The organism is Limosilactobacillus mucosae, from assembly GCF_046939755.1.
In the GTDB taxonomy this organism is placed as follows: domain Bacteria; phylum Bacillota; class Bacilli; order Lactobacillales; family Lactobacillaceae; genus Limosilactobacillus; species Limosilactobacillus mucosae_A.
In genome coordinates this window covers 1-57,671 of record NZ_JBKZAY010000008.1, presented here as the reverse complement: position 1 = coordinate 57,671, position 57,671 = coordinate 1, and the positions used below count along the sequence as shown (strand labels likewise).

General features: G+C 45.7%; 54 protein-coding genes and 2 other annotated features (1 of these 56 running past the window's edge). Of the genes, 11 read left to right on the top strand and 43 right to left on the bottom strand.

All coding sequences use genetic code 11. The features are described 5' to 3' along the window. Both ACLUWI_RS04400 and ACLUWI_RS04395 read right to left on the bottom strand, forming a co-directional pair. Positions 1-322, bottom strand: the 5' portion of a protein-coding gene (locus ACLUWI_RS04400) for a hypothetical protein (protein WP_412146306.1). 152 nt of this gene lie to the left of the window's left edge; only the first 322 of its 474 coding nucleotides appear in the window; its start codon is at positions 320-322; its stop codon lies beyond the left edge, outside the window. A gap of 21 nt (positions 323-343) precedes the next feature. Next, positions 344-760, bottom strand: coding sequence for a DUF948 domain-containing protein (locus tag ACLUWI_RS04395; protein WP_347963360.1), 417 nt, complete (start codon positions 758-760; stop codon positions 344-346). Positions 761-879: 119 nt separating this feature from the next. Here ACLUWI_RS04395 and ACLUWI_RS04390 point away from each other — a divergent pair, with 119 nt between their 5' ends. Together ACLUWI_RS04390 and ACLUWI_RS04385 are read left to right on the top strand one after the other, a co-directional pair. Further along, complete coding sequence (locus ACLUWI_RS04390) at positions 880-1,722, top strand: mechanosensitive ion channel family protein (protein ID WP_412146305.1); 843 nt, start codon at positions 880-882, stop codon at positions 1,720-1,722. Positions 1,723-1,746: 24 nt separating this feature from the next. Next, positions 1,747-2,583 carry an HAD-IIB family hydrolase gene (locus ACLUWI_RS04385; protein ID WP_412146304.1) on the top strand — a complete coding sequence of 279 codons (837 nt, stop codon included), beginning with the start codon at positions 1,747-1,749 and terminating at the stop codon, positions 2,581-2,583. Positions 2,584-2,614: 31 nt separating this feature from the next. On the opposite strand, the gene cbpB is transcribed toward ACLUWI_RS04385, so the two are convergent. The 4 genes from cbpB to murI form a co-directional block, all read right to left on the bottom strand. Further along, complete coding sequence (cbpB, locus tag ACLUWI_RS04380; protein ID WP_006500219.1) at positions 2,615-3,097, bottom strand: cyclic-di-AMP-binding protein CbpB; 483 nt, start codon at positions 3,095-3,097, stop codon at positions 2,615-2,617. 86 nt (positions 3,098-3,183) lie between these two features. Next, positions 3,184-3,705, bottom strand: a complete 522-nt coding sequence (locus ACLUWI_RS04375; protein WP_412146303.1) for a metallophosphoesterase — start codon at positions 3,703-3,705, stop codon at positions 3,184-3,186. 36 nt (positions 3,706-3,741) lie between these two features. After that, a complete protein-coding gene (locus tag ACLUWI_RS04370; protein ID WP_412146302.1) occupies positions 3,742-4,335 on the bottom strand; it encodes an XTP/dITP diphosphatase in 594 nt (197 codons plus the stop codon). A gap of 15 nt (positions 4,336-4,350) precedes the next feature. Further along, the gene (gene murI / locus ACLUWI_RS04365; RefSeq protein ID WP_412146301.1) at positions 4,351-5,148 is read right to left on the bottom strand and encodes a glutamate racemase; all 798 of its coding nucleotides are present in this window, start codon (positions 5,146-5,148) and stop codon (positions 4,351-4,353) included. A gap of 253 nt (positions 5,149-5,401) precedes the next feature. Here murI and ACLUWI_RS04360 point away from each other — a divergent pair, with 253 nt between their 5' ends. Beyond that, positions 5,402-5,974 (top strand): YslB family protein, encoded by a 573-nt coding sequence (locus ACLUWI_RS04360; protein WP_412146300.1) that lies wholly within the window; start codon positions 5,402-5,404, stop codon positions 5,972-5,974. A 40-nt stretch (positions 5,975-6,014) separates the two neighbouring features. On the opposite strand, the gene trxA is transcribed toward ACLUWI_RS04360, so the two are convergent. The 35 genes from trxA to ezrA all read right to left on the bottom strand — a co-directional run bounded on the left by trxA (position 6,015) and on the right by ezrA (position 48,415). Continuing rightward, positions 6,015-6,326: a thioredoxin gene (gene trxA / locus ACLUWI_RS04355; protein ID WP_169461125.1), complete on the bottom strand. Its 312-nt coding sequence runs from the start codon at positions 6,324-6,326 to the stop codon at positions 6,015-6,017. A 105-nt stretch (positions 6,327-6,431) separates the two neighbouring features. Beyond that, positions 6,432-8,810, bottom strand: coding sequence for an endonuclease MutS2 (locus ACLUWI_RS04350; RefSeq protein WP_412146299.1), 2,379 nt, complete (start codon positions 8,808-8,810; stop codon positions 6,432-6,434). 58 nt (positions 8,811-8,868) lie between these two features. Continuing rightward, positions 8,869-9,402 (bottom strand): CvpA family protein, encoded by a 534-nt coding sequence (locus ACLUWI_RS04345; RefSeq protein WP_412146298.1) that lies wholly within the window; start codon positions 9,400-9,402, stop codon positions 8,869-8,871. Between the two features lie 137 nt (positions 9,403-9,539). Then, positions 9,540-9,857, bottom strand: a complete 318-nt coding sequence (locus ACLUWI_RS04340; protein WP_006500227.1) for a DUF1292 domain-containing protein — start codon at positions 9,855-9,857, stop codon at positions 9,540-9,542. Positions 9,858-9,878: 21 nt separating this feature from the next. After that, entirely contained in the window at positions 9,879-10,316 is a 438-nt protein-coding gene (ruvX, locus tag ACLUWI_RS04335; RefSeq protein WP_006500228.1) for a Holliday junction resolvase RuvX, read from the bottom strand. After that, positions 10,313-10,576 carry an IreB family regulatory phosphoprotein gene (locus ACLUWI_RS04330; RefSeq protein WP_412146297.1) on the bottom strand — a complete coding sequence of 88 codons (264 nt, stop codon included), beginning with the start codon at positions 10,574-10,576 and terminating at the stop codon, positions 10,313-10,315. The genes ruvX and ACLUWI_RS04330 overlap by 4 nt, the downstream gene beginning before the upstream one ends. A gap of 141 nt (positions 10,577-10,717) precedes the next feature. Next, positions 10,718-13,372: an alanine--tRNA ligase gene (gene alaS, locus ACLUWI_RS04325; protein WP_412146296.1), complete on the bottom strand. Its 2,655-nt coding sequence runs from the start codon at positions 13,370-13,372 to the stop codon at positions 10,718-10,720. 262 nt (positions 13,373-13,634) lie between these two features. Continuing rightward, a complete protein-coding gene (locus tag ACLUWI_RS04320) occupies positions 13,635-15,011 on the bottom strand; it encodes a DEAD/DEAH box helicase (RefSeq protein WP_412146295.1) in 1,377 nt (458 codons plus the stop codon). A gap of 23 nt (positions 15,012-15,034) precedes the next feature. Then, on the bottom strand, positions 15,035-15,979 hold the full coding sequence (locus tag ACLUWI_RS04315; protein ID WP_412146294.1) for a DHH family phosphoesterase: 945 nt from the start codon (positions 15,977-15,979) through the stop codon (positions 15,035-15,037). Between the two features lie 145 nt (positions 15,980-16,124). Continuing rightward, positions 16,125-16,556, bottom strand: coding sequence for a preprotein translocase subunit YajC (gene yajC, locus ACLUWI_RS04310; protein WP_412146321.1), 432 nt, complete (start codon positions 16,554-16,556; stop codon positions 16,125-16,127). A 160-nt stretch (positions 16,557-16,716) separates the two neighbouring features. Continuing rightward, entirely contained in the window at positions 16,717-17,808 is a 1,092-nt protein-coding gene (locus ACLUWI_RS04305; RefSeq protein WP_412146293.1) for a tRNA-guanine transglycosylase, read from the bottom strand. A gap of 42 nt (positions 17,809-17,850) precedes the next feature. Further along, positions 17,851-18,840: a Holliday junction branch migration DNA helicase RuvB gene (ruvB, locus tag ACLUWI_RS04300; protein WP_412146320.1), complete on the bottom strand. Its 990-nt coding sequence runs from the start codon at positions 18,838-18,840 to the stop codon at positions 17,851-17,853. A gap of 37 nt (positions 18,841-18,877) precedes the next feature. Further along, positions 18,878-19,477, bottom strand: coding sequence for a Holliday junction branch migration protein RuvA (gene ruvA / locus ACLUWI_RS04295; protein ID WP_412146292.1), 600 nt, complete (start codon positions 19,475-19,477; stop codon positions 18,878-18,880). A gap of 58 nt (positions 19,478-19,535) precedes the next feature. Further along, positions 19,536-21,512, bottom strand: a complete 1,977-nt coding sequence (gene mutL / locus ACLUWI_RS04290; protein ID WP_412146291.1) for a DNA mismatch repair endonuclease MutL — start codon at positions 21,510-21,512, stop codon at positions 19,536-19,538. A gap of 11 nt (positions 21,513-21,523) precedes the next feature. Further along, positions 21,524-24,172 carry a DNA mismatch repair protein MutS gene (gene mutS, locus ACLUWI_RS04285; protein WP_412146290.1) on the bottom strand — a complete coding sequence of 883 codons (2,649 nt, stop codon included), beginning with the start codon at positions 24,170-24,172 and terminating at the stop codon, positions 21,524-21,526. A 105-nt stretch (positions 24,173-24,277) separates the two neighbouring features. Then, positions 24,278-25,837 (bottom strand): ribonuclease Y, encoded by a 1,560-nt coding sequence (rny, locus tag ACLUWI_RS04280; protein ID WP_412146289.1) that lies wholly within the window; start codon positions 25,835-25,837, stop codon positions 24,278-24,280. Positions 25,838-26,048: 211 nt separating this feature from the next. After that, positions 26,049-27,143: a recombinase RecA gene (recA, locus tag ACLUWI_RS04275; protein WP_412146288.1), complete on the bottom strand. Its 1,095-nt coding sequence runs from the start codon at positions 27,141-27,143 to the stop codon at positions 26,049-26,051. Positions 27,144-27,224: 81 nt separating this feature from the next. Beyond that, positions 27,225-28,490 carry a competence/damage-inducible protein A gene (locus tag ACLUWI_RS04270; RefSeq protein WP_412146287.1) on the bottom strand — a complete coding sequence of 422 codons (1,266 nt, stop codon included), beginning with the start codon at positions 28,488-28,490 and terminating at the stop codon, positions 27,225-27,227. 105 nt (positions 28,491-28,595) lie between these two features. Next, a complete protein-coding gene (gene pgsA / locus ACLUWI_RS04265) occupies positions 28,596-29,180 on the bottom strand; it encodes a CDP-diacylglycerol--glycerol-3-phosphate 3-phosphatidyltransferase (protein WP_412146286.1) in 585 nt (194 codons plus the stop codon). Between the two features lie 25 nt (positions 29,181-29,205). Continuing rightward, positions 29,206-30,222, bottom strand: a complete 1,017-nt coding sequence (locus ACLUWI_RS04260; RefSeq protein ID WP_412146285.1) for a RodZ domain-containing protein — start codon at positions 30,220-30,222, stop codon at positions 29,206-29,208. Between the two features lie 88 nt (positions 30,223-30,310). Beyond that, the gene (yfmH, locus tag ACLUWI_RS04255) at positions 30,311-31,609 is read right to left on the bottom strand and encodes an EF-P 5-aminopentanol modification-associated protein YfmH (protein ID WP_412146284.1); all 1,299 of its coding nucleotides are present in this window, start codon (positions 31,607-31,609) and stop codon (positions 30,311-30,313) included. Further along, positions 31,609-32,865 (bottom strand): EF-P 5-aminopentanol modification-associated protein YfmF, encoded by a 1,257-nt coding sequence (yfmF, locus tag ACLUWI_RS04250; RefSeq protein WP_412146283.1) that lies wholly within the window; start codon positions 32,863-32,865, stop codon positions 31,609-31,611. The genes yfmH and yfmF overlap by 1 nt, the downstream gene beginning before the upstream one ends. Positions 32,866-33,009: 144 nt before the next feature. Next, complete coding sequence (locus ACLUWI_RS04245) at positions 33,010-33,855, bottom strand: amino acid ABC transporter substrate-binding protein (protein ID WP_412146282.1); 846 nt, start codon at positions 33,853-33,855, stop codon at positions 33,010-33,012. A gap of 18 nt (positions 33,856-33,873) precedes the next feature. Continuing rightward, positions 33,874-34,515 (bottom strand): amino acid ABC transporter ATP-binding protein, encoded by a 642-nt coding sequence (locus ACLUWI_RS04240; RefSeq protein ID WP_412146281.1) that lies wholly within the window; start codon positions 34,513-34,515, stop codon positions 33,874-33,876. Between the two features lie 15 nt (positions 34,516-34,530). Beyond that, positions 34,531-35,178, bottom strand: a complete 648-nt coding sequence (locus ACLUWI_RS04235) for an amino acid ABC transporter permease (protein WP_412146280.1) — start codon at positions 35,176-35,178, stop codon at positions 34,531-34,533. A 170-nt stretch (positions 35,179-35,348) separates the two neighbouring features. Further along, positions 35,349-35,579 (bottom strand) — a binding site (T-box leader). Between the two features lie 68 nt (positions 35,580-35,647). Beyond that, positions 35,648-36,184, bottom strand: coding sequence for a rod shape-determining protein MreD (mreD, locus tag ACLUWI_RS04230; protein ID WP_412146279.1), 537 nt, complete (start codon positions 36,182-36,184; stop codon positions 35,648-35,650). A 12-nt stretch (positions 36,185-36,196) separates the two neighbouring features. Continuing rightward, a complete protein-coding gene (gene mreC / locus ACLUWI_RS04225; protein WP_412146278.1) occupies positions 36,197-37,048 on the bottom strand; it encodes a rod shape-determining protein MreC in 852 nt (283 codons plus the stop codon). Between the two features lie 116 nt (positions 37,049-37,164). Next, complete coding sequence (locus ACLUWI_RS04220) at positions 37,165-38,172, bottom strand: rod shape-determining protein (protein ID WP_412146277.1); 1,008 nt, start codon at positions 38,170-38,172, stop codon at positions 37,165-37,167. 170 nt (positions 38,173-38,342) lie between these two features. Next, positions 38,343-38,981 carry a JAB domain-containing protein gene (locus ACLUWI_RS04215; RefSeq protein WP_412146276.1) on the bottom strand — a complete coding sequence of 213 codons (639 nt, stop codon included), beginning with the start codon at positions 38,979-38,981 and terminating at the stop codon, positions 38,343-38,345. Between the two features lie 51 nt (positions 38,982-39,032). Next, on the bottom strand, positions 39,033-40,352 hold the full coding sequence (locus ACLUWI_RS04210; RefSeq protein ID WP_412146275.1) for a bifunctional folylpolyglutamate synthase/dihydrofolate synthase: 1,320 nt from the start codon (positions 40,350-40,352) through the stop codon (positions 39,033-39,035). 113 nt (positions 40,353-40,465) lie between these two features. Further along, a complete protein-coding gene (locus tag ACLUWI_RS04205; RefSeq protein ID WP_412146274.1) occupies positions 40,466-43,123 on the bottom strand; it encodes a valine--tRNA ligase in 2,658 nt (885 codons plus the stop codon). A gap of 74 nt (positions 43,124-43,197) precedes the next feature. Further along, positions 43,198-43,417: a binding site (T-box leader), on the bottom strand. A gap of 57 nt (positions 43,418-43,474) precedes the next feature. Then, positions 43,475-43,981, bottom strand: a complete 507-nt coding sequence (tpx, locus tag ACLUWI_RS04200; protein ID WP_412146273.1) for a thiol peroxidase — start codon at positions 43,979-43,981, stop codon at positions 43,475-43,477. Between the two features lie 142 nt (positions 43,982-44,123). After that, complete coding sequence (gene thiI / locus ACLUWI_RS04195) at positions 44,124-45,344, bottom strand: tRNA uracil 4-sulfurtransferase ThiI (protein WP_412146272.1); 1,221 nt, start codon at positions 45,342-45,344, stop codon at positions 44,124-44,126. Positions 45,345-45,371: 27 nt separating this feature from the next. Next, positions 45,372-46,520, bottom strand: a complete 1,149-nt coding sequence (locus tag ACLUWI_RS04190) for a cysteine desulfurase family protein (protein WP_412146271.1) — start codon at positions 46,518-46,520, stop codon at positions 45,372-45,374. A 188-nt stretch (positions 46,521-46,708) separates the two neighbouring features. After that, positions 46,709-48,415 carry a septation ring formation regulator EzrA gene (gene ezrA / locus ACLUWI_RS04185; RefSeq protein WP_412146270.1) on the bottom strand — a complete coding sequence of 569 codons (1,707 nt, stop codon included), beginning with the start codon at positions 48,413-48,415 and terminating at the stop codon, positions 46,709-46,711. A gap of 128 nt (positions 48,416-48,543) precedes the next feature. Between ezrA and ACLUWI_RS04180 the strand changes: the two genes are divergently transcribed. Further along, positions 48,544-48,999 (top strand): GAF domain-containing protein, encoded by a 456-nt coding sequence (locus tag ACLUWI_RS04180; RefSeq protein ID WP_412146269.1) that lies wholly within the window; start codon positions 48,544-48,546, stop codon positions 48,997-48,999. A gap of 194 nt (positions 49,000-49,193) precedes the next feature. Continuing rightward, positions 49,194-49,802, top strand: coding sequence for a 30S ribosomal protein S4 (gene rpsD / locus ACLUWI_RS04175; RefSeq protein WP_033934417.1), 609 nt, complete (start codon positions 49,194-49,196; stop codon positions 49,800-49,802). 212 nt (positions 49,803-50,014) lie between these two features. Here the strand turns inward: rpsD and tkt are convergent, their stop codons facing one another. Together tkt and ACLUWI_RS04165 are read right to left on the bottom strand one after the other, a co-directional pair. Next, on the bottom strand, positions 50,015-52,030 hold the full coding sequence (tkt, locus tag ACLUWI_RS04170) for a transketolase (RefSeq protein ID WP_412146268.1): 2,016 nt from the start codon (positions 52,028-52,030) through the stop codon (positions 50,015-50,017). Continuing rightward, complete coding sequence (locus ACLUWI_RS04165; RefSeq protein WP_412146267.1) at positions 52,023-52,778, bottom strand: transaldolase family protein; 756 nt, start codon at positions 52,776-52,778, stop codon at positions 52,023-52,025. Before ACLUWI_RS04165 ends, tkt begins: the two co-directional genes overlap by 8 nt. A 649-nt stretch (positions 52,779-53,427) precedes the next feature. Here ACLUWI_RS04165 and ACLUWI_RS04160 point away from each other — a divergent pair. The 6 genes from ACLUWI_RS04160 to ACLUWI_RS04135 all read left to right on the top strand — a co-directional run bounded on the left by ACLUWI_RS04160 (position 53,428) and on the right by ACLUWI_RS04135 (position 57,609). Next, the gene (locus ACLUWI_RS04160) at positions 53,428-54,108 is read left to right on the top strand and encodes a fructose permease (RefSeq protein ID WP_412146319.1); all 681 of its coding nucleotides are present in this window, start codon (positions 53,428-53,430) and stop codon (positions 54,106-54,108) included. 46 nt (positions 54,109-54,154) lie between these two features. After that, positions 54,155-54,565, top strand: coding sequence for a VOC family protein (locus ACLUWI_RS04155; protein WP_412146266.1), 411 nt, complete (start codon positions 54,155-54,157; stop codon positions 54,563-54,565). A gap of 99 nt (positions 54,566-54,664) precedes the next feature. Next, positions 54,665-55,135 carry a DUF1694 domain-containing protein gene (locus ACLUWI_RS04150; RefSeq protein WP_412146265.1) on the top strand — a complete coding sequence of 157 codons (471 nt, stop codon included), beginning with the start codon at positions 54,665-54,667 and terminating at the stop codon, positions 55,133-55,135. Positions 55,136-55,176: 41 nt separating this feature from the next. Continuing rightward, complete coding sequence (locus tag ACLUWI_RS04145; RefSeq protein ID WP_412146318.1) at positions 55,177-56,436, top strand: replication-associated recombination protein A; 1,260 nt, start codon at positions 55,177-55,179, stop codon at positions 56,434-56,436. Between the two features lie 318 nt (positions 56,437-56,754). Next, complete coding sequence (locus ACLUWI_RS04140) at positions 56,755-57,039, top strand: hypothetical protein (RefSeq protein WP_412146264.1); 285 nt, start codon at positions 56,755-56,757, stop codon at positions 57,037-57,039. A gap of 87 nt (positions 57,040-57,126) precedes the next feature. Beyond that, a complete protein-coding gene (locus ACLUWI_RS04135; protein WP_074504715.1) occupies positions 57,127-57,609 on the top strand; it encodes a universal stress protein in 483 nt (160 codons plus the stop codon). Positions 57,610-57,671: the final 62 nt, after the last annotated feature.

The following is a 57,671-nucleotide window of genomic DNA, read 5'->3' as shown; positions in this document are numbered from 1 at the left end:
CGTCAAAATCATCGTTGGTAAAATGATTGACCGCTTGATCAGCACTTTTTTTAATCGTATCAGCGCCCTTTTTTACAGAGCCGGCGAAATCGCTAAATTTATCACCAAATTTGTCAACCGCCTGTTCCTTAGCATCCTGCACCATCCCATCGGCAAGATCCAAGGCATTGATTGCGTAGTCAGTTGCATAATCAACGGCATCATGTGTCTTATCAGCCACAGCCTGTTTGATCTGCTTTTTCTTGTCGACACTCAGCGCTTGCCAGGCTCCAAATGCAGCCGCGCCACCAACCAAAAAACCAGCTAAAACTTTTTTCGTCATGTGCTTATCCTCCAATCTAAACTAGTTTTCCTTAGAACGATGCAACTTGCTAAATAGGTTTAGCGCCGCTTTTTTACCAGCGTTTGCCAATAGCTGTCGGCCCTGTTTGGCGCTTTCATGCTGCGCATTCAGCTTGTCAGTAAACTGGCGTGCCGCTGCGTTAACGTCACTGGCACTCTGACCAAGATCAGCAATGGCTTTTACCGCCGGATCCAGTTCTGACGACTTTTTGTTCAAGTCTTCCAATAACTCGTTGGTATTTCCTAACACGTTTTCTAATTCATGAGTGAGCGCATCAATGTCTTTACTTAATCCATCAATGCTTTTAGTCGTTTCTTCCAGTGTTTTGCCCAAGCGAGACAAAAACATTCCAATAAAACAAACCAGCACTACAAACGCGATCGCCGCGATCAGGCCAGCAATTTGTCCAGCAGTCATTTAAAAGCTCCTCCTTTGTAGTTACACCAAGTTTAACATATCGCATAATTTTTTGTTAATTATTATTAGCAGTTGACTTATGATATAGTTGTCTGGAATCTATATAAGGAGCGATTTCAATGAACAAGCAGATCCAACAGCTGACTAAATCTTTTGCCAACGTCGATCTGGACAAAATTGCCCAAAACATCGTCAATCGTCTATTCTCGATTTTATTGACGATCGTTATTTTTTTCGTGATCCTTTGGGCAGGCAAACTCATCATCAATTACGCCTTCAGTCATACCAAACGCTTTAATATGCTCGGCGCGCACCGCATTGCGACTTTTCACACGCTGACGCTCAATATTTATCGGTATACCTGCTTTTTCTTCTTGCTGTATGCCCTGCTTTCATTGATTGGCGTACCGGTGGGAACTCTCGTCGCCAGTGCCGGAATTTTTAGTATTGCTTTGGGGCTTGGTGCACAAGGTTTCGTCAGCGACATGGTCAACGGTTTTTTTATTTTGCTGGAAAAACAGCTTGACGTTGGTGATGTCGTGGTAATTGGTACTGTTAAGGGCACGGTTTCTGGCATCGGATTGCGAACTACTCGCGTCACCAGCGCGGATGGTACGCTTAACTATATTCCGAATCGCAATATTACTACCGTCAGCAATCTTTCCCGCTCAACCTGGCATGCCAGTGTTGACATTCCAATCGGTCCCAATGCGCCATTGGATGACATCAAAAAAGTCATTGCGGCGGTCAACCAAGAACTGATTGCTCAAGGAAAATTCGGCAAGCATCCCGCTCCCAAAATCGTTGGCCCCGTTACGATCCAAGCAACTGCTTCTGCCAAGGCCTCATTAGTTTACCGCGTGGCTTTGACGACGACTTATGATGCCGAGTATCAATTGACCAGCGACTGTCTGGCAGCCTATCTGACGGCTTTAAACAATGCCCATGTTTCGCTTGACTAACTTCACCAAGAAAGGTTTATAACTATGTCTATTCGTTTAATTGCTACCGATATGGATGGTACTTTTTTAAATAATGAGCACAAGTACGACCATCACCGCTTTAAAAAAATTTTTAAAAAGCTGACTAAAAATGGCGTTCAGCTAGTAGCAGCCAGTGGATCCTCCTATCCTCGTCTGCGTCGCGAATTTGCTGAAGTTGCCGACCAGATGATCTTTATCTCGCAAAATGGTTCAGTAATTCATTATGGCGATGAGCTGATTGATTGCTTTCCGCTGCATCATGATGATTTAAAGGCCGTTTTGGTCGCATTGACCAGACTGTATGGTGATGACGATATCAATCAGTTGGTTATTTCAGGACCAACGACTTCATTTGTTGATCAATCCATGGATGAGCAAAACTTTGCCATCGTCAAGCTTTTTTATGAAAACGTCAAGCGCGTGTCTAATCTGCAGGACATTTTTAAATATCCGCTTGACGAGCCGCTCACCAAAATTTCGGTAAATTTTGCTGATCATATTGATATTACCAATGTTACCAGTGAATTAGACAATCTGCTGCCCGCTAATCTGATTATGGAAAACTCGGGCTTCAATACTGAACTGATTGGCGATGCTCATGCCACTAAACGCAATGCTTTAATGGCCATTGCCAATCAATTCAATCTGCACCAAAACGAAATCATGACTTTCGGCGACAATGAAAATGATCTGGGCATGCTTACGCTGACTTCACATAGTTATGCTATGAAAAATGCTGCTTTGCCAATTCGCTTGGCAGCATCCAATGTAACACGTCTGACTAATCAAAAGAGTGGCGTTTTGGATACAATTGAGCATTATTTTGACTTTTCGCGCTAAAAAAGAGCAGCCTGACTTAGGCTGCTCTTTTTTAGACATTTTCAGTTTCTGGCAGATCCAGCACCTCAAAATGCCGATCGAACGTGTGAGCCGCATAGTTAACGGCCTTCAACAATTCGCGACGCGTAACGATGCCAGTAAATTCACCGTGTTCGGACACGACTGTCAAAAATGACTGATCAATCAGCAGATGCAGATTCTCTTCTACGTCATAGGGATCAGTAATTACCGGGGCATCAGTCTGCATAACGTCTCTGACCTTCATCGTCTGCAGCTTATCCAGATTGATTCGGTCGGTTTCTAACAGTTCATCAGTAATCATTGAAAGCGACAGCAATCCGCGATAGTGACTTTCATTGTCAACGACAACGATCTTGGCATAATGATCCTTAGTCAATACCAAGAATGCATGATACAGTGAATTATCTTCATTGACCGTAGCAACCAGGCTGGCTGGAATCATGAATTTTTCACGACGATCCATCATTAATTGGCGAATCTGTTGGTTAATCATTCTTAAATCATCCCTTCATCAACCGGCTTTTATTGTAATGCTTATGGACGCCAAATGCGACTGTTATTCCAAACTAAGATGCTCGTCTATTGACGTAAAAAGACAAAATGCAGATCATCGACTGGCTGCATCCTACGATCATAGTACTGAACATCAAACTTATCTTGATCAGCCGTTACTATCGCCAAGGTCCCCCCAATATTTTGATACTGTCCACGCGGCTGACTGATGCTGCCTGGATTTAAATAAAGCGTTCCTTGATTAAACTCAACGGCTAATTGATGAGTATGACCATAAGCAGCAATCGTCGCTTTTTGTTCTTTGGCCAATAGCATCAATGGCGTCAAGGTAAAATTGACTTGATATAGATGACCATGTACGACCAAAATCCGTTCTTGATCCGCAACTGCCAACTGAGACTGCGGATAATCCAAACCCCAGTCGGTATTGCCAATCACCGTTTTAAATGGCTGTATGATTGGATCGTTGGACTCAAGATTTGAATCCCCGCAATGCAGCATTATGTCGACTTCATTTCCAAAACGATCGGCTATTTTTTGTAAAATCGCGCGATCGCCGTGATTGTCACTGACGAATAAGGCTTTCATTAAATCAACTCCCCTAAACTGTCATCCGCAACCAGACTATGCCTGCCACCACTCATTAAAATGTTTCATAAAGTCTTCCAGAGCTCGACCACGGTGACTGATGGCATTTTTCTGATTATCGGTCAGCTCAGCCATTGCACAATGCAACTCGTCAACATAAAAAAGCGGATCATAGCCAAAGCCATTGCTACCAGTTAATTGATGCAGAATATGCCCATCAACGCGCCCATGAGCCGTTAATTGAGCTCCATTTGGCTTTAGGCCAACGATGGTCGTATGGAAATGAGCCGTTCTTTTTTCGTCAGCTACTCCCGTCATTTTTTTCAATAGTTTGGCATTGTTGGCAGCATCATCATGATCCTTAGCATAACGAGCCGAATAGATTCCTGGTTCACCGTTTAAAGCATCGACCATCAGTCCCGAATCATCTGCCAAAACCGGTAAATTAAGTTGTTCTACGGCGGTCTGGGCCTTAATCAATGCGTTTTCTTCAAAAGTCTGACCATCCTCATTAATTTCAAAGGCTGGAAAATCAGCCAGCGTCTTGACCGCAATTCCTTTTGGTGCCAGCATTTCAGCATATTCACGCGCTTTACCTGGGTTTTTGGTAGCAACTACAATGGTTTCCATAACTGACTTCCTTTCCTATAGTTCCAAATGTGCACACGTATAGTTTTGACTGTTCAGCCACTGTTCGGCCCCTGCTTTTAGAACTGCTACGTCACCAGTTGAATAGAGTCTGCTTTGCGGAGCTAATGTAGTGTCGTTAAGAGCATCATGCTTAATTAGCCATTCTTGTGCATTGTTGACTGCTTCTTTGGCTGGATCAACCAACGTTACCTGATTACCAAGCTTTTGTTGAATCTCGGCTGCCAAGAATGGAAAATGCGTACAGCCTAAAATCAAAGTCTCAACCGGCTGCTGGTCAAAAACTGCCAGCTGTTCATCAACCGTCTGTTTTGCCAGCACGGTCCCAGTCTGTCCATGCTCTACGATTGAAACCAATGGCTGCGCGGCTTTTTCAACTACTTGAACACTAGTATCAAGCTGGTGCAGCTTCTTTTCATATGCATGATTTTCAATTGTCGATGCCGTCCCAATCACGCCAATTGAATGATGATGAGCTTGCTGCAGCGCTCCTTTGGCTCCAGGAGCAATCATCCCAATTACCGGAAACGGCATTTTTGCCTGCAGAGTTGGTAAAGCAGCCGCTGTTGCCGTGTTACAGGCCACGATCATCATTTTGACGTTTTGGCGCTTAAAAAACTGGCCAATGTTTAAGGCCAGGTGGCAAACGTTTTGTTGCGTGCGCGTACCATATGGAAAATGTCCTTGATCGCCTACAAAAATCAATTTTTCGTGAGGCAGCTGCTGGTTCATGATCCGGATGACTGATAAGCCGCCAAGGCCGGAATCCATAATCCCAATCGGCCGTTTATCCATAATTGCAACACCTTTCTTCCAAATACTTGAAACTCCATTATCTATTTATTTGTCGTTATTTTCAAGTTTTGCGGCAAACCTGATCTTAAAATTGTGAATTGATGGCTTACCGATCATCAGTCAAACTCGTTTTGATCGTTAAAAAAGCATCAGCATCAAATTAAAATAAGTTTTTAACGATATTTAAGGAACTAATGTCTGACTTTCTATTATAATGAATTATGATTTGCGAAAAGGAAGGATCGTATTTCTGATGAGTCAAAAAACCTACGACCGTTTGATACACAGTCATCGCGGCTTAATTGCCGGCACCATGCGCGATGTAATTTTGCCAGCAATTCTCGGCAAAGAAACTGACGGCATTCTTTATTGGATTGGCAAGGACCTGGCCCGTGAGTATCCGGTAGCATCGCTTGAGGACTTGATCGTTTTAACCGAGCAGCTGGGGATGGGAAAGCTGGAACTGCGCCAAAAAAATTCAATTCAGCATGTTTGGCGTTTGAGTGGTCCAATCGTTGAGGAGCGATTGGCAGTTGAAAAAGAGGAAACCTCATTTTCTTTAGAGGCCGGTTTTCTCGCTCAAGAACTGGAATTTCAGCTTAGTGCCATAACTGAAGCCGAGGTAATCGAGCATAAACGCAGCTACGTTGAAATTCTTGCCCAAAATGACCCCCAGTCCGATACCGAATCTGAAAGGACGGAACTAGCCGAATTTATTGAAATCGAAAAGCCAGCGTCTGAACAAGTTTCTGAAGCTGATTCTCATGAAACTGATTCTCACAAAGGTCGCCGTTTTCGTCATAAAAAGCAGGCCGGCCAAAAATAAAAGCATCACTCATCCATTGATTGAGCGATGCTTTTTTATTTTACAGGTATTGATTCAAAACCTGCTTGAGCTGATCTGCGGAATGATAGCCAATCAGTTGGTCAACTACCTGACCATCCTTTTTGATCATCAAGGTCGGAATACTCATAATCCGAAACTGCTGAGGCGTTGCCGGGTTTTCATCAACATCCATCTTGTAAAAGGCAACGTTAGGCATCTGTTCTGATAAGGCCTCTACGACTGGCGACTGCATACGGCAGGGACCACACCACGTTGCCCAAAAGTCGATTAAAACAACGCCTTGCTGTGTATCCTGTTCAAAAGTCTGATCGGTTGTAGTTTTTACTGCCATGATAAAGGCTCCCTTCATTGGTTGATGATCTTATCTTATCAAAACTCTTGATTTTCGTCACTTATTTTGCTTACTTTTTATAAGTTGCTTTTTGGTAAACACATCCTATTGTAGATAGACGATCGTTGCGCCATCGCCACCAGCATTAGGCGCCGCGTAGGCAAACGACTTAACCCGCGGATTGCTGCGCAGATATTCCCATGTTCCTTTTCGCAGCGCACCCGTTCCTTTACCGTGAATTACGGTAACTGGTGAAAGATTATTAAGCAGCGCGTGATCGATAAACTGAGCCAATTCGCTCATCGCCTGTTCATAACGATGTCCTCGCAGATCCAGGCGGGCTGACGTATGCCGCGTTTGCACCGTACGTACTGGCCGATGCTTGGGTGCGCGCTCTTTTTCAGCATTGGCGAGCTGCTGTTTGGATATTTTCTCCAGATCGCTTTCGTCAATTTCCATCCGCAAGATTCCCAGCTGTACTTCCCATTTGTGGTTGCCGCGTTTCTCCAAAAGCTCGCCTTTTTGACCGTACGATTTGACTAAGACGGCATCCCCCTTATGCAGGTCACGCTTTTGCTTGGCTTTTTTCAAGACTGAGTTGTGCTTTAAGCGCGGATTTTGGTGCAGCGCATTTAAGGCGCCTTGTGCATCAATCAATTCATTTTCCTTAACGCTGCCGCCTTGGGTAATCTCCAGTTGGCGCAGATGGTGAATAATCTGATCGGCTTTTTTCTTAGCCTGTGAAACTTGATGGTTAGCCTTGGAACGAGCATCTTCATATAGCTTATCGCGCTGTTCCTCAAACCGCGTCAACTTGTCGTTAAGCTCTTGTTCCGTTGCCTGATTCTTTTTCAAAAGCACCTCAAGATTTTCACTGCGCTCACGGGCCTGTTTGCGCTGCTCAACAAGTTCGCCAATCATCTTGTTTAGGTCCTGGCTGTCATCACTGACCAGCGATTGGGCCTCGGCAATTACATCCTGACCGATTCCCAGGCGCTTGGCAATGGCAATCCCATTTGACTGCCCAGGAATCCCTAACAGCAGGCGATATGTCGGCCGCAGCGTTTTTTGGTCAAACTCCATGCTGGCATTGATGGTTTCCGGCCGATCATAAGCAAAGGCTTTTAGCTCTGGATAGTGAGTCGTAACCACAACGTCACTGCCTAACGCGCCAATCTTGTCTAAAATCGCCATTGCCAGAGCCGCCCCTTCTTTAGGATCAGTTCCGGCTCCCAGCTCATCAAGCAGCACTAGGCTGTGAGCCGTAGTCTGGTCCAGAATTGCCTTCACGTTTTCCATATGACCAGAAAACGTACTCAAATTCTGTTCAAGCGACTGCTCATCGCCAATGTCGGCAAAAATCTCGTCATAAACCGCAATCGTGCTGCCCTCAGCTGCCGGAATAAACATTCCCGACTGCCCCATCAGCTGAATCAATCCCAGCGTCTTTAAAGTAATGGTTTTCCCACCCGTGTTTGGACCAGTGATCACGATAGCATGATAGTCCTGGCCCAACTTGATGTCGTTGGCAACGGCTTTTTTAGGATCAATCAATGGATGCCGTGCCTTTTTCAGCATTACCTGACCGGCTTGACTGAGCAAAGGCAGCGTTGCCTTGGTATCATGGGCCATTTTAGCCTTGGCATTGATAAAATCCAAATGTCCTAGAATCTTGGCATTATTCTGAATATCCAGCCGATAAGGAGCCAGCATCGTTGAAAGAGCTGCCAATACTCTTCTAACTTCTTGCCGCTCCTCGATTTGCGATTGACGCAGACGATTATTCAGATCAACCGTACTGGCCGGCTCAATATACAGCGTTTGGCCACTGGCGCTTTGATCATGAACCACTCCGCCAAAACGACTGCGCTCACGGCTCAGTACTGGCAGCACATACCGTTCATTGCGGACCGTAATAATCGGCTCGCTTAGGTATTTGGCCATTTTACCATGCGTATATTTCTCCATTTGCTGTCGAATCTCAGCCTCAGTTTTGGCAATCAGCTGCCGAATACCATGCAGTTTGCTGGAGGCCTCATCCAAAACGGCACCGGTCTCTTGATCGATCGACTGTAAAAGCCGCTTGGTAATGGAGGGAATCGTCACCAGTTCATCAACTTCGGCTGGGAGTACCTGCAGCATGATTTTTTCGGCATGCAGTCTTTCAAAAAAGTGCTGGACGCTCATGCTGGCCCGCAAGACCTTGGCAATCTGCGCCAGTTCGGCACCATTTAAGCTGGCCTTGATCTTTAGCCGCTTCATCTGTGGCTGAACATCAGCTAGTTTGGGAATCGGCATGCCGCCCTTTAAGCGCAGAATATCTGCCCCATCCATCGTTTCTTTTTGCCAGGAAAGTACCGTTTCATAATCAGATTGCGGCACCAGCTCAGCAAGTTCCTGCTTGCCGGTTGCCGATGCCAGATACTTTGCCAGTTGATCTTTAATTCGCTGAAATTCTAGTGTTGCTAAAATTTTTTCGTTCATCTAAAACTCCTTTCAGTCCGTGTCAAGCATCCATTAAGCTTTAAAGACTGGCGCCTACCTATCCCAATAGCTGTAGAGCTGCTTTGGCCATCCCCGGCGTATCCTTAATCATCAGCTGAGCAATTCCCGATTGCGCAAGCTGCTCTTGCCACCATTGACCAGGAAACAGCTGAAAAATCATCAAAAACATAAAAATAAGCAAATAGCCGATTAGAACGTCTAAGGCCCCACCAGCCAAACGATTAGCTGAGCCAAGTACAGGAAGACGATTCAGCCAGTTGGTCCTTTTAAGCAGCCAATGTCCTAAAAAAGAAATCGTGCTGAAGATGATCATAAAGGCCAAGCCATTATAGAAAAAAGAAGTTGGATCAATACTGTTCAAGAGACTGCCGCTAACCGATCCGGTAGTACTGCTGCTAATCTGGGGCAGAAGTTCAGCCAACGCTCCGCCTAAAAAGCGTGTCCCTACTTTAGCGACCAGCCAGCTGATCAAATAGGTACAAGTCGAGATCAGCATACCTAATAAGCCACGGTTGGTGCCATTAACCCAGCAGCCAATCAAGAGAACTAAAATTACTGTCGTTAAAATCATTTTCTGTCCTCGTTAATCTATGGCATCAATTCAATCAATAATAAATAAGACCCAGCATCCGGATAAACCGCACGCCAGGTCCTGTTATCTTAACCTGAGCTGGCTAAAAGAACCTCTTTTAGCATCTCCAGGCGGACTTAGGCATTGAAATTGCCTTCATCATCAATAAACGTATTAAGCACTTCTTGAACCATTGCCCATTCTTCATCACTTTCAATCGGCATCAGCTGAATATCGCCACTGTCAACGCCATCCATGTCGCTGGCTGGTTCAAATGAAAAAGCCTCAATATCAACTTCATCGGCATTTTCTTCATCCAATGGGTAAAGACAGATGTACCATTTGCCGTTTTGATCGGACTTAAAGCGCATTGCCTCTTTGTAGAGTTCTTCATTGCCCTTTTCATCGACCAGCGTAAAAATCTCTTCGTTATCGCGTGGTTGGTTTTCGCTCATAAGTAACTCCTTTATCGCTCGTTATAGCTTTTGAACCAGCTTACCATGCCGATCAAGATAATTTTGCAGGATCAGCGTTGCGGCCAGCTCGTCAATTACTTTCTTTTGCTTGCGTCTTGAAATGTCAGCCTGCTCGACCAGCATTCGATGAGCTTCAACCGTAGTCAAGCGCTCATCTTGAAAATCGATTGGCAGGCCAAATTTTTCCACCAGCAGTTCGCCGTAATGATGTGAGGCCTCAACACGTGGGCCCTCGGTATTATTCATATTCTTCGGCAAACCGATCACAAAACCGGCAATCTGCCGACTTTTAACCAGCTCCGCCACCCGATCAAGACCAAACTCGCCGGCTTCCTCATCAATCGGAATGATCTCTACTGCCTGTGCCGTCCAGCCTAGTGGATCGCTTTCAGCAACGCCAACGGTCTTAGAGCCGACATCCAGTCCTAAGAGTCTCATTTGACGTCTCCATTATTCTGCAGATAGAAGCGCACGAGTTCTTCAATGATTTCATCACGCTCATGTTCACGAATCAAGTTGCGGGCATCATTCAAGCGTGGAATATAGGCTGGATCACCAGAAAGCAGATAACCAACGATTTGATTGATTGGATTATAGCCTTTTTCTTCTAAGGCTTGGTATACAGTATTTAAGGTTTCTTTGACATCTTTTGGCTTTTCTTTGCCAAAGTCAAAAAACATGGTCTTGTCACTTGCCATCTTTTCACCCCCGACCTTTCTTTATCAGTATTTAATTCTACTATACCACTTAATAAATCACAATCAGCAAGCTTTTCCTTAATCAACCTTTAATGAAAAAAGACGCAGTGCCGTTTTGACACTCCGTCTTCTAACTAGCAGCTATTTATTCAGATATTCGACTGCCTGCTTTAGTGCGGTTGGAATTCCTTCTGGTTTTTTGCCACCAGCCTGAGCCAGGTTAGGACGGCCACCACCGCCACCATTGATGGCAGGTGCAATCGCCTTGATAACATCGCCAGCCTTGATGTCTTTAGTCTTATCATCACTAACGGCTACCAGCATGTTGGCCTTGCCTTCACTGCCAGTTGCCAAAACCAAAACGTCAGACAGCTGTTTTGACCGCCAACTATCAGCCAACTGCCGCAACTGTCCCATGCCGGCAACATTGACTTGGGCTGCAATCAGCGTTCCCTGCTTGGTATCCTGAACGTTGTCAAAGACCGCATTGGCTTGTTGGGCAGCCAGTTTGGCCTCCAAAGCCTCATTTTGCTTTTGGGTTTCTTTAAGCTGACTTTGCAGTTCTTCGACACGGTGTGGTACTTCTTTAAGCTGTGCAACCTTTAATTCGCCAGCTGTTTGCGTCAGCAGATCGTCATGTTCCTGCATGAACTTGAAGGCATCGCTTGAGGTAACGGCTTCAATCCGCCGTACACCAGCACCAACCCCACCTTCAGAAACAATCTTAAACAATCCGATTTCATTGGTATTCTTAACATGATCACCACCGCAGAATTCGGTGTTGTAGTCGCCAATCTTGACAACCCGAACCTTGTCACCGTACTTGTCGGAGAACAAAGCAATGGCATCCATCTTTTTGGCAGCTTCCAGATCAGTTTCGACCGTTGTGACTGGGATTTCCTTCCAGATTTGTTCATTGACCATATCTTCAACGGCTTTCAAATCTTGATTGGTTACCTGGCCAAAGTGATTAAAGTCAAAGCGCAGATAGTGCTGTTCAACTAAAGAACCGGCCTGTTGCGTATGACCGCCTAAAACGTTGCGCAAAGCTTGATCCAGCAGGTGCGTAGCCGTATGATTCTTTTCAATCTTCAAATGACGCAGCCGATCAACCTTAAGGGCATAGCGGGCACCTTTCTTTAATGGTGATTTCAACTCAACTCGATGCAGATTTTGTTGATTTGGCGCATGCTGAACGTCAACAACGCGTCCAATCAGATTGCCAAAGTTGTCGATAATGTCCCCTGTGTCGGCAACCTGGCCACCCATCTCGGCATAAAATGGCGTAACGTCAAAGATAACCTCGACATCCTTGTCGCCTGGCAATGCCTCTTCAACATGCTGACCAGCTTGAGCCAAACCAATTACCTTGGCATTTTGAACTTCCAGATCGGCATAACCGACATACTTGCTTGGTTCCTTGAATTCAGTCCAAACATCCGTCTGAACGCCCATCCCGTTGTCAATGTCACGAGCTTTGCGGGCCCGATTCTGCTGTTCGGTCATAGCTGCTTCAAAACCGTCTTCATCAACACTGAGACCTTCATCAGCTGCATATTCCTTGGTCAGTTCAATTGGGAAGCCATAGGTATCATAGAGCTTAAAGGCCGTCTTGCCATCAATCTTATTGCTGCCATCTGCCTTGGCCTTTTCAATCACATCGTTTAACAGACTCAAGCCGCCGTTTAACGTCGTGTTGAAACGTTCTTCTTCCGACTTGATAACTGAGGCAATGTAATCGGCGTTTTTTAAGACGTCAGGATAGTATGATTCCATAATCTTACCAACCGTTGGCACCAGCTTGTACAAAAATGGCTTGTCAATCCCCAGCTTCTTACCGGCAACGACCGCACGCCGCAACAGGCGACGAATTACATAACCACGTCCAACGTTTGATGGCAAAGCACCATCACTGATTGCAAACGTGATCGTACGGATATGATCGGCAATGATCTTAAAGAAGACGTCATCATCCTTGTTGTCACTATACTTTTTAACGCCGCTGAATTCTTCGGTCTGCTTGATCAGCGGCATAAAGAGGTCAGTTTCAAAGTTGGTTGGGGCATTTTCAAAAATCGAAACAACCCGTTCCAGTCCCATCCCAGTATCGATGTTTTTATGCGGCAGCGGCTCATAGGTATCCTCTGGCGTGTGGTTGAATTGAGAGAAGACGATATTCCAGATTTCCAGATAGCGCTCATTTTCACCACCTGGGTAGTTTTCTGGATCATCTTCAGGTACATTGTTCATTTCCTGGCCACGGTCATAAAAAATTTCCGTATCGGGACCAGATGGACCTTGACCAATATCCCAAAAGTTGTCTTGGTTGGCCAACAGGTGATCTGCGGCAACTCCGGCTTCCAGCCAGCAGCGGTGAGCATCATTGTCCTTTGGGTAATAAGTAACATACAGCTTTTCAGGATCAAAGCCGAACCATTCGTCACTGGTCAGCAGCTCCCAGGCCCAAGGAATGACTTCTTTTTTAAAGTAGTCGCCAACTGAGAAGTTACCCAGCATTTCAAACATCGTGTGGTGACGCGCCGTTTTACCAACGTTTTCAATATCATTGGTCCGAATACTCTTTTGCGAGCTGGTCATGCGCGGGTTCTTAGGTACAACCTCACCATCAAAATACTTTTTCATCGTAGCAACCCCAGAGTTAATCCAGAGCAGCGTTGGGTCATCAACCGGCACCAAAGAGGCACTTGGCATTTCGGTATGACCGTGTTGAATAAAGAAATCCAGGTACATGCGGCGTACTTGGGCACTATTAAGGTGCTTTAATTCCTTGCTCATGTTATCTTCCTTTCCTGGTAAAAACAAAAACCCATCCTTGCGAATCAGAGACGCCCTTAGACGCGGTACCACTCTGCTTGCAACGATGGATTTCGTTTACCTCTTTAAATTTCCGAATTTCGGAAGTTAATTGTTGAATTGTGAATCTGGGGAGCACTTGATGATGATCGTCGTTTTTCACAGCAGCCAAAACGTTTCTGAAAGCTCACATCAAAAAGCATATCCCAAACAGTCCATATTATAAGCGAGCTGATCCTAAAAATCAACGACCATTATTTTCCCGCTCGCGGCGATGCTGACGCTGACGCTGGCGTTTTGCCTTACGCATTTCATGACGCTTGGCGAGCTTGCGTTTTTCCTGCTCATCTTCTTTGATAGCTCGTTGGATCCGTTTCTTGTAGCCAGGCTTGACCTTCTTCTTAGTCTTCTTGACGAAACCACGCAGCGTCGTATCAAGACTTTCTTTGCGACGATGATAGTTTTTCCGCCGATTGCGATCATAGGTCGTCACAATCTGACCATTCTTAAACGTCTTCGGAGTAAATTTGATGCCACGTTCTTCCAATTTGGCAATCATCTCATCTTCTGCCGGGGCATACAGCGTAATCGCCGTCCCCTTCATATTGGCACGCCCCGTCCGACCAACGCGGTGAACAAAATATTCCAGATCACTTGGGATATCATCATTGATTACCAACGATACGCCATCAATATCAATTCCCCGCGCAGCCAGATCTGTAGCGACGACATATTGATAGTCAAGGTTATGGATCTGGCGCATGATTCGTTTCCGTGCTCTTGGCTCAAGGCCGCCATGAATCAAGGCAACCTTTAAGCCTTGCTGCTGCAAGTAGTTGGTGATTTCCTCAGCTCGTTGGCGCGTATTAGCAAAAACTAGTGCCAAGTATGGATCCCCTAACGTCAAAAGCTGATAGAGCATCTCATTTTTATCGCGACCTTTAGTAGACATCAGCCAATTGTCGACGTTGGGATTGATTACCGTTTCAGTAGGAATCTCTTCAACAACCGGATTTTCCATGTATTTCTTCAAAAACGGCCGCAAACCTTGAGGAATCGTTGCTGAAAAGACCATCATCTGCAAGTCTTCTGGAAAATGGCTGGCAATGCCGTCAACCTGTTCCAAAAAGCCCATGTCAAGCGTCATATCAGCTTCATCAACGACAAAGCGGTGAGCAGTATGAATATCTAAGGCCTGTGAGTTGATCAGATCCAGAATTCTCCCCGGCGTACCAATTACCAGTTGAGGCTGTTTGCGCTGTAGTTGCTCAATCTGATGTTGCTTGTCGGTACCCCCAACGTAATTGTGAATCGTAAACTTTTGTGGTGTAAACTTATTCAGCTGCTTGGCCGCATTATAGATCTGGTAGGCCAGTTCACGACTGGGCGTGGTAATTACGACCTGTACGTTTTGATTTTCAGCGTCCAGTTGCTCAAAAATCGGTAGCAAAAAAGCATGCGTCTTACCGCTCCCGGTTTGGGACTGACCAACCACGCTCTTGTTGGTAAGCACGATTGGAATTACTTTTTCTTGAACTGGGGTCGGCTTAGTAAAATGGAGATCTTTTAAAGCCTCCATTAAAAATGGTTGAAAATGAAAATCAGCAAATGTTTCAGTCATTGAGGTTGGATTTCCTTTCTTGGTCAGGCATTGGCAGCCAACTTATCCAGCTGGCTGACCACTTCTTTGATTTCTTGTTCATCACGAGCCTTGGCACCACTGGCTAATGGGTGACCACCACCTTGATGCTGTTTGGCCAATTCGTTGATAAAAGGACCTTTAGAACGCAGACGAATCCGATAATGGCCGTCTTCTTGCTCAACAAAGATTGCCCATGCCTTGACGCCTTGAATCTTGCCCAACAAAGGCACGACAGCTGAAGTTCCAGCTTCGGTCAAGCCATAGCGCTTTAAGATTGCATCGGTTAAAACCACGTAGGCTGCTCCGCTTTCCAACAGAGTCATGTTTTCATAGACGTATGCCGATAAACGAGCTAAGGGCAGCGTGATCGTATCCTCACGCTGACAGATCGTTGCCGCATCCGCACCGGCAGCCATCAGCTCACCAGCAATACGCATCGTGTTGGGCGTAGTTGCCGGATACAAAAAGCGGCCCGTATCGCCAACGATTCCCGCATACAAAGCATGTGCAGCCTTTTGAGACAGTTTTAATTCGTTTGTGAATCGTTCATAAAATTCATAAATCATTTCTGAACAGCTGGAAGCATCATCTCTAACCCACATCAAATCACCATAAGGCTCGTCATTAGGATGGTGATCGATCTTGATCAGCTCATCGCCATTATTGAATCGGCGATCATCAATGCGAGGAGCGTTGGCCGTATCAGTCACGATTACCAAAGCATCATCATAGACGTCGCCTTCGATTTCATCCATCGTGCCGATCCAATCAAATCCTGGGATGTGTTTGCCAACAACATAGATCTGCTTGTAGGGGAAAGAAGCCTTTAAAATCTCAGCCAAACCAACCTGCGAGCCGATTGCATCGGGATCAGGACGCTGGTGGCGATGAATGATGATTTTGCTGTATTTTTTTATCTGTTCAAGAATTGACGTTAACTCGTCCATTTAACAAAATCCTCCTTGCATATTAAATTGCTATTTTAAAACCATTCACCAGTATATCAGCAATTGACGTTTTTTGCTTGCCCCTTAAACGTAAAAATCCCGATGAGCTGTATGCCCATCAGGATTTTTTAACGTTAGGTTACGATTACTTGTCGGCGTCAGCACTGTCGCTTTCAGCGGGCTTTTGGTCATCAGCAGCTTCAGCAGCTTCACTGGCTGGTGCGGCTTCACTTGCTGGAGCCTGGTCAGCTTCACTGGCCTCACTGGCTGGTTCTGCGCTGGTCGTAGCCTGACTGGCAGGTTGGGCTTCAGCAGCTTGCGTCTTGCTTGGAATTACCCGTGCAATTGCGGAAAGGTCAAAAGTCAAGTAGACGCCTTCACAATCAATCGTTACCGTTTGATCGGTAGTATTGATCTCGTCAATTACCCCATGTAGACGGCTGATCATCACGACCTGATCACCCTTCTTCAAGTGATTTACCATTGATTGATGTTCTTTGCGTTGTTTTTGTTGTGGCCGAATCATAAAGAAATACATGAAGGCGATCATCAAAACGATAATGATGATGCTAGACATTCCAGATCCGGTACTGCTTGCAGCTAAAATTTCCACTGCCGTTCATCCTCTCTTAGTAATTTATAATTATATGCTCAATAAATAACTTTACCAAAAAAGCGGCGCAAATACCACTGGTTCAATCAAAAAGACTGCTAGTTGTCTTGATGAGGCGTTTTTTCTATATCAAACTCTCAAAAGCCGCCGTGATGGGTTGATCATGCATAATTGCCAAACGAACCTGACTTACCAGCTGCTGCAAATACCAAAGATTATGCTGACTAATCAAACGCGAACCAACTGAATCATTCATATGCAGCAAATGCCTCAGATAGGCTCTTGAATATTGATGACAGACCGGACAATGGCAGTCTTTAGCGAGCGGTTGCGGGTCAGCAGCAAAACACGCTTTTTTAATCGGCAGCAACCCTTGGGAAGTTAAAGCCTTGCCATAGCGTCCCCAATGAGTCGGTAAAGAGGTTTCAATCAGATCGATACCGTTTTTAAGCGCGCTGACCAGCTGTGCCGGTGATTGAACGTCAACGATCATCCGCGCCTTATCTGCAGGCAGCAGATTAACGCTCAGCTTCAAGATGCGATCAAATTCCTTATCATTGTCAATATCGCTTAAGCCACCAATTACATAACCGGAAAAATCCATTTTAAGCAAAGCCTCGGCACTCTGTTTTCTTAACTGAGCAAACCCAGCGCCTTGCATCACACCAAACAACGCCGGCGAATCAGCGGTCAGTTTTTGAATAGCCGTGGCTGCCCATGTAGAATTGATCGCCACGGCTTTTTCAACATAGTCATACGATGCATAATAAGATGGCGTTTGGCTGAGCATCAGCATGATATCCGGCTGCAATTCGGTTTGTGATTCAATTACCGTTTGCGGCGTCATCAAGCGAACCGCACCGGTCTTAACGTCATGAAAACGTACGCCGTCTTTAGTCAGATGGTTTTTCTTGACCAACGGCAGATGCCGAAAATCACCTGGCTTGGCAATCACCAGCCCATCCCAAGCCATGAAACGATGCAGACCGCCCAAGTCATGGACTGTTTCGGTTCCAGGATTTTGCGAGATGATGCTTTCATCAATACTGAGCCCCTTGATCTGGGATCGTTTGACTTCAGCCAACGCCAGGTCATGAACCGTTAAGGCCGGTGCAGGAATGATCAGACTTGGCGTCTCAAGAGTCCGTTGGCCAATCGCAAGCTGGGCTGCGCGGGCTGTTCCAGTATGATGCTGCAGTTTAAAATCAAGCTTCAAAACGGTTATCCTTTCCTTTTTCTCTAGTGTACCTGATGAGTCCTAATCACTGGGCAAAGAAACCCCTAAATGCTGGTAAGCAGCCGGCGTTGCAACTCGGCCTCTTGGCGTACGAGCAATGAAGCCAATCTGCAGCAGATATGGCTCATACATCTCCTCAATTGTCCCCATCTCTTCGCCAACGTTGGCCGCAATCGTTTTTAAGCCCACTGGACCGCCATGATAGTAGTCGATCATTGTATGCAGAATACGGCGGTCAATCTCGTCTAAGCCACGCTCATCAACCTGTAGAAGTTTTAATGCCTTGTTAACGGTGGCTGCATCAATAGCATCGCAGCCAGCAACCTGGGCAAAGTCACGCACCCGTTTCAAGAGCCGGTTGGCAATCCGTGGCGTACCTCTTGAACGCATTGCCAGCTCATGGGCGCCAGTTGGTTCAATCGGCATGGCAAAAATCTTGGCCGATCGAAAAATGATCTTTTCCAATTCTGCCTGACTATAATATGCCATGTGCTCAATAATGCCGAAACGATCCCGCAAAGGCGCCGATAAGACTCCCGCTCGGGTCGTTGCGCCAATCAGAGTAAACGGCGGCAGTGGAAAATGAATCGGATGCGCGGTTGGTCCTTCACCAACGACAATATCGATAAAATAGTCTTCCATTGCTGAGTAGAGCATTTCCTCAACCGTTTTCGGCAATCGGTGAATCTCATCGATAAACAAGACATCGCCTGGGTGAAGCTCATTTAGCATCGCAACCAGATCACCCGGCTTTTCAATTGCTGGTCCGCTGGTCGTCTTAATGCCAACGTTCATCTCATGAGCAATCACCATTGCCAGCGTGGTTTTCCCTAATCCCGGCGGTCCGTATAGCAGCACGTGGTCCAGTGCCTCTTCACGACTGCGAGCAGCTTGAATATAGACGGAAAGCTTTCTTTTAATCTGTTCTTGACCAATATAGTCAGCCAGCCACTGTGGCCGTAGACTGGTCTCACCGGCACTTTCCGCCTCGTTTTCAACCTGTGCCGACATCAAGTGCTGATCATCGTCCAAAAAGGTTCCTCCTCTCTTAGCTTAGCAAGCGCAATCCCTGTCGCAGATAATCATCAGTCGACATTGCCGTTTCCTTGCTAAGCGCTTTTTGTACTTTTTTTACCGATCGTTCTGGATAGCCCAGAGCTGTTAAAGCAGCCAAGGCATCCCGCAATTCATTCGTCATCTCTACGTCACTGACCGGCACGTTGAAATCTAGCGGCTCATTGGCATGCAGCTGATCAATCTTGTCATGCAGATCCAAGACGATTTGTCCAGCCGTTTTCTTCCCAATGCCAGGAAATTTGGTTAAGTAGCTGACATTGTCGTTAGCTATCGCATCAATCAAGCCCTGGTGATCCGGATTGGCCAGAATTGCCAAGGCGCTTTTGGGACCGATTCCCGATACGTTGATCAGCTGCATAAAAAGCTGCTTTTCTTCTGCACTGACAAAGCCATACAGGGTAATCGCATCTTCTCTAACGGCTTGATATACATAAACCTTGACCTGATCGCTGGGATTGACCTGCCAACGAAATGGATTGGCACAGGCCAGCCGATAGCCTACGCCATTGACGTCGATTACGATGTAGGTTGGCGCCGTATCAACGATTGCCCCAGTAAGATATTCAAACAATTTTTATTCCTCACTTTTTAACTGTTGTCGTCCATTATACCACACAAATGTTCGCCATCTAGAATGAATGAGCATCAAAATCGCGCGAATAGGCTTGGTGATGATCCTGAATTCGTTTAAAAAGCTTCTCTAGATCTGTATCAGTAAAGCGAATCGTGACTGGACGGCCATGTGGACAATTAAACGGATTTTGACACTGGGCCAGCTTTTTCAACAGTGCCTTAGCCTGCTGATTATCCAAATGATGATTAGCCTTGATTGCACGCTTGCAGCTCATCATCATTGCCGTTTTCAAACGAAAATGCGCCACGCTCAGCTCAGCATCGCTCAATACCCAATCAATCATTTCTTTGGCTGTTGCCTCTTCTTGTCCTTCAACAAACCAAGTAGGATGCTCCGAAAGAACAAAACTATTCTGTCCAAACGGTTCCAGATTCAGGCCGACCCCTTTAAGAACTTCTAGATGCTCACTGATTTTTAACGTCTCGGCAGTGGAAAAGCTTAAGACCAAAGGAGTCAAAAATGCCTGCTGATCATGACCAACCTCACCGATCTCATGCCGAAAGCGCTCAAAATTGATTCGTTCCTGTGCGGCATGCTGATCAATCAGATATAATCCATCTGAAGCCTGGGCCAGTAAAAAGGTGCCATGATACTGAGCCAGATACTGCAAATCAGGGAAGCGCTGGTTTTCCTGATCGCCTGCATCATCAATATCTAACGCCATCTCTTCAGTCTTTGCATCGGCTTCAGTTTGATGGCTGGTTAAAATCGGCTGATCAAACGGTGGTGCCTGTGTCTCATTTTGATAGCGCTGATCAAAAGCAGCCAATGCAGGCCGTGTTAGATCCTGCCGCTCTTTGATGACTACTGGCGCAGCAGCTTGGCGCTCATCATCCTCAGCTGCAGCAAGAGTCGGCGGCGTGGCTTGAGTTGGTGCTTTTTCATCAGTTGTCTGATAAGCAGGCACAGCTTCAGCAAACTGCGCCGATTGAGCTTCTTGATTGCCTTTTAGCTGCTGTGCCTGTAAGCCAGCATCCGGGATCAGATTCTGATTGGCCAGGCTATGATAGACAGCCTGTTCCAAAAGACTCGCCAATTGATCTTCTTTGCTTAAGCGGACCTCACGTTTGGCTGGATGCACATTGACATCAACCAAGACCGGATCCAGATCAATATTAATAACGGCAAGCGGAAACCGTCCTACCATCAGTTTTGACTGATAACCGGCAATAATCGCCTTGGTCAACGCATAGCTGCGCACATAGCGATGGTTGATCGTCAGTGTGATATGACTTCTTTGGGCACGCGTTAATTCTGGTCGTGAGATATAGCCAGAAATTCTAAAATCGGGATTTTCCCCTTGGACTGGAATCATCTCGCGCCCAACGTTAACGCCATCGATAGCGGCAATGACCTGTTGCAATCTGCCATTGCCTGCTGAGCGAAACATTTCTCGCCCGTCATGAGTAAACGAGATTGCAACATCAGGATTAGCCAAAGCCAAACGATTGACGATATCAACCAGATGACTCAGCTCGGTTTTAGGTGACTTCAAATACTTTAGCCGCGCCGGGGTATTATAAAACAGTTCCGTTACCAAAATATCCGTTCCTTGCCGCGCAATTGCCGGTTTAAGCGATTTCTCCTCGCCACCGCGAATATGATAGGCCGTCCCTTCTTGACCCTTAATTGCCGTTGTCATGATTACATCAGCAACTGAGGCGATACTGGGCAGCGCTTCACCACGAAAGCCCATCGTCTGGACGCGAAACAGATCGCGTGCCGATTCAATCTTACTGGTTGCATGCCGCTTAAAGGCCATTGGCACGTCGCTTCTGGCAATTCCGTCGCCATCATCGATTACGCGAATACTGCCCAACCCAGCCTCAGTTACTACTACGTCAATCCGATGACTGTGTGCGTCCAAAGCATTTTCGACCAATTCTTTTACGATTGATGAGGGACGTTCAATTACCTCGCCAGCCGCAATCTGATTGGCCAAAACGCTGCTTAGTTGATGAATTTTTCCCATGAATGCTCAGCTCACTTTTGTTTTGCCAGTTTTGTCTGCCATTCGTAGACCTGGTTCATGATTTCCATTGGCGTCATTCCCATTAAATTTAGATTCTTAAGCTGTCTGATCACTTTTGCTTCTGGGCCTGATACGGATTTAACAGCTTTTGGTGCTGGGGTAAACAGTTCCAGCTGTCCATCTGGCTCAGCGGCAAGTGGAGCTGACTCATCAGCATTTGGTGCCGCAACTGACGATGGAACAGTTGATGCAGCCTTTTTTTCAGTTGGCGCGGTTAATTTGATCTCATCTTGACTTTCGAGCTGACTGAGAATCTGAGCAGCCCGTTTCAACAGATCTGCCGGCATCCCTGCTAGTTTGGCAACATGAATCCCATACGACTTATCAGCCGGACCATCCTCAATTTTATGCAAAAAGACGAGCTCGCCGTTTTCTTCAGTTGCTCCGACATGAACGTTATGCAGGTGCTTAAGATCACGTTCCAAGGCAGTCAGCTCATGATAGTGCGTGGAAAACAGCGTCTTGGCTCCGACATGATCATGAACGTACTCAATAATTGCCTGCGCCAGCGCCATGCCATCATAGGTTGCCGTGCCTCGTCCAATCTCATCAAATAAGATCAGGCTGTTGCCCGTAGCATGCTGCAGCGCATTATTAGCTTCCATCATCTCGACCATAAACGTACTTTCGCCAGCAATCAAGTCATCAGCAGCACCAATTCGCGTAAAAATCTGATCAAATATCGGCAGGTTCGCTTGATCTGCCGGTACAAAACAGCCCATCTGCGCCATAACTGCTGTTAGAGCCAGTTGTCGCATGTAGGTACTTTTACCTGACATGTTAGGGCCTGTGATTAATAGAATCGATGTCTGTGGATCCATCAAAACGTCATTTGGGACGTACTTCTGATAGCCCATTACCTTTTCAACCACCGGATGCCGGCCGTTTTTGATTTCTAGACGGTGCTCTTGGTTCATTTTTGGCCGTACAAAATGATAATCTTCGCTGACCACTGCAAAACTCTGCAAGACATCCAGCTCCGATAATGCTTTAGCCAGTGCCTGCAGCCGATCGATTGCCTGCTTGACGGTTTCACGTACGCCTACAAACAGGTCGTATTCTAAAGCAGTTGATTTTTCCTGCGCGCCTAAAATCAAGGCTTCCTTGGCTTTTAGTTCTGGCGTGCTGAAACGCTCAGCATTCGTCAGTGTCTGCTTGCGTTCATAGCGATCGGTCGGCAACTTGCTTAGATTGGCCTTGGTAACTTCAATATAGTAGCCAAAAACATGATTATAGCCAATCTTAAGGTTGTTGATGCCGGTTGCTTCTCGTTCCTTGGCCTGCAGCTGTGCAATCCACTGCTTGCCATTATTCATCGCATCACGATACTGATCAAGCTGGTCGTTGTATCCTGTCTTGATCACGCCGCCGTCAGTAACCGAGATTGGCGGTTCTTCGGCAATCGAGCGTTCAATCAGGTCTGCGATATCGGACAAAGGATCCAGTTTGGCTGCCAGATCATCAAAAACCGGTGCGTCAAGCGTTTCTAAAATATACTTGATTTTTGGTACCTGCAGAAGTGACGTCTTTAGCTGAATCAGATCGCGACCGTTTACGCTGCCATACGCAACTCGACCGGCCAGACGCTCCAGATCGTATACTTGAGTTAGTTCCTGTTGCAGATTGCTTCTTTCAAAATAATTGTCCAGCAGCACCTGAACTTTATCCTGACGCTGGGCAATCTGTTCAGTATCAATCAAAGGACGATCCAACCAGCGCTTTAGCAGCCGACTGCCCATTGCCGTTTTCGTTTCATCCAAAAGCCATACCAACGTTCCTTGACGTTTGCCGCTACGCATATTGGTCGTTAATTCCAGATTGGTCTTGGAATAATGATCAATTTTCATATAGGAGCTTGGCTGATAAGAGATCGCCTTTTGCAGATGGTCAAGCGAGCGTTTCTGCGTCGTCAGCAAGTATGATACAAGCCGCGCCACCACCTGTTTTTCGCCAGGTCGTTCAAGGTCTTGTGTCAGGTAGCTGACTTCGGCATTTTTTAAAATTTCAGACTGTTTGGACAGTAAAATGTTGCGTTTCGTCAGCTGCTGTTTTACTTCAGCAGACAGCGAGTCATCAGCAACGATTTCTTTAGTCTGCAGGTTGATCAATTCATTTAATGCCGCGCTTTTTCCTTTCAGAGTGGTAGTTTTTAATTCACCGGTTGCCAGGTCAGCATAGGCCAGCTCGAAAGTCTGCCCTTGCTGATTCAAAGCGGCCAAATAGTTGTTATTGCGAGCAGCATCCCCGCTTTGGTCCATCTGTGTTCCTGGGGTAATCAGGCGCGTAACGGCACGTTTAACCATTCCCTTGGCTTTTTTCGGATCTTCCATCTGTTCGCAGATAGCAACCTTGTATCCCTTATCAATCAGAATGTCGACATAACCATCAACCGCCTTATGTGGAACACCGCACATTGGAATTGGGTTGGCAGCACTATGGTTGCGCGTCGTCAGCGTCAATTCAAGAATCTGGGCACCTTTGACGGCATCGTCATTAAACAGCTCATAAAAATCGCCCAATCGATAGAACAAAAAAGCATCTGGATATTGGTCTTTAACTTGTTGATATTGTGCCATCATTGGCGTAAGCTTTTTAGCCAAAAAATTTCACCTGCTCCATTTTTATTAATTTCTTTATTTTACATGACTTTGAATCAAAAACGCAAAACAGGGACTGAAGAACCGCTTCTCCAATCCCTATTTTTACTATTTAGCATAATCAACGGCGCGTACTTCGCGAATAACCGTAACCTTGATATGGCCAGGATATTCGAGCTGCCCTTCGATTTCTCGCTTAATATCATGTGCCAAAGCAGTGGCCTGCAAGTCCGTAATCTTGTCTGGCTTGACAATGACGCGAACTTCCCGCCCAGCTTGAATAGCATAGCTGTGATCAACACCTGGATTACGGTTGGCAATCTCTTCTAGTTTTTTAAGCCGTTGAATATATTGTTCAAGCGACTCGCTTCTAGCACCTGGACGCGCACCTGAAACTGCATCAGCAGCCTGAACCAATACGGCAATGATTGATTCAGCCGGCACATCACCATGATGAGATGCGATCGTATTAATCACAACTGGATTTTCTTTGTACTTGCGAGTCAGCTCAACCCCCAATTCGACATGTGAGCCATCAACCTCATGATCGACGGCTTTGCCGATATCATGTAATAAACCAGCGCGTTTCGCTAGGGTAACGTCTTCGCCAAGCTCAGCAGCCATAATGCCTGCCAGCTTGGCAACCTCAATTGAATGGTCCAAAACATTTTGGCCATAGCTGGTCCGATATTTCATCCGGCCAATCGTTTTGATCAGATCGGGATGCATCGCGTGCAGTCCCAAATCAAATACGGTCTGTTCACCAGTCTCACGCAGCTGAGTATCCATATCTCGGCGAGCTTTTTCAACTGCTTCTTCGATCTTGGCAGGATGAATTCGACCATCTTGGATTAAGCGTTCCAAAGCCATTTTAGCAATTTCACGCCGCACCGGATCAAAACCACTCAAAACGACCGCTTGTGGCGTGTCGTCGATAATCAGATCAATTCCGGTTAAAGTTTCCAAAGTTCGAATGTTGCGTCCCTCACGCCCAATAATTCGACCTTTCATATCGTCATTGGGCAGGGCGACAACGGAAACGGTCGCTTCTGAAACCGTATCGGCCGCGCTGCGTTGAATTGCTTCAACAATCAGCTGTTTAGCCTTTCTGTCAGCTGCCAGTTCAGCAGTCTGCTCACTTTCGCGGATCATAACCTCGCGTTCCGTCTTCAATTCATTCTGGAGCTGTTTTAACAACAGTTCTTTGGCATCTTCATGCGACATCTGAGCTACTTTTTCCAGTTCAGCCTGACGCTGTTCAATCAATTGCGTTACTTGTTGTTGACTTTTTTGAATCTGCTCGTTCCGTTGATCCAATTTATGTTCGCGGGAACTGACTGCATTTTCTCTTTTTTCAAGGGCGTTATCCTTGCGATCAAGTGTGGTTTCACGCTGCAGCATCCGGTCTTCTTGACGCTGAACCTCATCGCGACGCTTTTTGAGCTCCTGTTCCACACTTTCCCGATATCTGTGACTTTCTTCTTTGGCCTCCAAAATGGCCTCTTTTTTAGCCGTCGCAGCATCTTTTTTCGCAGCAGCGATAATCCCCTCGGCGCTATTGTGCGCCTGTGCAATCTGTTTCTCATAAGAGAATTTTCGAATTACATAGCCGACAATAATACCGACAACCATAGCGAGCGCGGCGATAAACAAGCCGAAAGCACTCATCGTTTCACCTCCGCATCAACTATTTTATGTTGTTGGTTGAATTAACAATTAATTAATAGTGAACAAACGAAAATTTGCACACAAATTAATTTTAATCGTGCTTATTAATAGTGTCAACAATTCATGTTAAACAAATCTTAACATAGCTTTCAAGATTTCTTTATTAAGTAATAAAACCCAAATCCGGCTAAACGGATTTGAGTCTTACTGGCTATTTATCGTTATTTTCGGTTGCCACATCCAGACTTTCCTGCTGTGGTTTCTTTTTCTTATCAGCGGTTTTTTCGTCCCCGGTATTTTCGGTTAATGAAGCATCTGGTTCCATGCCATAAGCTACTCGTACCTTGTTGGTCAGTTCAGCCATTGCTTCTTGGTGCTCTTCCAACCATTTTTTGGCATTTTCACGACCTTGACCAATTCGTTCACTGCCATATGCATACCAAGCACCACTCTTTTTAACCAGATCTTTTTCAACGGCCATATCCAAGACTTCACCAGTCTTCGAGATTCCTTGACCATACATGATGTCGACTTCAGCTTTTCTGAATGGCGGTGCAACCTTATTTTTTACGACCTTAATCTTGGCTCGATTACCAATAACCTCAGTTCCGTCTTTTAACTGTTCGCCACGTCGGATTTCCATCCGGATTGTGGAATAGAACTTCAGTGCCCGACCACCAGGCGTTGTTTCTGGATTGCCAAACATTACCCCGACTTTTTCACGAATCTGGTTGATAAAGATGGCAATCGTCTTGGTTTTGTTGATCTCGCCGGACAGTTTACGCAGTGCCTGCGACATTAAACGGGCTTGCAGACCAACATGCGTGTCACCCATTTCACCTTCAATTTCAGCACGAGGAACCAGGGCCGCAACCGAATCCACAATGACGATGTCAACTGCGCCGCTGGCAATCAAAGCATCCGCAATTTCCAGACCTTCTTCACCAGTATCTGGCTGTGAAAGCAACAGATCCTTGACGTTAACGCCTAAAGCTTGTGCATATTGAGGATCCAATGCATTTTCAGCATCAATGTAAGCTGCCGTTCCACCACGTTTTTGCACTTCAGCAACTGCATGCAATGCTACTGTCGTCTTACCGGAACTTTCTGGACCATACATTTCAATAATTCGCCCACGCGGATATCCGCCTACCCCTAGTGCTTCATCAATCGCCAGTGAACCACTGGAAACCGTTGCAATTTTGGTATCGGCGGCATCGCCCATTCGCATAATGGAGCCTTTGCCGAAGTTTTTTTCGATTTTACGCAGTGCATTTTCCAGCGCTGCCTGTCGTTGATCAGCCAAAATTTTTCCTCCTTAATGTCCGAAGTTGTCTGTAACTATCTTATCAGTAATTGAGGGTAAAAGACAAGCAAAAAGTGAACGTTAGTTCGTTTTATTTTGTAGTGCCCAATAAGTAAACAAAAGTCCCATTTGAACGCTGCGCTGTCGAATCCATTGCCGCGTTGCCATCTTTCGTGAAAGATGCAATTGTTTGGTCTGCGTTGGCTGATCTTTGATTGCAATTCCAATCCAAACCGTCCCTGCCGGCTGTCCTTCCAAATCATCCGGACCCGCTACACCAGTAAATGAAATGCCAACCTCGGCTCCCATCTTCTTTTGACATCCTTCAGCCATTGCCCTGGCCGTCTGCGCACTGACGACGCCATATCGATCAACCACGGCTTGGGGCACATCCAGCAGCTGAACCTTAGCCTGAGCTGCATATGTTACAAAGCCACCATTGAAAACTTTGGACGCTCCTGGAACGCTACAGATCATACTTTGAAACATACCACCCGTCAGACTTTCAGCACCAGTAATCGTCCAATGACGTTCCTGCAGCAGCTTAACAACCTGGCCAGCCAGCGTAATATCCTCGCCAATTCCAAAACAGTATTGCCCTACATGCTTAACGACAGCTCGTTTTGCCTCATCCAGCCTTTGAATGGCCTGAGCCCGTGTTACGTCACGAATCGTCAACCGTACTTGAATCTCGCCAGGCTGAACGTAGGAGGTCGCCAAAACATCATCTAAGCCAGCATTATTCAACGACTGCTCAATCTCATCCATCAACTGCGATTCTGGCAATCCTAAAAAATGCAGATTATGACTATAAATAGCTTTGCCATTGCTAAACTGCTGTCTTAAAAGCGGTAATAGGCTCTGAATTACCATTGGCTTGAATTCACGCGGTGGCCCTGGCAAAACGACATAGGTATGTTCTTGGTGATTTAAATAAGCACCGATCGCCATCCCAGTAGGATTGGACAGCACCTGACCGCCTTTTAGATAATATGCCATTTTAATATTTTCCGGCATCATTTTAGTCTTTCTGGCTATAAAATCAGCCTGAATCTTTTGCCACTGCTCATTATCTAAGGCTAATTCAACCCCGATTGCAGCTGCCGTACTGGCCATCGTTTGATCATCAGGCGTTGGCCCTAAACCGCCGCAGATAAAAATCAGCTGCGCGCGTTTTTGTGCCAGTTTAATCGCTGCTTGAATGTGCTTGGGATCATCATCCGTCGTCGTCTGCCAATGTGCATCAATATCCAGCTGACGCAACTGATCAGCTAAAAAACGTGCATTGGTATTGACGATTTGTCCCAATATGATTTCAGTTCCAATTGAGATAATTTCTGCTTCCATAAGCAACCCCCTCAATTTAATATATGCCGATTATCGGCTTTGGCATTAAAAAAAAGCAAGTTTTAAAGTCCAGTGACTCTGAAAACCTGCTTTGTTTAAGCAATCCTATTTAAAACCATCCGCGAAAACGCCGCGTCCCTTAACGAAGTAATCGATTCCTGAGTAGACCGTAAAGAACAGGCAGATATACAGCATAATCTGGCCAAATGGAATATTCCAGATGGCAAAGATCACGTTATGCAGCAACAAGAAGATAATCGCAATAAACTGTGTCGTTGTCTTAATCTTACCCGGCATCTTAGCCGCCAGCACTGTCCCATTTTGCTCTACCAGTAACAATCGCAGCCCAGTTACCGAAAGCTCACGCCAAATAATAATGGCAGTTACCCAAGAAGGTACGACGCCTTGACCAGTCAGCACGATAAAGGCCGTCATTACCAACAGCTTGTCTGCTAATGGATCAGCAAACTTACCAAAATTGGTTACCAAATGATCACGACGAGCAATCCGTCCATCCAGATTATCCGTAATCGTTGCCGCAATAAACAAGATCGCAGCAATCAGCTCGGCAACAGGCATCGTGGCACCCCAAAACGTCACATTGCCCCAGCCAAATGGCACAACCATTAGAATCAAGAAAAACGGAATAATAATCAGCCTTACGATGGTTAGTTTATTTGGTAAATTCAACGAAACTTCCCCCTATTCAAATAAGTTAACGCGTACTAGCTGCTGTCGTCGGTGTTGACGATGAAACTCCAGTCGTCGTACTTGAACCAGTCGTTGAAGAAGTACTTTGTGACGCACTATTCGTCGCAACTGATGAAGAAGAGGCTGATGAAACCGATGACGATTGCGTGGTGTTGCCGAGTTTAATCGTTACCGTCCGCGTGTTTGGATAAGCCTTGTTCTGCGTCAAATCAACGGTGGTGTTGCCAAGTTTGACTGTAGTAGCACTGGCATTGCCAAGCGTTAAGACGATCGTTTGCGCATTCTTGGCAATATTGATTTTTTCTGTTTGGTTGGCACTCATTGTCTTGCTTAAACGCTGTGAGTTATCAACCGTTACAGCATTCCAGGCTTGTCCAGAAGTCTTGATCGTCAAGGTCGTGTCTTTGGTTAAGGCATCACCGGTAAACGTAACCGCACTGCTGGTCCGCGTTGAAGCCGTCAGTTTGATGTTGCTGGACGTCTTCTTTGAACTGGATGACGACTTCTTTTTGCTTGAGCTGGAAGACTTCTTGCTTGATTCACCTGAAACCTTAACCGAACTGTTGTCAATCTTGGTCGAAGAATCACGATGACCTCTAACGATTGCAGTCAGCCAAATTGCCGCCAGAACAATAACGACGATAACAATCGCAATCACCGTTGGCAGATACTTTCTGGCATCGTTAACCTTAGTAAGCTTGCGTTTGGAAGTTGCCCGCGTCTCAACTGCTTGAGCAATATGTTCTGAATATTCATCAGTCTTGGCTTTCGGCAGATCGTCATCGTATTCTTTTAACAGATCCTTGCCGTCCAGACCAACCGTATCAGCATACTGCTTGACGAATGCCCGTACATAGAAATCACCAGGCAGTTCATCAAACTTTTCGTCTTCGATGGCAATCAAGTAGCGTTTTTGAATCTTGGTCGCCTGCTGCAGGTCGTCTAGGGTATATCCCTTGGCTACCCGAGCATCGTGAAGCTTTTTACCAACTTCTGGTCGTTTTTCTTCGTTTTCACTCATACCTAATCCTCATTCTTTTAAATTTTAAATTAGTCCATAACCTAAGATAGTATAGCATACTATCGCGACGACAAATTTTAAGAAACACTTATTTCGTTGGTGGTACGATCTGATAGACCGAGAGCCGCTCTGGTTTGATGAATTGATCAATGACAATTGCCAGCTCATCATAATCAATACCGCGCAAAATCTCAATTTCATCCAGCAGCGTTGCATGATCAAAATAGCAGCCGCCGTACAGCATTGCGATATTTTCCGGCGAGTCCAGCTGGTTGATCAAGCGGCCCAGCATCGCATGCTTCACGTCTTCAAACTGATTTTTAACTGCTGCCAGCTGTTCAGGTGCCTCTTTTAGAATCTGAATCATGGCATCGGCAAACTGCTCCATTTGAACAGTATCCGTACTGAAGGTCGCCAAATGAAAACCGCGTTGAATCTCAAAATTATAATTAAAAGAATCGTCTATAACCCCAGCATCATACAAACGCAAAAAGTTGGCCGACGTCTCATCAAACAGCATTGCCAGCAAAAGATTGATCCGCCACTTATAAAGCAGCCGTTCTCTACCATCTTTAAAGCTTTGAATGCCGCGCAATCCGACCATTACCTTAGGCCGCTCAACTGCCATTGTCAATGTGCGAAACGGAATGACGTCGCTGGCGGTTGAATCGCTGATTACCGCGGTTCGCTTAGGCAGCTTGGGCTCATCAAAATGCTTGGCAGCCTGATTTTGCTCAACCCACTCTAAAACCTGCTCAACATCAAGTCGTCCAGCAATAAACAGATTCATATTGGCTGGTTGATAAAAAGTGCGATAGGCATCATAAAGAATCGGTGCCGTAATCTTTTGAATCGATTCCTGGGTACCGGCAATGTCAATATGCATTGGATCGTTTGGATACAAGTTGCCCAACATCCCAAGATATAAGCGCCAGCTGGGATCATCATTATACATGGTGATTTCTTGACCAATGATTCCCTTTTCTTTATCGACGGTTTGTTCAGTAAAATATGGATCCTGGACAAAATCCAGCAATACATCCAGGTTTTCGTGGAGATGAGAAGTCGTTGAAAACAGGTAGCGCGTCTGCGTAAAACTGGTAAAAGCATTGGCATCGGCCCCCAGCTTACCAAACAAGTCAAACGCGTCATGATCGGCCTTTTCAAACATCTTATGCTCTAAGAAATGGGCCACGCCATCAGGAACCGTCAGCAGCTCATCTTTTTGATAAGGCACGAATACATTATCAATCGAGCCAAATTCAGTCGACAAAACAGCATAGGTCTTATGAAAGCCTTCCATTGGCAGCATCGTTACCAAAAGGCCATTGTCCAGCTGTTTTTGATACACGTTTTGATTGAATTCTGAATATTTGAATTGCTGCATTATTCTTCACCATCCAAAAAATAGACTGCCTGCAGCTGAAGCTTTTTAGCCAAATCGGCAACCTGCTCTTTGGTCACTTGCTGCAGTGATTCAATGACGTTTTCCGCTGGCCGTCGATTGCTCATACAGTCAACCAGCCAATGTTCAACAATGCCGCCAGGAGCATCCAGCCCGGTCTGATATTGGTTGATCAAGGCATCCTTGACTTCCTGCATGACCGTTTCACTAAAATCACCCTGCTGAACCGCTTTGACCTGAGCCTCAATCAATTGTCTCGTCTGGTGATAGTTTTTAGCATCGATCCCCGTCTGAATTGCCAGATGACTGCTGAATAAACGCAGCTGACTGGATGCATAATAGGCCAGGCTGGCTTTTTCCCGCACGTTGGCAAACAACTTGGAATATGGCGTGCCACCTAAGATTCCATTCATCACTAACGCAGCATAGTAGTTTTCATCACGATAGAAAACCGGAAAATGATAAGCCAGATTCAGCTTGGCCTGATTAACATCTTGGCGTTCACTCAGCTCTCGAACGCGATGATGAAATGGTTGACGATAGTAGATATCTTTAGGCAGTGGCGACTGACGCGGTGACAACGGCCACTGTCTGAAAAGATCAAGCACGGTCTGTGGATCCACATTACCATAGACAAAAATGTCGATCTGATCATGAGTCAACATGGCATAATAAGTCTCAACCAAAGATGCCGGCGTTATCTTGTCCAAATCTTCTAATCGACCATAGCTGGGAATCCGCATCAAAGAGCTTTGATCATAATAAAGGCGGTCTAATTGCCAAGCAGCGTAGTATTGCTTGTTTTCCTTAATGGAAGCCAGCTCATTGGCAACGTTTTGCCGCTGGGTCTTAAAAGTTGCTACATCAAAGGAACCATTCGTTATTAAAGGCCGAAAGATCATCTGATACAAAATATCCACCAGACTGGCAAAAATACCTGGCTGAGCAAAACGATCATCAACTGCCTCAGCGCGTACCCGCAGCGTATGTGCATAGCCGATCCGACTGACGCTGGCACTGGCATCGGCACCATATAGATGATTCAAGGCCTTAGCAAATGCTGTCTGCGTTGGATATGCTGCCGTACTGGTTTCTAAAAGATTGGCCAACAGATTGCGCGATGCTGAATTATCTGCCGTCTGTGGCGTTGCAAAGTTGATTAGAATTCGATTAACATGAAACCGCGACGTTGGCTCAACATGTAATCTAACGCCCGGCTGCAGATTAAAATCCACCATATTACCCTCATTTCCAAAATTAATTAATGATTTTTATTGCCATAGTTCATTCTTACTGATAGATACAATATTCCATATTACTTGATTCGCCCACAAATTACAAACGAGGGCCCGTCAAGCCGCGCCCTCGTTAGTTAATTGATTTTATTTTTTTACCGGCCCCAGATAATTGCTGCTGACGCCAAACCACTTCTTATTGATTCGCCGGAGCTCACCATTTTTCTGAAGTCTAGCCAATCCGTCGTTAATCTTCTTTTGCAGAGTCTTGTCACCCTTACGCATCCCGACGGCAAAATAGTCTTGCGGCATCTGCGGATCTGAGTAGACTCGATAGGCCGAGCTGTCTTTTTGGTGCTTGATGTAATAGTCCGCATAGACCTCATCCATTAAAATGCCCTGAATTCGCCCCGCGTTCAAATCGATAAACGCATCAGGGAAAGTATCATAGAGCACGGCCTTGTGATTTTTGATCTTATTTTTTAACAGTTTAGGATACTCGTCTAAAGCCATTGCTCCCGTTGAGCCATTTTGAACGCCTAGACTCTTCCCCGCCATATCGTTGAAATTATTGATGTGATCTTTTTTCTTGGTAACCAGCACTTGTTTGTTAAGCAGGTAAACACGACTGAAGGCAACTTTTTTAGCTCGTTGCGAAGTTACTGAATATCCGTTCCATAACAAATCAATAGTACCATTTTTTAATTCGGTTTCTTTCATTGACCAATCAATCGTTTGAAAATCAACTTTAATACCATACTGTTTAAAGACTGCTTTAGCTAGGTCAATGTCATAGCCAACTAGCTTGCCGTTCTTTTCCCTAAAACCCATTGGCACAAAACTGTCATCAAGGCCAATGACAACTTTACCGCGCCGCTGAATCTGCTGCCAGGTGTCTTGCGTATCGGCACGCTGGGTAACGTTTTGACAGCCGCTCAGCAGCATGACTGGTAAGGCTAGCAGCAAAAGCAGCCAATATTTGAACTTCTTCAATTTTCTGGCCCCCCGTTATTACTGTTGATCCAAAGCCTTAACCTGCAGAATATCGTCAGCAACTTTTTGAGCAAAATCCATATCGTGCGTAACTACCAGCTGCGTCATGCCATCTTTTTTCAGTCCCATAATCAGCTTGGCAACTTCATCACGCAAATTAGGGTCAAGTGCTGAGGTTGGTTCATCATAACAAAGAATCTTAGGTTTCATCGCCAGTGCCCGCGCAATTGCCACACGCTGTTTTTGACCACCAGAAAGCTGATATGGATACAAATCGCCTTTGCCATCCAGCCCCAACTCCTTTAACAGCTTTTCAGCTTCTTGATGAGCCTCGGTTTTGGCTCTTTTTAAAACCAGCATTGGTGCCAAGGTAACATTTTCAAGAACCGTTAGATTAGGGAAAAGGTTAAAATCTTGGAAAACAACCCCAATCACGCTGTCGGAGCGTTCAGTCCCTTGTGGATCAAAAGGACGGCCATCAATTAAAAACTTACCGCTATCAGCCGTTTCCAATCCTGTAATGCAACGCAAGAGTGTCGTTTTACCAGCTCCAGACGGACCAACGATGCATAAAATCTCACCGTCTTTAACCGTTAAGTTGACGCCATCCAAAATCTGACGACCACCAAAACTCTTTTTTAGTTCTTGTACTTCCAGCATCTTCATGGCCTCCTTTTACTTAAAGTATGAGTAGCGCTTTTCAACCTTGTTCAGGATAAACGTGCAGATCCCAATCAAGATTAAGTAGATCAAGCCAACCAAAAGCAATGGCACCAAAGTTACGTCCCGTGCCGTAGCAACATTGCCAGCCCGCAACAGATCGCCCAGGCCAATTACGTATACCAGCGATGAGTCCTTAACCAGATTGATAACTTCATTCCCAATTGATGGAATTACAATCTTGACGACCTGTGGAATCACGATCTTACGCAGCGTCTGACCATAGCTCAAACGCAGAACTCGTGCTGCCTCATATTGGCCTTGATCGATTGACTGAAAGCCACCCCGAAAAATTTCGGCAAAGTAGGCACCATAGTTAAGAATAAAAGCAAACAGCGCTGCATCATAACGCTGAAACACAATACCAACAATCGGCAAGCCATAAAAAACAAAAATTAATTGCAACAGCAATGGCGTGCCTCGCATCAGCCAAACATAGATCTCAAGTACCCATTGCAGTGGACGAAACTTGGAAGTCAGTCCTAAACTAACCAAGATTCCTAAAGGCAGTGAGCCAAGCAGCGTCCAGAAAAACAGCTTTAATGTCATGCCAGCGCCTTGAAATAGCGATGGCAGAATCTCCATAATATAGTGCATTGACATGATGTAACCTCCCTCAAATGCTTCGATAACAAAAAACGTCCTCAACAGCCATGAAGACTGTCGAGGACGCCGCAGCGTGATCCCACCTCGGATTTGCAAGGGCTTCGCAGCCATTGCCTCATTAAGTTCAAATTTTCCAGAAAAGCAAAAACGCCCCTGAGCACAATGGCTCAGAGGGCGTTGCCGCGGTTCCACCTCATCATTACAGCCAGCTCACGCTTAACTGCCTTAGCGAGTTCAAATTTAAACTCTGTGCTGTAACGGGCTTCCCCGGAGCGACTTACTAAATTCGATCGCCCAACTCGCAGATGTGATTCACTGTTGCCTTCTGGTCGCTTCCCATCAACCGCGACTCGCTAAGCAGACGACTAAACAGCTACTAGTCTGTTCTTTGTTTTTGTTATCGTTTTTTAATAATTGTCAGTATCTTACTATCATCCTGCGACCTTGTCAAGGCCTCGTCATAAATTTAACGACGTTCGGTATCGGCAGCCCATGTAATCAGCTTTTGCAATGGAAAATACAAAAACACCAAATAAACCAGATTCAAAAGCAGTGTTGGCAGCAGCGTATTCAATAAAAAGCTACCTAAACCAACTTTGGCAATTCCAACCGCCGCATAGGCCCAATAGTTAAAAAGCTCAAAAACCGTCAGATCAATCAAAAAGATTAAAGCAATCATAGGAAATGTTGGTGTTACAAACTTAGCCAATACCTTAGTCAGACCAATGACCATTGGGTAAAGAAACATAAACAATCCCAAAATCCCTGAATAGTAGAGATCACAAAAAATCCCTGCCACAACCGAAAATCCAATCAATGGAATCTGAATATCGCCTTCAAAAAAATACGAACAAACCAACCAGACAATGACCAATTGACTAACCATTGCGTAGGGATAATGAAAGAAAAAGCCTGCAAATACCTTGCTTAAAGAACCATCCAAAAAGAGTGCAGCGAACAGGCCCAAAGGAAACACATATCTCAACCGGGATAATCTATACATGTCACACCGCCTCTAATCGTTTAATTCCGCTACCGTAACGATATTGATCTCGTTAAAGTTCGTAGCCGGCTTGATGTAGACTTTCTTAGCCAGTCCATAGTCATCCTTGCCGATACGTGAGACTTTGCCGACATAGAGTCCTTTTGGCGTAATACCACCCATTCCGTTGGTTACGACCTTAGCACCTTTTTTAAGCTTGGCCGTTGAGGTTACCTGCCCCATAATCAGTTCATTGGTCGTAGCATTATAACCGGTAATAATTCCATTGACGCTCTTGCCATCGGTACCATTGATCACAATTGAAAAACGATTGGATGATTCGCTGGTGTCGCTGAGCAGCTCAACTTTACTGTTGGTCTTATTGACTTCCGCCACTCGACCAATTAAGCCGCCGCCAGAAAGCACCGGCATATTCTTTTTAATACCACTGGTCTGCCCCTTGTTAATCACCAATTGCTGCTGCCATGAAGAAGGCGTTCTGGACATTACGGCCGCGCTAACGGTTGAATAGTCGGTCAGTGAATTTTTGAGCTTTAATTCCGCTTTTAACTGCTTATTTTCCTGGGCCAGCGTTTGGTCACGAACCTTAACCTGGGCCAGCTCAGACACTTTCTGCTTCAGCTCGCGATTTTCCGTGTAGGCATTCATCAATCCAGAAACTGAATCAGCGACTCCCTGTACGGCATTGACCGGATATGCCACGATGCCATCGGCAAAGCCGGCGATATCATTACCAAACTGCTGAATCAGCGGCGGAGTTGAGCGACGATTGCGCATCGCAATCGAGCCGCCCATCAAGCCAAAGCAGACTACCAGAATTACCACTGTAATTACCAAGCGGCGATTCGAAAAAAACTTCTGCATTTTTATCCTCCAATGCACCCAGATACATTTAACGGGGCTGGGCAAAACAAATCGTTTTGCGACCAGCCCCGCCCTGTTAACTGTGTATCAGTTATTCTCTTTACTCGTTTGCGTGACTACTTGCTTTTTTTCATCACGTCAATGCTCTTCAGTGACTCACCAGTCCCGATAGCAACACAGTCCAATGGATCATTGGCGATAAATACTGGCACCTTGGTAGCGTCCGCAATAACTTCTGGCAAGTGCTTAAGCAAGGCACCGCCACCAGTCAGCACGATCCCGTGATCGATTACGTCAGCCGCAATTTCCGGTGAGGTTTCTTCCAGCGTTCCCTTGATAGCCTCAATAATGGCTTCTACAACGTCTTGCAAGGCGTTAGAAACATCAACTGCTGAAACTTCTTTAGTCTGTGGCAGACCAGTTACCAGATCACGGCCACGGACTTCGGTCGTTCCCATTTCCTTAGCTGCCTCAACAGAAGCTGAACCAATATCCCACTTAAGCTTTTCCGCCGTACGTTCACCAATCAGCAGGTTCTTGTTTTGACGAACGAACTGTGCAATCGCATCATTCATCTTGTCGCCAGCCATGCGAATCGAACGACTTGAAACGATGCCGCCAAGCGAAATCGTAGCAACATCCGTCGTACCGCCACCAATATCAACAACCATGCTTCCAGTTGGATCCATAACCGGCAGACCAGCACCAATTGCAGCTGCAAAAGGTTCTTCGATCACATAGGCATCGCGTGCGCCGGCAACCCGCGTCGCGTCAATTACGGCGCGCTTTTCAACTTCCGTAATGCCACTAGGTACACAGACCATTACATATGGCTTGCCGCCATTTTTGCCGAGTGCCTTTTCCATATAGTGCTTCATCATAGCAACCGTCGTGTCATAATCGGCAATCACGCCATCTTTCATTGGACGAATCGCTACAATGCTTGCAGGCGTGCGTCCGATCATATCACGTGCTTCTTCGCCCACCGCAATGACCTCGCCGCTCTTTTTATTGCGGGCAACTACGGATGGTTCACGCAAAACGATGCCTTTGCCTTCAATGTAAACAATAGTATTGGCAGTACCAAGATCAATGCCAATATTTTTTGCTCCAATTCCTAGCAATCTGTTTCTTCCCTTCGTATACAAAAGTAGTCGTTCATTTTCATAATACAATAGCGTTGATATTATACCATAGCCGAACGTTAAATTAACAGACATTACTATACACCAAACGCCAGAGAAAAACAGCATTGCTATTCATCATTCAGGCTTCCTTAACCGAATTTTAAAATTCAATTCGCAATTTGGTCATTAAATGTCGCATGCGCTTCTTGGCTTTCCCGCCAGCTGTAATAGTCCTGGCTACCAATCACAAGGCAGTCCAACAGATGCAGTCCCAGCAGCTGACAGCCCCGTTCCAACCGTCGCATAAAGCTCAGATCCTGCCTGGATGGTTCGGGATCACCTGAAGGATGATTATGAACCATGATCAGACCAAATGAATTCCAATGCAACACGTAGCGAAAAATTTGATCCGGATAGAGCATGCATTCTGCCTGACCGCCTTTAAACAAGCAGCGCCGTGCTATGATCTCGTTGTGCACGTCCGTACAAAGCACTTCAACTGACTCTTGTGTTTGTCCAGCCATCTCATCCATCAAAAATTGGCCAACCTCATTGCTGGAATAGGCGTGACCCAAGATATCATGCGGACATGTTAAAATCAGATTTCCCAGCTCAATTGCTGCCAAAACCGGTTTGAGACGTTGGCGATCGTACCCCAAAAAAGCATCCTGTTCTTCCATCGTCATATTACGAAAAACAGCTGGCGTGGGAAACAGTTCTAAAAAATGATTGGCAAGGTCACTTTCTTGATCAAATACCATGTTGATCAATGCTACATAGCGCTGCTGGCAAGTTTTTTCAATCATTTGATTACCTCCTCTGTCATTACTATATGCAAGACAGAGCAGATTTTATTTTTAATCAGCAAAAAAACGTCGAACCTCTGAGATAAAGTACAGCGAGCCAGTAATCAAGATAACATCATCGGCCGAAACTTCTCTTGATAAATGCAGCAATCCCCCTTGCCAGCTGGGCGCCGTCTCAATTGGCCAATGTGTTTTGATGTCTTTAGCTGCCTTTTTTAAATCTGCGCTCGGCCGCTTTGGACCGGGGCCGGCAAAATTGGTCAGCATCAAGTGCACATTGGACAGGCTGGCAATCTCTCCTAACATCAGCTGATATTGTTTATCAGCCAGAATTGCTACCAAAACATAGATCTCCATCCCTTTAAAGTCATTTTGCAGCGTTGTTGTTAAAGCCTGCATTCCGGGCAGATTATGAGCACCGTCTAAAACAACCAATGGTGAGTTATTGACGATTTCCAACCGCCCCGGCCAACGTGTGTTAACCAGGCCTGCTTTGAAAGCTTTAACGTCAATTTGCATTCCACGGTGTTTTAAGTAAAGCTGCGCCATGGTGAGTGCAACAGCTGCATTATCAACTTGATACTCGCCAAGCAGGCTTAACTGAAATTTTTGCCGATGAAGCATTAGTCCATCATATTCGATTTCATTTCTTAACTGATGATTGTTCAGTTTTTTAGCCATAAACTGCTGCCCGTTTTCATACAATGGTGCCTGTTTATTTTGTGCATTTTCGATGATTGTCTGTCGTGCAGCCTGAGGCAATCTACCAATCACTACTGGCACATTTGGTTTGATGATACCAGCTTTTTGATATGCAATCTCAGCCAGTGTATTACCCAAAACATGCATATGATCGTAGCCAACCGTAACAATACCGCTGACTGCTGGCACGATAACATTGGTTGAGTCATAAAGGCCGCCAATTCCCACCTCGAGAATTACAACATCTGGTTTTTTTTGTGCAAACCAGGTAAACATGATTGCTGTATCAATCTCAAATTCAGTGGGACCACCCTCGGGTAATACTTGGTCTAAATAATCAACAACTGGTGCTACTTTTTGCGCAGCCTTTACCAGCTCATCATCTGGAATTGATTGTCCATTCAGCGAGATCCGCTCATTAAAACGGACAATAAACGGCGAGGTAAAAGTCCCTACCGTCAAGCCGCTCGCCATTAAAAGCGATCGCAGCATGGCTACGGTTGAACCCTTGCCATTGGTACCGGTAACGTGCAGATAGCTGAGATTTTCTTGTGGATTGCCAAGTTCTTTCAAAAATCGCCGCATTCGTTTCAGCGTTGGAATCTTTTTAAACTTAGTCCGGCCATGAATAAATGCCAGTGCATCATCATAGTTCTGAATATTTATCATGATAAATCCTTTCATTTTTGCTCCCAATTATAGAACAATTGTTCGTAAAAATCGATTTGATTTGTAAAAAACATCCCCAAAGCTCGATTGAACTCTGGGGATGTCTTACTTAATTAGGCATTCCGCAGCGAAGCAAGACGTGCTTGAGCTGCTTCCAGCTTTTGCTTCCATTCAACTGCCTTAGCACGTTCTTCGGCTACAACAGCTTCAGGAGCATTGTTGACAAATTTTTCATTGCCGAGTTTCTTTTCAGAGCGCTGAACTTCTTTTTCCAACTTGACAATCTCTTTTTCCATCCGAGCCTGTTCTTCTTGCAAATCAACCAACTCAGCCATTGGAATGTAGACTTCAGCACCGGTTACGATTCCGCTCATGGCCAGTTTTGGCGCCTGCGTATCGGTAGCAATCTGCAGGTTGGCTGGATGACAGAAGCGCTTGATGTAGTCTGCATTGGCCAAAAGCATGTCAGCAGCAGCCTGGTCATCTGTCTTGACCAGCAGATCAACCGGTTTGGACATTGGCGCATTGGCCTCATTGCGGATGTTACGAACAGCAGTGATCAGTTCGATCAGCCGCTTCATCTGTTCTTCTGATTTTTCATCCGTAAATTCATCATGAACGACTGGGTAGTCAGCAACCATGATCGACTTGCCTTCATGCGGCATGTCTTGCCATAACGCTTCGGTAACGAATGGCATGATTGGGTGCATCAGTTTAAGCGTTTGGTCGAGCACGTAGCCTAAAATGTTCTTAGTGTCGGCCTTTTCTGCTTCAGTACCATTGTTGAGCTTTTCTTTAGTCATTTCAATGTACCAGTCACAGAAGTCGTTCCAGATGAAGTTGTACAGACAGCGGCAAGCTTCACCAAAGTCAAATGACTCAAACTGATCAGTAACCTGCTTGACCGTTGCGTTCAAACGACTCAAAATCCAACGGTCAGCCAGATCCCACTTATCTTGGGCCGGCAGCTTTGGTGCGTTTTGCATGTCGCCAAGGTTCATGATTACGTAACGGCTGGCATTCCAGATCTTGTTGATAAAGTTCCAGGCCGCATCCATCTTCTTGTAAGAGAAACGAATATCTTGACCAGGCGTGGAACCCGTAACCAGGAACCAGCGCAAAGCGTCCGTACCATACTTTTCGATGACGTCCATTGGATCAATCCCATTACCCAAAGACTTGCTCATCTTGCGGCCCTGCTCATCACGAATCAAGCCGTGCAGCAAGACGTTGCGGAATGGTGCCTTGCCGGTAAACTCAAGGGATTGGAAGATCATCCGGGCAACCCAGAAGAAAATGATGTCATAACCGCTGACCAGCGTGTTGGTTGGGAAGTAGCGCTTAAAGTCAGCTGAATCAGTATCAGGCCAGCCCATCGTTGAAAATGGCCACAATGCCGAACTAAACCAAGTGTCCAGCACGTCTTTGTCTTGTTCCCAGTTTTCGACGTCTTTTGGTGCTTCCATGCCAACATACATTTCGCCGGTCTGCTTGTTGTACCAAGCTGGAATCCGGTGACCCCACCATAATTGACGTGAGATAACCCAGTCATGCACGTTTTCCATCCATTGAGTAAAGGTATGTTCAAAACGTTCTGGGACAAAGTTGACCCGATCAGCCGTCTTTTGGTTGGCCAATGCTTTTTCGGCCAGTGGCTTCATCTTAACGAACCATTGCGTTGAAAGCCGTGCTTCGACCTGTACGCCCGTCCGTTCAGAGTGACCAACAGAGTGCACGATTGGATCGATCTTCAACATGTAGCCGCCGTCTTCTAGATCCTTAGCGATTGCCTCACGCGCTTCAAAACGATCCATCCCGCAGTATTTGCCGGCATTTTCGTTCAATGAGGCATCTTCGTTCATCGTGTTGAGCTCTGGCAGATTATGACGCTTGCCGACCAAGAAGTCGTTGGGGTCATGTGCCGGCGTGATTTTAACCATCCCAGTACCAAAGTCTGGCGTTACGTAATCATCGGCAATGATTTCGATCTCACGGTTGACCAGTGGTACCATGACATGCTTGCCGACCAGTTCCTTGTAACGTTCATCATTTGGGTTTACGGCAACGGCTTCATCACCAAACATGGTTTCAGGACGCGTCGTGGCAACTTCAATGTAGTCCTTGCCATTAAACGTCGTGCCATCCGTGAATGGGTACTTGACATGGTAGAAGGCACCCTTGTCGTCTTTATGGATAACCTCCATGTCAGAAAGCGCCGTCCGTGCCTGTGGATCCCAGTTGATAATGTAAGTTGCTCGGTAGATGAGCCCCTTATTGTACAGATCAACAAAAACCTTGCGAACGGCTTTGTTCAGGCCCTCATCAAGGGTAAAGCGTTCACGATCGTAGTCAACTGAGATTCCCAGCTTAGCCCACTGTTTGTGGATGATGTCTGCATATTCATCTTTCCAGTCCCATACTTGTTGAATAAACTTTTCGCGACCCAGGTCATAGCGTGAAATGCCTTGTTCGCGCAGCCGTGCTTCAACCTTCGCCTGCGTTGCAATACCGGCGTGGTCCATCCCTGGCAGCCACAAAACGTCATAGCCCTGCATCCGCTTTTGCCGAATAATCATATCCTGCAGCGTCGTGTCCCAGGCATGACCCAAGTGCAGCTTACCAGTAACGTTAGGAGGTGGAATAACGATTGAATATGGCTTGGCTTTCTTATTACCGCTTGGCTTAAAGAACCCTTCATCGATCCACCACTGGTAGCGCCCTTCTTCAATTGAAGCTGGGTTGAACTTGGTGGACATGTTCTTTTCTGACATGGCAAGTTCCCCTTTCAAATTTACAGTTATTGGTTAATTTAATTGGCATCAAACAAAAAAAGACTCGCCCTAATAATTAGGACGAGTCTGCTCGCGGTACCACCTAAATTGAAACCCATCGAAAGACAGGTTTCCGCTCAAACATGGGATATCGGCCATGAACCGGAATCACCTACTTGGTTTCAGCAATTCTGCTCGCGAGCTACTTTCAACCTGGAAAGCCGAACCTTTTTTCAGCAACAAGGTCTCTCTGAACAGCTTTATCAAGTCTACTCTCTCGTTCAATGCTTGAATAGCGTAATAATAAAAGAAATTTTTGATAACGTCAAGTCGATTCAAATAATTTTTTAATTATTTAGCAGACGCGCCCAATTTTTCCACCGCATTCAAGGCAGCCAAGTAGTCAGGCTCATGCGTCATTTCAGGAACGATCTGTCGATAGACGATCTGGCCATCAGCATCAATGAGGAAGATTGACCGTGCCAAGACGCCTTCATCAGGGATCAAAAGCTTCATTGCATAGCCAAATGACTGTTCATAATCAGATAAAAGCTCAGCATTTGGGATATCATTGGCCGCACACCAGCCCTTCTGCTCGTTAATTGGATTGGTGGAGACCGTAATCAAGCGGACGTCAGGATATTCAGCCATTGCCTTGTTGAATTTGCGTGACTGCAGCGAGCAGACCGACGTATTGATGTCTGGTACGACTGAGAATAAAGTTGGCTTGCCCAGCAGCTCACGAGTCTTAACACGTTGATTCTGAGCATCAAACAGCTTAAAGTGAGGAATTTCCGTACCTACTTCTGGCGGATTGCCTACCAGCTGCATCTTCTCACCATTGACAGTAACTTCCACGATGAACGCTCCTTTCAGTTTCACAGCGTTTTTTAATTTTGTGTGGGAACAGTATACCAAATTTAGCACCATTCGAATAGCCAAATCCGGTGTTTGAAATAAAAAAGCTGATGCATTAAAAAGTCTTGCATCAGCTTAAATTTTACAGCAATTCGGCGAATACGTCTTGATTCTGATTCAAGAATTCGTCACCAGCATGAATCTCAGTAATTTTAATGTTTTCCAAAGCCCGCTGCATCAACCCTTCAACATCTAGCCGTGCTTCATAGGCCCGCGTCCGTTTCAGGTTCGGCTTGGTTTTTGGCGATGGTGGCGTAAAGACCGTACAGCAGTCCTCATATGGCAGAATCGACAATTCATAGGTATCGATTTCTTCGGCGATCTTGATGATTTCAGTCTTATCAAACGACAGAACCGGCCGCAGCACTGGCCAGGTAGTTACATCGTTGATGGCTACCATGCTTTCCATTGTCTGTGAGGCTACCTGTCCAAGGCTTTCACCGTTAAAGATGGCCAGACCATGGCGCTTCATAGCTAAAGCCGCAGCCAGTCTAAGCATCAATCGACGCTGGACGGTCATCAGATAGCCTTCGGGAACCTTTTCCTTAACCGTTTCTTGAATTTCAGTAAACGGCACTTGAATGAACTTAATGCTGCCACAATATTTTGCCAGTTTGCTGGTCAGTTCCTTTGATTTGGCTAATGCCTGTTCACTGGTATATGGAGGACTGTAGAAGTGCACCATCTCCAAAGAAACCCCACGCTTCATGGCCAGGTAGGCAGCAACTGGTGAATCGATTCCGCCTGAAAGCATCATCATACCCTTACCAGCCGTTCCAACCGGCAGACCACCTGCGCCCTTGATCTTTTCACTAGTCAGATAGATCCCGCTCTTACGAATCTCAACCATCAGATCAATATCTGGATGGTGAACGTCAACTGTTAAAAGATCAGGAAATTCTTTTAACAGATAGGCTCCCAGCTCACGATTCATCTCAAACGTCCCCATTGGAAAGCCATGGTCGGCATGCCGGGTACTGATCTTAAAGGTTGCCGGTTCTTTTACCTGTTCTCTAATCATCTTAGCCGCTGCCTGCTTAACTGCCTCAAAGTCGCTTTCAACTCGCAAAGAAGGCGAGAAGGTCTGGATCCCAAATACCTGCTTCAGGCGATCCATGACCTGACTGCTGTCGGCACCGTTTAAGTCAATATGCATCCGGTCTCTTTGCGGATGAATCTTAACCTGATCAAAGCCATGCAACGCCTTGGTAACATTGGCTCCCAAACGGTCAATAAAGTTCTTTTGGTTGCGTCCTTTAGTCGAAAGCTCGCCGTAACGCACCATAATTTCATCATATTGCATTTTACAACTAGATTTTCCTTTCAAAAACTAATCGATAATCTTCTTAAAACCGGCATACAGCTCATCAAAGACTCGATTGAACTCATCAGCCTCAGCCAGAGTGTTTTGATCCCCCAGGCTGATCCGGACGGCACTGGTTGCAATCTCATCGGGAACCTTCATAGCCGCCAAAGTCCCGGCTTCAACGTGCTTCTTTGAAGAGCAGGCACTGGTCGTTGAAATATAGATGTCGTGATCTTCAAAAGCATGCACGATCGTTTCACCACGTACGCCAACAATTGCAAACGTTAAAATGTGAGGAGCAAATGAATCATCATTTTGTGAGATAACCTCAACGTGTTCAAAATTCTTGATATGATCGTAAATCCGCGTTTTGATTGCTTTTTCACGCTCAACGGCCTGCTTTTCGTTTTGTTTGACCAACCGTAATGCCTTGGCCATCGCAACAAAACCAGCCGTATTTTCAGTCCCGTTGCGACGGCCGCGTTCCTGCCCGCCACCGTCGATCAGCGGAGCCAGCTTGCGGCCTGATTTGGCATATACAAAGCCAGTCCCGCGCGGTGCATGGAATTTATGACCAGAAAAGACCGCAAAATCAACTCGATCCGAGAAGACAATGTCATCGATTCCCTTGCCGATTGCCTGCACCGCATCCACCATAAAGTGAATCTTAGGATAGTCCTTTAAGATTTCACCAATTTCCTTGATTGGCTGAATCGTACCAATCTCATTGTTGACAACCATTGATTCAACCAGGATCGTGTCTGGACGCAGCGCTTTTCTAACGTCTTCCGGATCAATACGTCCCTGGTCATCGACTGGCAGATAGGTAATCTCAAAGCCAAGGTCGGCTAATCGCTCCATTGAATTACGTACCGCAGCATGCTCAACACTGGTCGTAATGATGTGCTTGCCATATTGACGCTTTTCAATTGCCGTTCCTTTAATGACCCAGTTGTCGCCTTCTGAACCGCCACTGGTAAAAACGATCTCACTTGGCAAAACGCTAAACAGGTCCGCAATCTGCTTACGTGCCTGCTCTTGAAGATTCCATGCCATCTCACCAACCTTATGCAGACTGGAGGGATTCCCCCAAATCTTTTGGCAGACTTGATTATACGTATCCAAAACTTCCGGCCAGATCTGTGTCGTGGCACTATTGTCAAAATAAATCATACTGTGCTTGCTCCTTTAATGCACGCGGGAAAAAAGTTTTTCCTCGCAAGATATTGCCGCCGATGGATCACATCCGCGACGAAGGTTCGGCTCCTAAAACAACGCTACATTATAACAGATCATGAATCTTTTAACCATGATTGACGTCCGAAAATAAAAAACGCGTCAACGAAATGACGCGTTTTTTATTAAGAATTTCGCTTAAGCTCAGCGTAGTAACGCTGCTCCATTCGCTTATAAGACCCCGGCTCAACTTTTTCAACGGCTTTTTCCAAGATTTCCAGACTGCCTGGATAGTTATAACGATTGAATTCCTTTTGTGCCTGAGCAATTGCATCATTAATCTCTTCATGGTCAATACTGAGCCGGTTGGCATATTGAATCAGCCGTTCGGTCAGTTCGGCACTGTCTCTTAAGTCATCAGTTTTTTCCTGCAGCGTTTCAAGATCGTCTTGCACGATTAAAAGCTGCTTGGTGATGTCTTCCATATCAATCTTAACCTGGCTGATTGCATCGGCTAGTTTACCAATTTCATCACTGACCAGGAAGAAATAATCCATGTAGTCTTGGGGAATTCCCGGCAGATTCAGTGACTCCACACGCCGTTTGATTGTACGAATCTCAACTGAGAATCGCTGCAGCGTTTTTTTGGCTCGCGCCTCATCAGACTGAAGATCAGCAACACTATCATTAATCTGTTTTTGCTGTTCTTCGATTGCCGTCAATGACTTTTCATTATCAGTCTGACGAGCAACGACCTGGCTGTCAATAGCTTCTTCGACTGCCAGTGCTTCTTGATCTTGGTCATATGATGCCTGCAGTTGCCGCAACTGTTCGTCAAGGCCGCGTGCGTTGGCCAGTTCGTCATTGTTAAGCGTATAGTTAAGACTTAAACGTTCCAGTTCATCAATCAGCTCACGATTCTGCTGTTTGGCATGACTCAAATGCCGACCTACATCGCGCATCAATGGTGCAACTTTTGGCCGAGCATCAAGTTCGCGCTGCATAACATCGTAAAGCTGCTCAATATGCTGCGTCAGCTGATCATTTACCGTTGCCGCCTCATCCAGTCGCAAGGCATTCAAATCAGCATCTGCTTGTTCGCAAAGCTGACCAAGCCGCTCAATTTCTTGATCGATCTGGCCATCAGCAAAGTTATAGTGGTGTCGTTTCAGCTGCTCATAGCCATTTTTTAGTTCCTGCAGCTGGGTGGGAAATTCTGTCAGTAGTGGCTTATAGATATCTGGAATTTTTTGCATCAGTCGGGCCAATTTCTCGGTATCCTGCTGCAACTCGTTAAGTACGTCTTGGGCCGCTTCATAGTCGCCCTTAGCTGTAAGCGTGGTAAACTTGGCAAAACGAGCTTCCAGATTAGTCAAACGCTGGCGCAGAGCCGTACTGCTTTTACCATAGCGATAGCTGTTTTCTTCCAGGTCATTATGAAACTGCTGATATTGTTTTTTCAGCTCGCTAATTGCTTTTTGATGCTCTGCCTTGGCATCATCGATTTTTTTCAAACCTTCTTCAAGATTTGTCTGTTCACTCAGCAGCTTGGCAGTTGCATCCTGCAGCTTACGCAGATCCGGCTTGACTTTCAATAGGTTAAAGCCATGCAGATCTTGAGCAATTTGATCGGCCAAGTCATCAACTCGACTGGCAGCCGTCAGGAATTCATCTTGATATTCATCCTTGAGCTGATTAAAATCCTTCAGCGAGTCGCCGCTCAGCTCCGGATTCGCGTTTTTGGCCAGCCGTTCATCCAAATGAGCTGCCATTGCGGTAGTTTTTTGATTCAGCAGGGCGTCTACTGCATTAAGAATTCGCTTTTGATAGACGTATACACCAATAATTACCAACGCAGCAATAACTAAAATTCCGATCAACACTTGAAACATCTATATCCCACCTAATTTTGCACGGTTTATGCTTTGCGTTTTTCACCGTTTAATCATAAAATTTTACTAATTAAAATTATATCATATCTACTCTTGACAACTTATTATTTATCGGAGGGATTTTTATTTTGCCAAACTTTAAGCTTATTAACGCCCAGTTGGCTGCCTTATTGGAAAATGAAACCAACTTAATTGCTAATCTGGCCAATGCCTCAGCACTCTTAAACGACAGCGTTGATCAACTGAACTGGGTTGGCTTTTACCTTTATGATCCTAAAGAAAACGAACTGATTCTGGGACCATTTCAAGGTCATCCGGCCTGCATGCATATCGCAATGAATAAAGGCGTCTGTGGTCAGTCAGCTGCTCAGCGGCAGACATTAGCGGTTGATGACGTCACCAAATTTCCTGGCTATATCTCATGTGATGCTGCCGCCCGTTCTGAGCTTGTGATTCCATTGATTAAAGATCAGCAATTACTTGGTGTCTTGGATTTAGATGCCCCAGTTGAAAAAAGATTTGATGTAAAAATGCAGGCTGGTATTCAATCTTTTGTCGATGAACTGATCAAACATCTTGACTAGGCATGTTTTTCGAGTTAAAGTACTCTTTGTGTAAAATAATGCAGCAGTGAGGGGCAAGCTCGTCAACAGACCAATGCCGCATGGTGTTTCCAGTAACCCAGCTGCAAGGGTGAACGATCCAATTGGCCTGCACGAATGTCAAGCTCACAATCGGATTATTTTACTCCAAATAATTTTATTGGAGGAATTCTAATATGTCTCGTTACACTGGCCCTAGCTGGCGTGTATCTCGCCGTCTCGGCATGTCTCTGTCCGGTACCGGTAAGGAACTGGCTCGTCGCAACTACGCACCTGGTGATCACGGTAATGACCGTCGTGGCCGCCTGTCTGAATACGGTATGCAACTGCGCGAAAAGCAAAAGCTGCGTTACATGTACGGTATGACTGAACGTCAATTCCGTAACCTGTTCAAGCGTGCCGGTAAGATCAAGGAAGGCACTCACGGTACTAACTTCATGATCCTGCTGGAACGTCGTCTGGACAACATGGTTTACCGTCTGGGTCTGGCTACTACTCGTCGTCAAGCTCGTCAACTGGTTAACCACGGTCACATCACCGTAGATGGCAAGCGCGTTGACATTCCTTCCTTCGAAGTTAAGGTTGGTCAAGTCATCTCTGTTCGCGACAAGTCCAAGAACCTGGACGTTATCAAGAACGCTGTTGAAGCCGTTGTTGCACGTCCTTCATACGTTGAATTCGATGCTGACAAGCTCGAAGGTAAGCTGGTTCGCCTGCCAGAACGTGAAGACATGAACGCCGACATCGACGAAGCGCTGATTGTCGAATTCTACAACAAGCTGTAATATCTGATTACGGTTTATTTCTTAAAAAGCTCTGTGATTTAAAATCACAGAGTTTTTTATTTTTAACAATGCACGGATATACTAAATTCAAGCCAAAAAGGCCATGAGCGACTGGGATGATAGATCGCTCATGGCCTTTGGGGATTTTTGGAGTATTTTGAGGTTTAGAGATTAAGATTTATGTGTGATACGTAGTTTTTAGAAAACAGCGGCTAGCCATTAACGGCCATTTGATCTGATTTTTCATTTTCAAGCCCGGCTGTCTGCTTAAAGGCTGCAGCAACATGCTCTGGCGTGAAGCCAAACTTTTCAATAACCTGTTCGCCTGGCGCACTGGTACCGAATTCATCAACACCCATTACCGTACCATTTAGGCCGACAAAACGATGCCAGCACATTGAACTGCCCATTTCGATTGCCAAGCGCTTATCCAGACGCGGCGGCAACACCATTTCTTGATATTGCTTTGACTGCCGTAAGAAACGTTCCTGACATGGCATTGAGACAACCTGCACGTCAATGCCTTCTTTGGCCAATCGTTCTCTAGCCTGCAACGCCAAAGAGACTTCAGAGCCGCTGGCAATCAAGATTCCAGCCGGATGATTGGTTTGAGCCGGCGCCAAGACATAGGCACCTCGTTCTACTGGTGCATGCTTGACTGCTGCCAAAACCGGCAGCCCCTGACGCGAGGTGACAATTACGCTCGGCCGATCAGTGGTTTTGCCAATAACCTGCCAGGTAGCAATCGTTTCATTGGCATCAGCCGGACGGTAGACATCGACGCCCGGCATCGAACGCAGTGCCGCCAGCTGCTCAACAGGCTCATGCGTTGGACCATCTTCACCAACGGCCAAGGAATCATGAGAAAAAACAAAAGCAGTCGGGATTTTCATTAAAGCAGCCAAACGAACGGCCCCTTTAAGATAATCGCTAAATACCAAAAACGTGCTGCCAAAGGCTCGGGTACCGCCATGCAGCGTGATTCCGTTCAAAGCTGCTGCCATGCCGAATTCCCGCACGCCAAATCGCAGATTGCGGCCTAATGGATTTTCCGCCGCAAAATTATCATCTTTTTTCAGCAGCGTTTTGTTAGAACTGGCCAGATCAGCTGCCCCTCCCCAAAACATCGGATTCTGACGGGCAATTTCCTGGAGGGCATCATCACATACCAGCCGTGTGGCAATTTTTTCACCTGGCTCATAGTTCAAGTCGGCATCACTTAGCTTAAACTCATCATTCATTAATTGAGCGGCCAGCTGCGGATACTGCTGCTGATAGGAAGCCCACATTTCCAGCCAGCGTTGGTATTGCTTTTCTTTGGCAGCCACTAATTCTTGGAAGTGATCATAAACAGCCTGTGGTACGGTGAAGGATGGCTCATGCCAGTCAAATCTTTCTTTAAGCACAGCCAGACCATCTTGACCAACCGGCGTACCATGAACTTTGTTGGTTCCCTGCTTAGGCGCGCCGTAGCCGATTACCGTCTTAACTTCAATCAAAGTTGGCTTGTCAGCGCGTTTGGCCCGCCATAAGGCTGCATCAATCTGAGCCAGATCATTGCCGTCCTCAACGCGTTCATAATTCCACGAAGCCGCCTTGACACGCTGTTCAACATTGTCATGCGTACTCATTGACAATGGGCCATCCAGTGAAACATCATTTGAGTCGTAGAGTACGATCAGCTTATTAAGCTGCAGATTACCAGCGATATCCAAGGCTTCTTGACTGATGCCCTCCATTAAGTCGCCATCACCTGCCAAGGCATAGGTGTAATGATCAATTACCGGCATTCCTGGTCGATTGCACTGCGCGGCTAAATGCTTTTCTGCAATTGCCATGCCAACAGCCATGCCAAGACCTTGGCCCAAGGGACCGGTCGAGGCGTCAACCCCCGGGGTCCAACCATATTCCGGATGGCCTGGCGTTTTGGAACCCATTTGACGAAACGCCTTCAAGTCATCAATAGTGAGATCAAAACCATTTAGATGCAGCAGACTGTAGAGCAGCGCAGAACCATGACCTGCTGACAAGACAAAACGATCACGATTGATCCACTTAGGCTGCTTAGGGTTAAAACGCATATGATATTCAAACAGCGTGTAAGCCATTGGCGCGGCATCCAAAACGATCCCAGGATGACCACTGCGTGAGGCTTCAATCATTTCTACACCCAGCATCCGAGCAGCCGTAACTGATTTTTGATCCAAAGTTGCTTGCTGATTACTCATTAACTGCCGCCTCCTCCGCAACTTCATCCAGAATGCTGAATCCCAGCGTACTAATATCTTGATCAAAACCACGAACCGTATCCAGGGCAACGTCTTCTGGCGTAAACTCGCGCCGTGCCAGCCACTTTTGTAAAATTGCCGGTGGTACCGTGATAATATCGATCCCAGCCTGCTTAGCCTGACGAATGTTGTCGACTTCACGCGTTGAGGCCCACAACAATTCAACGTTTGGATGCAGATGCGACATCGCTACACTGGCATTGACAAAGGAAGTTGGATCGGCTCCCGTATCAGCAACTCGTCCTACAAACAGTGAAATAATTGCTGGCGTCTGTTCGTCCAATGCTTCTAGTGCCAAGCGTACCTGTTCACTGGTCGTTACTGCGGTAATGTTCAGCTTGATGCCGGCATGTGCCAGTTGATAAATCAGTTCCGTATTAGGCTGCCCATTCAAGTTTAAAATCGGAATCTTAACATAGACATGTTTACCTAATGAACTTAAGATTTCTGCTTCCCGCTGCATTTTTTGAGGATCTTGTGAAAAAACCTCAAAAGACAGGGAAGCTTCTGGAAATTCGCTTACCACTTGTTTGGCAAACGTCAGGTAATTAGTAACCCCTGCCCGTTTCATCAGTGATGGATTGGTTGTAAAGCCCGTTACTTCTGGCAGTTTGGCCATTTGACGCATATCATCAATGACAGCACCGTCAGCATAGATGGCAATCGTTTTTTGCTCAGTTGATTGCATTTCTCTAGCTCCTTTGTTAAATATACCAATTTTTAGTTAACAATTAATTCATGACTCGTATCATGACTGAATTTACCAACGTCGTCAATCGAATTTTGAAATTATTTTTGCTAATCGGTTAGCAATACCAATTCATTCTTGTGCACTTGCCATCAGTCATCATTTGGATTAATCGCCGTTATATCAACGATAATTCACATCTGGACCATTGGATAAACGTGACTTTATATTGTTAAGCAATCGATTGCGCAAAACTTTATATTTTTTAGTTACATATGATCTTATTTTCATTTACACCCTTATGATACTCCTATACCAATTTCAAATTGAGCAAGATGGAGCTGCCAAAAGACTGTGAATCAAACAACAAATTCATGAAAAAACTTAAAAATATCTCGATAATACGATGGAGATCTGCTATTCGATTGCAGCAGTAAAGAAATCGCTTTACCAAACTAGAATCAAAATCCTTTTTTACGTTTTAAAATCTGTCAACCGGTTGACATTAACGATTGCTAGGGGTATCTTTATCGTGGCAAGTGAAATCTATCACCAATTTTCAAAACGTGATCTTGTCAGGAAGAAGGGAATCAATTTGGAACAAGCAAGTTCAAAAAACGTCACCGCGGCACCGAAGCGTACCATTTCAATGCCGGTCAGTATCGCCTACTTTGCCCTATCGATCGTTATCAACTCGATGGGAAATGTTTTGACGCTGGTTACCAGTTCACATATTCATCCGCATTTTTTGGGATCCGCCTACTGGACGGCGGCTGAAAACAATCTTGGTATTGCCGTCTTGGGTAATAATTCAATGACACTGTTTTGGGCATTTATGGTTCTTGGGATGCTAACCTCAATCTTAAACGCAATTCTGATGCATAAATGGGAATGGAAACGAATTTTTGGCAATTTCATGTTTATGCTGCCGTTTTCAATCTTTATTCAATGGTTTTCTGATATTTTCAACCGAATCATGCCTGATGCTCATTCTTTGCCAATGGTAGTTTTGTACGTTCTGATAAATTTCTTAGGCGTTACTTTTATTGGAGTGGCCATTTCAATCTATCAGCGAGTAAATCTGGTGCTGCACCCTGCTGATGATTTATTCCAGATTCTACGTTTTCGTTATTTCAAAGGCAATGCAACTTTATCAATGTGGGCGTCATATATTCCACCAACAATTATGGCTCTGCTGGCTTTCCCTAAAATGGGGCTGGCAAACTTTGGTCTCGGAACGATTTTTGCGTTGCTCTTCCAAGGCAGTATTACTGGGCTTGCCGATCGAATTGTTTTCCCTAACCTCAAGCATCAAGCCTTAGATGTTTAGACTCTTCACTTTTATTAACAACAGTTTTGATTAAAGGAGAAAAATTATGGCATTCAACAAAAGTTTAGCTGGCTACTTCGATGATCTGCAACACATTGGCATTCCAACTGACGATCTGCAAAAAACGGTTGCTTTTTGGGAGAAGCTCGGTTTCAAGATGCTGGGCAATTTTGATACTGATAACCAGGGTAATGAGGTTGTCTTTATGCAATACGCTCATCTGACTTTGGAAATCTGGACTGGTGATGGTGCCGTTCGCCAAACCGGTGCAATCAACCATATCTCTTTAAATACTTCTGATGCCGATGCCGCCTTTAAAGCAGCCAAGGCAGCCGGCTTTAAGATGAAAGAAAATGAAGTTCAGCATCTCGACTTTTGGCAGCATGGCATCAAGTTCTTCAATATTGAAGGACCAAATGCTGAAACCATTGAATTCTGTGAAATCGTCAAAGACTAGGATGATTCGCGCCATTGCTTAATGCAGTGGCGTTTTTTTATTATTCAAGATCAATCAATGATACAATAGGATGAAACTACCTACGAAGGAGCAACATGCATGGCGAACGAAGAAAAAAGTGCAGTTGATCAGCGCCTGCAAAACGCGGTCTATGGCACGCCTAAAATCAATCCCGATGAGCAAAGACGCTATCTGGGAACTTTTCGTGAGCGGGTCTGCCTGACGATCAGCATAGCTCAGCTTGGCGAACGCGACTGGTCTGATGCCCTGCGATTGGAGCTTAAAAAAGGAATCGGCAATCTCGTCTTTTTAAATGGCAATCTGGATGATGAGCAGCTGCGTCCATATATGCAAGCGGCCGTTCAAGAACATGCCAGCTTCACTTTAAAAACGGATCCTGAATTTTTAACGGATCCTGAAAAAATGGCAGTCGTAGTAGCGGCTAAAACTGCGGTCTACCAATCGCCAGTTGATGTTGCCAAGCGCTATCCAAATCTGTTAAAGTCAGCTCCTCAAGTCAAGACGCCAGCCAAGCAAGGTTTTTGGCAGCGACTGTTTCATTCTAGATAAAACAAAGGAGGCATTGTTTTTTGCAGCCATTAGCCTATCGCATGCGGCCGCGCAATCTAAACGAAGTCGTTGGTCAGCAGCATTTGGTTGGTCCTGGCAAGATCATCAATCGCATGGTTAAGGCCAAAATGCTCAGCTCAATGATTCTATACGGTCCGCCTGGCACCGGCAAAACCAGTATCGCCAGCGCCATTGCCGGCTCAACCAAGTATGCCTTTCGCATGCTGAACGCCGCCACCGATTCAAAAAAAGATCTGCAGATTGTCGCCGAAGAAGCTAAAATGAGTGGAACCGTGATTCTGCTGCTTGACGAGATTCATCGCCTTGATAAAACCAAGCAGGATTTTTTGCTGCCTCATTTGGAAAACGGCCATATCATCTTAATTGGCGCCACGACCGAAAACCCGTATTTGTCGATTAATCCCGCTATTCGCAGCCGTACTCAGATTTTTCCGGTCTACCCTTTGGCTGAAAAAGACATCAGCCTGGCCATTGACCGCGCCCTCACCGACCAAGAGCGGGGCCTGGGGAAAATGCCGCTGGAACTGGCCGACAATGCTCGTCAGCAGCTGATTCGCGCCGTCAATGGCGATTTGCGCAGTGCGTTAAATGGATTGGAGCTGGCCGCAAAATCAACCAATCCAGCTCAAGACGGTAAAATCCACCTAACACTGCCGATTATTGAGGAATGCGTCCAGAAAAAAGCCCTATCTGCCGATAAAGATGGCGATGCCCACTATGACGTCATTTCTGCTTTTCAAAAATCGATCCGCGGCAGTGATGTCGATGCCGCGCTTCATTATTTGGCACGGCTAATTGCGGCGGGCGACCTGCCAAGCATCGCCCGCCGCCTGACCGTAATTGCCTATGAGGATATTGGTCTGGCAAACCCGCCAGCCGTTCAGCGAGCCATCACGGCAATTCAGTCAGCTGAAAGAATCGGTCTGCCAGAAGCTCGCATTCCACTGGCCGACGCCGTAATCGAACTTGCACTGTCGCCCAAGTCAAATTCTGGTATCCAAGCCATCGATGCTGCTTTAAAGCGCATCGATCAAGGCAACTTCGGCGAGATCCCCAACTGGCTAAAAGATGCTCACTACCAAGGTGCCAAAAAACTTGGCCATGGTGTTGACTACCAGTATCCGCATGATTTTCCACAGGACTGGGTTCGCCAGCAATATCTGCCAGATAAAATCAAAACTGATGAGTATTATCATCCCAAGCCAAACGGTGAATTTGAAAAAGCCCTGGGAATTCAGTATCGACGGCTGCTAAAGGCACAGCGCCAGCCAAGAAGTTGAAAACGATTGCACCTGTTTAAAAAAAATGCTAACATACTAGTAGAGGTTCTGTAGTGTGCGTGTTGTCTAATTCGCAGTCTTGCCTTACAGTTTCGTTACTTTGGGACTAGTGCCTCGACACTGTAACGACATGCCTTCTCACTTGGTAGTCGAAGCTTTGTCGGCCATGGCCCACCTGTCTTATCCACAGGTCAACACTGAAAGACAATTAACGGCATGAACGGAGCCGATACATATCATAATCAAGCGGGATTGAAATCATTACTGGTTTCAATCCCGCTTTTATGGTACCTTGGCAGAGAAAGGAGTTTTGATTTTTTGATTACTGTTTTAATGATCATTTTTGCCGCAATTATGCTGATTGAAAGCTGGTATCTATTAAGTCACCGCAAGACCGGTATCTTCGGTCAAGCCGCTACTGAGCGCAGTCTTCGCCACTGCAGCATCTGGGGCTGGCTGCTGCTGATCTGGGGCATCGTAAGTCTGATTGCCGCATTTTTCTCAGATCACGTTGGCTTAATCGCAACCGTATTAGTGATTGGCTGCCTGGCTGATATGGCAATGGCACTGGCAACTAGCTCGTTAGTGTTCAGAAAACACTAATTTCATAAACATTTTTTTGCGAAAGCCTTTACAATGTTGTAAAATATAAATAAACGAAGAAGCTTAAGCATTAAGGGGGTACTTGATATGACTCAACAATACCAACACATTTTGGTTCCTGTAGATGGATCAAAGGAAGCTGAACTGGCTTTTAAGAAAGCTGTTGCTGTTGCTAAACGGAATGGTGCTGATACGGAATTGCGCCTGCTGCACGTTGTTGATACTCGTGCTTTCCAAAACATCTCCAGTTTCGACAGCTCAATGGTTGAACAAGTAACCACGACTGCCAAGAAGACGCTGGATCAATACGTTGACTACGCTAAAAAACAAGGCGTTGCCAATGTCAGCTACACGATTGAATACGGCGCGCCTAAGACGATCATTGCCCGCGAAGTGCCAAAGGAAATGCACGCTGACCTGATCATGATCGGTGCCACTGGTTTAAACGCCGTTGAACGGATCTTGATTGGCTCGGTTACTGAATTTGTTACTCGGACTGCAATCTGTGATGTCTTAGTCGTTCGTACCGATTTAGACAACCAACCAATTCCAGTTCAAAAAAAGCGCTAAAGCATAATTAAAAGCGGCTGGGAAAAAAGTCCCATTTTCCTCTTAACTTAAATGAAATACCG

Coding starts and splice junctions, on each gene's coding strand:
- ACLUWI_RS04395 (WP_347963360.1), bottom strand. CDS start 760: ATGACTGCTGGACAAATTGCTGGCCTGATCGCGGCGATCGCGTTTGTA.
- ACLUWI_RS04390 (WP_412146305.1), top strand. CDS start 880: ATGAACAAGCAGATCCAACAGCTGACTAAATCTTTTGCCAACGTCGAT.
- ACLUWI_RS04385 (WP_412146304.1), top strand. CDS start 1,747: ATGTCTATTCGTTTAATTGCTACCGATATGGATGGTACTTTTTTAAAT.
- cbpB (WP_006500219.1), bottom strand. CDS start 3,097: ATGATTAACCAACAGATTCGCCAATTAATGATGGATCGTCGTGAAAAA.
- ACLUWI_RS04375 (WP_412146303.1), bottom strand. CDS start 3,705: ATGAAAGCCTTATTCGTCAGTGACAATCACGGCGATCGCGCGATTTTA.
- ACLUWI_RS04370 (WP_412146302.1), bottom strand. CDS start 4,335: ATGGAAACCATTGTAGTTGCTACCAAAAACCCAGGTAAAGCGCGTGAA.
- murI (WP_412146301.1), bottom strand. CDS start 5,148: ATGGATAAACGGCCGATTGGGATTATGGATTCCGGCCTTGGCGGCTTA.
- ACLUWI_RS04360 (WP_412146300.1), top strand. CDS start 5,402: ATGAGTCAAAAAACCTACGACCGTTTGATACACAGTCATCGCGGCTTA.
- trxA (WP_169461125.1), bottom strand. CDS start 6,326: ATGGCAGTAAAAACTACAACCGATCAGACTTTTGAACAGGATACACAG.
- ACLUWI_RS04350 (WP_412146299.1), bottom strand. CDS start 8,810: ATGAACGAAAAAATTTTAGCAACACTAGAATTTCAGCGAATTAAAGAT.
- ACLUWI_RS04345 (WP_412146298.1), bottom strand. CDS start 9,402: ATGATTTTAACGACAGTAATTTTAGTTCTCTTGATTGGCTGCTGGGTT.
- ACLUWI_RS04340 (WP_006500227.1), bottom strand. CDS start 9,857: ATGAGCGAAAACCAACCACGCGATAACGAAGAGATTTTTACGCTGGTC.
- ruvX (WP_006500228.1), bottom strand. CDS start 10,316: ATGAGACTCTTAGGACTGGATGTCGGCTCTAAGACCGTTGGCGTTGCT.
- ACLUWI_RS04330 (WP_412146297.1), bottom strand. CDS start 10,576: ATGGCAAGTGACAAGACCATGTTTTTTGACTTTGGCAAAGAAAAGCCA.
- alaS (WP_412146296.1), bottom strand. CDS start 13,372: ATGAGCAAGGAATTAAAGCACCTTAATAGTGCCCAAGTACGCCGCATG.
- ACLUWI_RS04320 (WP_412146295.1), bottom strand. CDS start 15,011: ATGACTGAAACATTTGCTGATTTTCATTTTCAACCATTTTTAATGGAG.
- ACLUWI_RS04315 (WP_412146294.1), bottom strand. CDS start 15,979: ATGGACGAGTTAACGTCAATTCTTGAACAGATAAAAAAATACAGCAAA.
- yajC (WP_412146321.1), bottom strand. CDS start 16,556: ATGTCTAGCATCATCATTATCGTTTTGATGATCGCCTTCATGTATTTC.
- ruvB (WP_412146320.1), bottom strand. CDS start 18,840: ATGTCGGCACAGGTTGAAAACGAGGCGGAAAGTGCCGGTGAGACCAGT.
- mutL (WP_412146291.1), bottom strand. CDS start 21,512: ATGGGAAAAATTCATCAACTAAGCAGCGTTTTGGCCAATCAGATTGCG.
- rny (WP_412146289.1), bottom strand. CDS start 25,837: ATGAGTGCTTTCGGCTTGTTTATCGCCGCGCTCGCTATGGTTGTCGGT.
- ACLUWI_RS04270 (WP_412146287.1), bottom strand. CDS start 28,490: ATGGAAGCAGAAATTATCTCAATTGGAACTGAAATCATATTGGGACAA.
- ACLUWI_RS04260 (WP_412146285.1), bottom strand. CDS start 30,222: ATGAGTGAAAACGAAGAAAAACGACCAGAAGTTGGTAAAAAGCTTCAC.
- yfmH (WP_412146284.1), bottom strand. CDS start 31,609: ATGCAGCAATTCAAATATTCAGAATTCAATCAAAACGTGTATCAAAAA.
- yfmF (WP_412146283.1), bottom strand. CDS start 32,865: ATGGTGGATTTTAATCTGCAGCCGGGCGTTAGATTACATGTTGAGCCA.
- ACLUWI_RS04240 (WP_412146281.1), bottom strand. CDS start 34,515: ATGCTGGAAGTACAAGAACTAAAAAAGAGTTTTGGTGGTCGTCAGATT.
- ACLUWI_RS04235 (WP_412146280.1), bottom strand. CDS start 35,178: ATGTCAATGCACTATATTATGGAGATTCTGCCATCGCTATTTCAAGGC.
- mreD (WP_412146279.1), bottom strand. CDS start 36,184: ATGTATAGATTATCCCGGTTGAGATATGTGTTTCCTTTGGGCCTGTTC.
- mreC (WP_412146278.1), bottom strand. CDS start 37,048: ATGCAGAAGTTTTTTTCGAATCGCCGCTTGGTAATTACAGTGGTAATT.
- ACLUWI_RS04215 (WP_412146276.1), bottom strand. CDS start 38,981: ATGATTGAAAAAACTTGCCAGCAGCGCTATGTAGCATTGATCAACATG.
- ACLUWI_RS04210 (WP_412146275.1), bottom strand. CDS start 40,352: ATGATAAATATTCAGAACTATGATGATGCACTGGCATTTATTCATGGC.
- ACLUWI_RS04205 (WP_412146274.1), bottom strand. CDS start 43,123: ATGTCAGAAAAGAACATGTCCACCAAGTTCAACCCAGCTTCAATTGAA.
- thiI (WP_412146272.1), bottom strand. CDS start 45,344: ATGCAATATGATGAAATTATGGTGCGTTACGGCGAGCTTTCGACTAAA.
- ACLUWI_RS04190 (WP_412146271.1), bottom strand. CDS start 46,520: ATGATTTATTTTGACAATAGTGCCACGACACAGATCTGGCCGGAAGTT.
- ezrA (WP_412146270.1), bottom strand. CDS start 48,415: ATGTTTCAAGTGTTGATCGGAATTTTAGTTATTGCTGCGTTGGTAATT.
- rpsD (WP_033934417.1), top strand. CDS start 49,194: ATGTCTCGTTACACTGGCCCTAGCTGGCGTGTATCTCGCCGTCTCGGC.
- tkt (WP_412146268.1), bottom strand. CDS start 52,030: ATGAGTAATCAGCAAGCAACTTTGGATCAAAAATCAGTTACGGCTGCT.
- ACLUWI_RS04165 (WP_412146267.1), bottom strand. CDS start 52,778: ATGCAATCAACTGAGCAAAAAACGATTGCCATCTATGCTGACGGTGCT.
- ACLUWI_RS04160 (WP_412146319.1), top strand. CDS start 53,428: ATGCCGGTCAGTATCGCCTACTTTGCCCTATCGATCGTTATCAACTCG.
- ACLUWI_RS04155 (WP_412146266.1), top strand. CDS start 54,155: ATGGCATTCAACAAAAGTTTAGCTGGCTACTTCGATGATCTGCAACAC.
- ACLUWI_RS04150 (WP_412146265.1), top strand. CDS start 54,665: ATGGCGAACGAAGAAAAAAGTGCAGTTGATCAGCGCCTGCAAAACGCG.
- ACLUWI_RS04145 (WP_412146318.1), top strand. CDS start 55,177: ATGCGGCCGCGCAATCTAAACGAAGTCGTTGGTCAGCAGCATTTGGTT.
- ACLUWI_RS04135 (WP_074504715.1), top strand. CDS start 57,127: ATGACTCAACAATACCAACACATTTTGGTTCCTGTAGATGGATCAAAG.